This window comes from Bradyrhizobium sp. Unk1 (genome assembly GCF_059512345.1).
The window spans coordinates 1-45,382 of sequence record NZ_JCAMOP010000057.1 but is presented as its reverse complement, the minus strand read 5'-3'; the positions used below and the strand labels follow the sequence as shown (position 1 = coordinate 45,382).

Below are 45,382 nucleotides of genomic sequence, written 5' to 3'. Positions count from 1 at the left end.
CGCCCGTGCGTTGGTGCGCCTCCGCGGGCCCGGAAGTTCGGTCTCAGAAAGGGCTGCTCAGAAGGCGCGGCAGGACCACTATTGGCATCGGCGATATTCGACTGGCGGGCTATGTTTTCCGGTGGGTTGCTCATCGCGACCCGTTGCATTTGGAAGCGCGGCTAACCTGGCCCGGCTTGGTCGTCGTCACGCTGCGAGTCGCCTACGTTGCTACCCCGGTCATTCGCGCCGTCAGAGCTGATGTTGCCATCCGCTTCCGTGGACTCGGGGCTGTTCGTCCGATTCAGGAGAAGCTGTCTGCGCATCTCGACGAGGCGCGCGCGGCAATATTCCCGGTATAGAAAATCGAAAATGGCGGGCGGCAAGACCGAGCCCTCCGTTGAATGGCGTGCGGTACCACAGCCTCGCCGCGCCGCATGTGAACGGGATCACACGCGATCTATTCCCTGGCGCTGATGGGTCCGGCCTCGTTGCCGTAGCTTCGGGTCGACATTCAGTTGCACGCTTCCAGCGCGTGGCGTGAGTCGGCCGGCCTCCAGGACCCGCCGAATGGACGGCGGCTGGACGGCCTCCGCACGCGCCGCTGACGACCGCCCCGGCTAGCGCTCTCTCCTGCGAAGATGCACGAGTTACGTACAAAACACGTGCAAAATCAATAGCTTATTGATTTGTTCATGAGATCGCCTATATAGAACGGAGATAGAACGAAATTGCGGGCCGGGTAGGACGCAAAATGGCTGACATAGCCGCACGTTTGAAGATCGATGGGCGAACATCTCTCGGCCGCGCGTTGAAGGCCGCTGACGCCCGCCGACGCGAGATTGCCGAGGGCCTCCTTGCCGATCTCCGATCGCGCGCCGTCAATGCGCGACCGAATTTGGGCCGCGAATACGGCCGCGTTGGTGTTTCTAGCCGAGCGAGCCGAGGCACGCGGCGAGGACAGTGCCGAACTGCGGCGCCAGACCACGGCTCTGGCCGGCGCCTTGCGAGGATTCTTATCGATGCCTGAAAACGTCTTCATTGCGATTAACGACGAAGCGCTTCATTCAAAATCGAAAATCTACATTGGACGGGCTTTGGCGCGCAAAGGCGGGGGCGACCTCGACGAATATCAGCTTTGGGCTTACCTTCGAGATGCTCCGCTCGCTCGCCGAGAACTGCGATTTGCTCAGGATCGTTCTGGAGCGCAAAAAGGATCAAATTTGCCGTCTGCCGTGGACCATTCGCGCCCGACACGATGGTCCAGCACACCGGAGACCGAAACTATCAGCGTTACCGGCGGCACAGCGTGAGCGCATTCGATCGTTGACAGCGTTTTTCAGGGAGCCGGACTACCTTTTGTCCTTCAGCACCTGGTTGCGGAGCTTGCTTGAGGATCTCCTCGTCATCGATGCGCCGTCGCTGTTCTGCAAACGCGATGGGCTCGGACGTCTCGTCAGACTTCAAATCACCGATGGTGCTACCATAAAGAGGATCATCGATCCCCACGGACGGACACCGGAGCCGCGCCTCTGGGATGATGGCGCGGACGCGTCCTCGCAGAGGTATGTCATCCAAGGGAATGTCGCGTTTCCTGCAGCCTATCAGCAATTACTTCACGGCTTGCCGGCAGCGAATCTCACGGTGCGGGACTTGGTCTACCGGCCGATGAACCTGCGACCAGGTCACGTCTTCGGCTTCTCCCCGACGGAGCAGATACTCCGCACGGTCAACATCGCAATCCGGCGGGCACAGTATCAGTGCGAATATTACGAAAGCGGTAATCAGCCGGAGGCGTTGTTTTCCTTACCTGCGAGCTGGACCGTACCAAGTGCAGAGATTTCAAGATTACTAGGACAACCTGCACAGCGGAAACCTCGCGACGCGTCGCCGGATGAAATTCTTGGCCACTGATAACGGAAGCAACTCATACATTCCGATCAAGGAATCAGCGCTTACCAACGAAATGGACGCGTGGTTGGCACGCGTCATTTGCCTGGCCTTCTCCTACCCCGTCTCAGCGCTGGATCAACAAGTCAATCACGCGACTGCCCAGCAGGCCGAGCGCACCGCCGAGGAAGAAGGCGTGGAGCCGACCAAGCAGTGGTTCAGCGATCTCGCGAACGACGTCATCCGTAGCGAGACCGGCTTCGATGACGTCGAGTTTGCCTGGATCGAGAAAGACGAGGTCGACCAGAAGCGGCAAGCCGAGATTTTGACATCGTATGTCGACTCCGGCGTGCTGACCATCGATGAGGCCCGCGAGCGTATCGGCGAAGAGCCCAGCCCAGATCCAATGGCGAGGGTCTTGGCGGTCAAGACCGCAACAGGCCGCGTGCCGATCACCAGTCAGCGCAACACCAGTCGCTCTGTGCTGTCTTAATCTTCTCAAAGGGAGGCTCAGAATGAGCAAACGACCTTCGAAGCGAATCCGCTCCACCTATAAGGCGTATACTACCAACCCCGCGACGTGGGCGAGCGTCGATTTCTGCGGCTACTATTTCGGCAATGATCGGCCGTTCCGCTTCAATGTCTGGGCCGGAGCCGAAGGTTTGTGCGTGTATGGCGTTAAAGGTGAGATGTCTCACTATCAGGCGGTGGAGACGGCCTTTTCGATATTGACCGCGGCGGCATTTCTGGACGGACTTACAGACAAAGAGCGAGAGAGGCTCAGGGAGATCGTGGCGATGGAGCCTATGTTCAACCGGCCGGCCGACGCCGAGCGCATCGCCGCGCGCTGATCGCGCCGCTCGCTTCACAGCAGCAAAGGCCCGCCGCTAACCCGGCGGGCTTTTCCGTTTTTCAATCACGTTTGCGTATAATTCCTTACCAAGACTGCGCCAGCGCCTTCCCAAGATTATCGACCGAAATTAATCAGCAACATCAACGTTGGGTGTGCGTAGGGACCCTTGTTGCGGCGACATGACATTTGCTGGAAATTGGCTGCACCCGTGCAATATTTTAGGCGTGCGTAATCTACACGGGAGCACGCTTGTGAATCAGTCCAACGAAATGGCGACTTTGTCGCTGAAGATCCCCGACGACGTTCGTACGTTGTTGAAGGCGTGGGCCGCGCACAACGTCAGCAGCATGACGTGCGAGCTCGTTCGCGCTGTGCGCGAGCGAGCCGAGCGCGAGCAGCAGAAAGAGGCAGCGCGATGAGCGAGACAACGAAGGAGCCTCTTTACGGCGAGACCAACACTGGCGATGCCAGCACTTTGAACGATGACGAGATCGAGGAGATGATCCGTGATCTGTTCGATGAACACCTAAGCGAAGAACTCTGCCGCCAAGCGTCTGAATGGCTGAACCTGCGCCTCGACGTCTATCAAGCATGCGTCGAGCTTGGCTTGGCGCCCAACGCCGCCTTGAAGGAAGGAAAACGGCCAGTTGTGGCCAAGAAGGTCGCCCGCGCCAAGGGTGCCCGTAGACAATCGCGGACTGCAGCCCTGGCCCGCAAGAAGAATCGCGGTGGCAAGGGCAAGAGCGGCGGCGGAGGCGGCGGCTAGTCCAAGATGCGTAAGCAGACCGCTCTTCCTCCACATTGCCGCCGCGCTTGATCAGGCGCGAGGCGGCGGCGGCCTATATCTCCGTCAGCCCGAACACCTTCGACAAGATGATGGAGGAGGGTCGCATGCCGCGCCCTCGCGTGCTGGCCGATCGGCGGCAGGCTTGGGACGTCAGGGAACTTGACATCGCCGTCCATAGGTTGCCCCATCAAGGCGAGCTCGCCGCCTCCGATGAGGGCTGGACATGAGAAAGCGCCGCCGGCTGCCCCAGCACGTCGAGGCCAACGCCGTAAAGGGCAAAGTCTACCTCTCGTTCCGCGTGCGCAGTCAGGACGGACCGCGCATCCTAAGCTGCGGAAGCTGCTCCTCTCGCAGCGGTGCATCTGCATTCCTTGACAGAAGATGACCTGATAACGTGGCGCGAGGGTTTGCCGGAGGACTTAAAGATCACGACCAAGCAGCGGTTCGTGAATGACCTCAAGGCCGCACTAAATGCCGCGTGGCCACGGCTTTCCGCAGATCGGAAGAAACTAAATCCGACGTTCCTGGCCATTGTGAAGGCCGGCTTCAAAGCCGAGCGGATCGATGATGAGGATGATGTCTCGGTTGCTCGGGATAACCAGATCCTCACGGATGAGGAAGTTGGGTCCGTCCTTCAAGCTGCGTGTGAAGTCGATCAGGAGCAAGGATTCGATGGCGATCTATATCGGATCGTCGTGTGTCTGGCCGCGACCGGCGCGCGGTATGCCCAAGTCAGGCGAATGCGCGTTGGCGACGTACAGGTTTCGGCACGGCGTCTGATGGTGCCGGGCTCCTACAAGGGGCGCGGCGGCAATAGCGGCTCAGACCCGGTCCCGGTGGGCGACGATGTGATTGAGGTGCTTTTGCCCGCAATCGCCGGACGGCCAAACGATGCACCTCTTTTCGAGCGGTGGATCCATGAACAGCAGCCGGGAGGTATCGCCTGGAAGAAGTCTGAACGCGGTCCGTGGAAAAGAGGCGAACTTGCACGTCCCTGGAAGGCCATTCGCGAGCGCGCCGGTATGCCGGAGGTGATTCCCTATGCTTTGCGGCACTCAAGCATCGTGCGCGGTCTCCGAAAGGGCTTGCCTATCCAGCAGGTCGCCAAACTGCACAACACCTCAGTCAAAATGATCGAGCGGCACTACGCGAAATACATTGCGACCGCCCTGGAAGACCTCGCCAGGGCGGCGGTCGTGCCCCTGGTGCTGCGGAGAGCCGATGGGAAAACGGGGGTAAGGGATAACCTGCGGTCTTGATCGGTGCGCCTCAAGGCCTCCCTCCACCTCGCAATATAATAGTCGGTCAATCTCGCCGGACTTCTGATTTAGACCCGATCCGACCTAAATTCGACGGGCGCGGTTGCCTGGCTAAGATTTCCGATGATGGTGTCGGCGGGCTCGCTAGGCATGCCGCTAATGATCTTTGAAACAGACATCCATTTATAGTTTGGCCGCCCCTTTCGCCGCGTCCACGGCGTCCATCCCCGTCTGCCTGACGCGGTCCAGCGCCTCGTCGCCAAGATCGGTGAATTCCGCCCTCACGGTATCCGAGGCTTCGCGAAGGCTCTGTGCCAGGGCCTGCGTGCGCCTGCCGAAGTCATTCTTCACATCGTCGCTCAGCCTCCCCATCGTCTCGGATTCAAGCGCCGTCACCCGGAATGCTCCCGCAACCGCCGAGCCGATCGCTATGCCAACGGCTCCGAGCAGCAGAGGCTGCCGTTCGAATGCGCCGGCCAGCGAGGATCGCGCCTTTTCGTAAGTTTGCTTCCCGGCCGATGAATCGGCGATCCCGCTCAGGGTCTCCTGCGCAGAGGCGATGCCATCGTTTAGACGCCCTTTCACCTTCTCCGCCGTGTTTGACACTGCGTCGGACGCGGCGCCCGCGGCCTTGCGCATGGCACCGGCCGTCTCGTGTGCTTCGTCGTCCAGATCCGGGGCGGTCGGCGGAGATGTCTCAAAGACCGATGCGGCGGATTGCGCGGCCTTGGCACCGAGATCCTTGGCCGGCGCCATCGCGGCCGTGAACGATTTGGCAGCCGTCCGCATCTTCTCGTCACCGGTTATCAGCCAAAGCAGGCCACCTCCGACCAAGGCCGCCGCCAGGGGATTATCCTTCGCAGCTGCCAACAGACTATCGACAAAACCGGGCTTTTCGCTGCTCATCGCGCCATTCCCTTCACGGTATTCTTGTCTTTCTCGAGTTGCCGCATCGTCTCACCGGGTATCAGCTTTTTCGGATCCAACCGATTCATCCCGATCGCGATCAGAAGTCCCGCGAGGGCCGCGGCCACCACGGCTGACGTCAAATAGGACAGCGGCTGCGACCAGCCGGCGGAAATCAAAGCGGCCGAGAGGGCAAGCAGCGCCATCACCAGGGCGGGGATGACGAGGATGGCGCCACCGGCCAGAAAGCAGATTGCGCCAGCCATGGTCCGCGTCTTTTCGGTCAATTCCGCCTTGGCGAGATCGAGTTCGTTCTGGAAAAGCTTCGCGGCCTGTGAAAGCGCATCGCCGAAAAGGCCTGATACCGCTCGCAGATCGTCTCGTCCGGTCTTGACGTCGTCTTGAATGGTCATGTCAACTCGCCGCTCTCTGATTGATCTGCCGGTGCGATGATCTCGCGATGGCTCATCCGCCGGATCCGCCGGACCGCGCATTGTCGTTCCCTGAAGACGCCGATCGATCGTGTCCCTGCGATGAAGAACCGCCGTCTGAGGCCCGCAGAAAACGCACGGCGGCAAAGCCCGCGAGAACCGATAGGCCGAGGAAGGCAGCCGGCTGACGCTTGGCGAAACCGGTGGCGTTGTCGACGAGATCTCGGAAGCTGCCGTTGCGAATCTTCTCGCCAGCACCTTCGACGTATTCCGCCGCCGAGTTGATCCCCTTTGCCGCGAAAGGTGCATCGTTTTCGAACGCGCGTGCGGCCTCCCGGATGTTGCCGGCGAAACGCTCGATGAAATCAGCACTGGATTGCTGTTTGCCGCGCGCACGGTCCTGAAACTGATCGACGGCCCCGGACGCCACGTCCTTCGCCGCATCCGCCGCTTCCGCGAATTTCTCTCGCGCTGTATCGGTGGAAGCCCGAAGGGCCTCGCCGGCGCGCTCCTTCATTTCGGCTCCCGCGTCCTGCATCTGGTCCTTCAACCGCTCCGACAGAGGGGCATCCGGCGTTTGGGCGGCATTTCTCTGGTTCAGGTCGAGATCGCTCATCGGGTGCCTCTTCAGGTATTCGAGTTCGTGGTATTGGGCTTACGGGTTTGATCAAAGGCGGCCGCGACGATGCCGTCTGCCGCTTCTTTCAGTCTCTCTGCGACGCCTTCCGTCATGCGACTGGCGTGTCTTCCGAGATCCGCGTCGGCGATGCTGGAAGCGACGGCATCTGCGGCCGACAGCGCCGCGTCCTTTGCGGCCTCGAAACCTGACGCCGTGGCATCGTTCGCGGCCTGTCTGACGTTGCCACTCGCCTGCCCCATAACCTTGGTCTCGGCATCGGTTGGCGGGAGTGCCGCGGCAATAATCGCGCCGATCGCGATACCCAGACCGCCGATCAATGCGGCGTTGTCACCGATGACCTCGCGCGCCTCTGCGGGGGCCTGTTGGGCGGTATCCCTGGCCGCATCGGCCGTCTCTTTTGCGCCGCTACGCAGGCGTTCGAACGCGTCCTTGGCCGCATCCCTGGCTGCGTCGGCGCCGTCCGACGCCTTGCCAGCAAGAGTGTCGAAGGTATGGGTCGCCTTGTCCTTGAGAACGCCGGCGGCGTCAGCGGCGGTATCGGCCAGTCCCGCAGCTCCGCCGCGGACTGAAGACGCAGTCTGCTGAACATTGTCCTGAAATCCCTGCGCGGCTGTCCTGGATTGATCCAGAACCTGCCCCGCCTGATCCTTGAGGGGATCGACCGCGTCCTGGACGCGGGCACGCACCGTCTTGGAGGTGAGAGCGAGTCCAGCGCCTATCATGAGCAGAGGCAGGGGCACGCCGCGCGCCATCCGCATGAGCGGCAGCGCCACAGCAGCACCGGCCGCAAGGCTCTGAATGGGATTCTCCAGCGCCTTGTCCTTGAGATCGCTGATCCACGTATGAGTCTTCCGACCGACGAAGTCGGAAACTTCGGACTTGATATGCTCCGGCGAAACCGCGTGGCGAATGTCTTGCGCCGTCTCGGTGATGCTGTCCTTCAACCGGTCGACCGTCGCCGCCAGCTCGGCACGGCTGCGCTCGGATTCGCGCCGGAGCTCCTCTACGGATCGTGTCATCGCATCGCCTCGCTCGATTTTCTGAATGGCTGCGAGACGAACTCACGCTATGTTGATTCGTTCCTACTTGCTTCCTTCGTGTGGCCACGGATAGACGCCGCTTCTGCGGCGGCCGAAAGACGGGGCATGACGAGCTCCCAGGAAGCCGGGGCGGCCAGTTGGCCTTCGTTGTCGCCCGTGCTTAGCCTAGCGATTTGTGAACCGCCGTGGCAGCAACCGCGGCGTGCCCCGTCGCAACGGATATCTGGTGAAGATCTGAAACGACATCTCCCGCCGCGTAGACTCCCTCGACCGTCGTCTGTTGGTGCCCATCCACCACCAGACAACCGACCTCGTTTGCAGCGGCGCCCAGTCGGACGGCGAGCTCCGATCCGACAGAGCAGCCCAGAGCGGGGTAGAGCACATCGAACGTCCCCGCACCGTTCGATCCACTGGAAACGTGGATCGACCCGGCCTTGATCTCCAATTGGCTATCAGCGAGCTGGACCGAGATTCCTGCCTCTTCGGCTTCCGCCAAATGCTCGGCGGTGGGGGCTCCGGTAACGACCAAGGTGACTCGGTCGGAATAGTGCCGCAGAAATCTCGCCTTTGCGAGAGCGCCTGCTCCCTGGCCCATCACGGCTATACGCCGATCGATGGCTTCGTAGGCGTCGCATACTGGACAATAGCGGACTATACCTGCAAGGACCGCCTTTTCCACGCCGTCGATATCCGGAGCCTCATCCACGATGCCCGTTGCAAACAGCACACGACGTGCGCGAATCTCGAGATCGCCATAGACGGCTCGAAAACCGATGTCGGATTTTTCCAGGAAGGAAATCCGTTCCCGCACAAGCTCGACATCGTAAGACTTGGCTTGACATCGCAGCAGATCGAGCAGCTCTCGGCCCGAGACGCCGGAAGGAAATCCGGGATAATTATGGCTCTTGGGGATCCAGGCTGCCCGGCTTTTTCCCTCGTCGAAGACGGCTACGCGCCTCCGGTATCGCGCCAGATAGATTGCGGCGGTGAGGCCGGCGGGACCGCCGCCCACGATCAGACAATCCAATACGCCCCTCACAATCCCACCGAGCTCCACTTTGGAAGCTGCCCCGAGCAGGGACCGTTCGGAACGGTTGCGGCGGCCGCGACGACCATTGTAAACGCCCTCATATTAACTTTGCTGATTTGCTTGGTGCGATTCAATTCCGTACCTCATCGGAGGTTGCTCGGGTCGGCGTATCAACGCGCAGCCATCAGGATGCCTGGACCTGTGCGCGCTCTTGCTCGACTTCCTCGGCGTCCTTCTTGTCGACGTCCATGAGGTCGTCATCGGCATTCCCGACTGCCTTCAGGAGTTCGTCGAGCTTGGCATGAATGGCCTGAGTGTCGCGATGCTCGGCGCGCTGGATGAGGAGTGTCATCCCCCAGGTCGCGAGCGTTGCGAACGAATGCCATTCCAATCCGTTGCCCAGGACGAGCCAGCAAGATCCGTAGGCCAGGAAGACGACGAATGCCGCCGGCCGCGAGGTCGCTACGCCAATTTTGGTAAGCCAGCCCTTGAGATCCGCGGATGACATGTCAGCCAACGTGATCCAGCACAGCCCGTTCCACCAACGATGGTCATGCGACAATGCACCATTGCCAAGAACTGCGCGTCTTTGGAACCTGTCGATCCGCTCTGCTTTGCCAAGGACGAACGAACGGAGCATGAAATGGGCTTGAGTGAGGAAGACATTCGCAGCAGGGCCTATTTTCTTTGGAAGCAGGCTGGCGAACCCGCAGGGGCGATGGACGACCTCTGGTACAAGGCGGAGGCCGAGTTGTTGGCCGAGCGATCCGAACAGGGTGAGGTCCCGCAAGGAATGACGGACAATCTACCGCTGTGATGACCGGCTCTCGAACCGACAGTCGACGGTGTCTCATGCGACAGCAGCGCGGACCTGGGTGGCCTCGGCTTAGGAACCATCCTCCCTTTGCGGCGTCGCTTCTTTTTGAGGGAGGACGCGTTGCACGGCTCGCAGTTCAGGCGCCAAGCGAACCTGCCGCACGCGGTCGTCGGCGTCGATTGTCGCGACCAGGACGGGCGACTTGCTGCCCGCACGCTTGCTGAAGAGACCCCCGTAGCCCTGGCGTACAACGGAACGACGCTTGCGGTTGTGATGGCGACACCCGCCGATCTCACCGATCTCGCCATAGGGTTTAGCCTGACGGAGGGAATTATTGCCGGGCCTTCCGAGATCGAGGATTTGGACATCGTCCGGCACGGGGACAGCGTGGAGCTGCGGATGTGGCTCACATCCGACCGGAGTGATCGCCTTGCAACGCGGCGGCGGCGTCTGGTAGGCCCAACGGGTTGCGGCCTCTGTGGTATCGAAAGCCTGGCCGACGCCTGTCCGCCCGTTCCCCACATTACAAACCACCTGTCGCTTACCGCCGAGGACATTTCGTCTGCCGTGCATGCGCTGACAGCGGCGCAGGATATCAATCGTGCGACCCGAGCAACGCACGCAGCCGGGCTATATCGGCCTGGCTCAGGGTTGTTGCTGCTGCGTGAAGATGTCGGCCGGCATAATGCCCTCGATAAGCTCGCGGGAGCGATGGAAGCAGAGGGCGTGACCGGGTCCTCTGGCGCGCTCATTCTCACCAGCCGCGTGTCGATCGAACTGGTGCAAAAGGCTGCAGCCATCGGCATCGGCATTCTGATCGCGGTCTCTGCCCCGACCGCACTCGCCGTCCGAACTGCGACCGCGTCGGGAATCACGCTGGTCGGCGTCGCGCGCGGCAGCGAGTTCCAAGTCTTCAGCCAGCCCGGAAGCTTACGGTAAGGAATCCGAACTCGCAGGAACCAAGCCGAAGCGCATCGATTTATAGTTCCCTTGAGCTGACGGGTCAGATGAAGCGGATGACCAGCATTCTCCTCGCAGTTGTGGCGGCCCTGGCGGGCTGCCAGCGGGAGCAGCGGCAGTTGCGGCTCGACCCGCCGACAGCCGATGCGCTCGACAAGATCGCGTTGATGCCGAATGGCATCGCCGGCGCCCCACCGCGGGTCTATTTCGCACTGGGCAAGCCTTACGAGGCCAATGCCTACAATCTGAGCCAAGGCAAACGACTGTATTCGTGGTTCGGCTGCAAGAGCTGTCACGGCGACGGTCAGGGTGGGAGCGGGCCGAGCTTCCTTGACGGCTGGTGGTACTACGGCCCCGAGATGGTCTCCATCTTCGCCTCGATCCGGGATGGGCGGCCCCACGGCATGCCGTCGTTTCGAGACAAGATGACGACGGATCAGATCTGGCAGCTTGCGGGCTATGTACAGACCATCGGCTCCTATGAAGGCAAGACCGCTGCGCCGAGCCGGAACGACGAGAAGCAGACGCGACCTGCCGAAAATCGCGCACCGGCCAAACTGCGATTTGATCAGGGCCCCTCGCCGGTCCATTTGGATCAGGGACCGACGCCGTGATCCGCGCCCTGAGCAAGATCTGTTTGAGCGCGATGCTCGCCGTGCCGCTGGCCGCGTGCGGCAGCAATTGGCAATCCGCGCTCGACGTTCACGGCACCTCGGCAATCAGCCTGAAGCATCTCATCCTTCTGATCGTCGCAGTCTGCTCCGTCGTCTGGATGCTGGTAATGGTCGCGCTGATCTGGGCTTTGTGGCACCGGCGGGAAGGCCTGTCGACACCACCTCAGCCTGGCCGCGAACGGCGCATGACCATCGCGGTCATCGGCGCCGTCATCGTCACCGCCGTCATCATCGGCACCTTCACCATCATGAGCTTCTTTGCCACGCGCAGTCTCAGCGTCGCCGGCCAGGACGATCTGACGATCCGGGTGCGCGGCCTGCAATGGTGGTGGGGCATCGAGTATCTCGGCCCGGATCCATCCCGGCGATTCGAGACCGCCAACGAGATCCACATTCCGGTTGGCCGCAGCGTGCACCTCAAGCTTGAGGGCCTCGACGTGATCCATTCATTCTGGGTCCCGAGCCTCGCCGGCAAGCAAGACCTGATCCCGGGCCGCTCCAATGAGCTCACGATCCGGGCGGAGCAGCCTGGCGTGTATCGCGGTCAGTGCGCGGAATATTGCGGCATGCAGCACGCGCACATGGCGCTGCTGGTGATCGCGGAGTCGCAGGACGATTTCGACAAATGGGCGAACGCGGAGCGGAATGCGGCGGCCCAGCCTGTCGAAGAGGAGGCGGCTGCGGGAATGCAGACGTTCCTGACGAAGCCGTGCGCGGCCTGCCACACCATCCGTGGCACCATTGCAGCCGGCACCACGGGGCCCGATCTCACCCATGTCGGCAGCCGCCGGACCATCGCGGCGGGGCTGTTCGAAACCACGCGCGGCTCGCTCGCAGCCTGGATCGCCGATCCACAGACCATCAAGCCGGGCAATAACATGCCGATGGTGCCGCTCGCACCGGAAGAGTTGCGCGATGTCTCTGCTTATCTGGCGAGCCTGAAATGAACATGCCCGCCAAAGCGTCCGACACGCGCGACATCGACATCCAAGGCTCGTGCCTGACAGAGGCGTTGACTGAGACATGGAAGACGCCGCCCGGCATCTGGGGCGCGCTCACCACCGTCGATCACAAGATCATCGGCCGCCGCTACATCTTCACGGCCTTTGTCTTCCTCGTGCTCGGAGGAGTCCTCGCCGTGCTGATGCGGATCCAGCTCGCGCAGCCAGAGGCGCGCCTGCTTGGTCCCGACCGCTATAATCAGATCTTCACCATGCACGGCGCCAACATGATGTTCCTGTTTGCCGTGCCTGTAATGGAGGCCGTGGCGGTCTATCTGGTGCCGCTGATGGTCGGCACCCGCAACATCGCCTTCCCTCGCCTCAACGCATTCTCCTACTGGATCTATCTTGCCGGCGGCGCGCTGCTCTGGATTGCCTTTGCGCTCGACATGGGACCGGACGTCGGCTGGTTCGCCTATGTGCCGCTATCCGGGCCGCAATATGCCGCCGGCAAGCGCGCCGACATCTGGGCACAGATGATCACCTTTACCGAAGTCTCCGCGCTCGCAGTCGCTGTGGAGATGGTGGTCACCGTCTTCAAGCAACGCGCGCCGGGCATGACGCTCGACCGCATCCCCGTGTTCGTGTGGGCGATGCTGGTGACGTCCTTCCTGATCATCATGGCGATGCCGGCGATCATGGTCGCCAGCACCAGCCTGATCCTCGACCGCCTCGTCGGCACGCACTTCTTCAATCCGGCCGAGGGCGGTGACGTGCTGCTCTGGCAGCATTTATTCTGGTTCTTCGGCCATCCCGAGGTCTACATCATCTTCCTGCCGGCGGCCGGCATGGTCTCGACCATGATCGAACCGTTCGCGAGGCGACCGGCCTTCGGCTATCTCGGTCTGGTGATGGCGCTGATTGCAACCGGCATCCTCGCCTTCGGCCTGTGGGTGCACCACATGTTCGTGGCGGGTCTGCCACGACTAGGTGAGAGCTTTTTCACGGCGTCCAGCATGGCCATCGCGATCCCTGCCGGCATTCAGATCTTCTGCTGGCTGGCGACGCTGTGGGACGGCAGGCCGGTGTTCAAGACGCCGCTCCTCTTCATCATCGGTTTCTTCGTCACCTTTGTCATCGGCGGCCTTACCGGGGTGATGGTTGCCTCCGTCCCGTTCGACACCCAGGTGCACGACACGTATTTCGTCGTCGCGCATTTCCATTATGTGCTGGTCGGCGGCGCCGTTTTCCCGCTACTGGGCGCCATCCACTATTGGTTTCCCAAGCTCACCGGACGGATGATGAGCGAGACGCTTGGGCAGTGGTCGTTCTGGCTGATCATCACCGGCTTTAACGCCACCTTCTTTCCAATGCATATCCTCGGATTGGAGGGCATGCCGCGGCGAATCTACACCTATCAGCCCGACCTGCCTTGGCACGCTCTTAATGTGTTCGCGAGCCTCAGCTCCATCGTGCTCACCGCCGGGTTCTTGGTGTTCTTCATTAATGTCATCCGGAGCGCGTGGGCCGGCGACGTCGCTTCCGACAATCCCTGGGATGCAGCCACTTTGGAGTGGGCCACCTCGTCGCCTCCGCCCAGCTTCAATTTTGCGATGATCCCCGTCGTCAATAGTTTGCATCCGCTCTGGGATTGCCGCGATGCGCTTGCTGTGGCAAAGGGCCTGCGTACCGATCGGCGCGAGCTGGTGGTGACGTCGCTCAATACTGCCGAACCACAGGCGCGCGAGGCCTCGCCGCGGAATTCGATCTGGCCACTGCTGACGGCGATCGCAACCAGCATCATGCTGATCTGGTCGATATTCACGCCCTGGGCGGTGGTGTGGGGCTCGATCCCGATCGCGATCGCCCTGATCGGCTGGTTCTGGCCCAAGGGAACGCCGGAGGACGAGGCATGAGGGAAAGGATCGTGCTCGATCTCCGCAAGCTGCCGCTACACGGGATGGGGACACAGAGTGCCACCTGGTGGGGCACGCTCGCCTTCATGCTGATCGAGGGCACCGGCTTTGCCCTGGCGATCGCCGTCTACCTCTATCTGATGAGCCTGGCGACCACTTGGCCGATCGACGCTCCCCCACCCGATCTGCTTCCCGGCACATTGGTGACGCTCATTCTGCTCGTCAGCCTGGTGCCCAACATCCTGATCTCGCGCTGGGCGGAGCAGCAAGACCTGCGCAAGGTCAGGATCGGCCTTGTCGTCATGTCGATCCTGGGAATCGCGCCGCTGATCGTGCGCGTCTTCGAATTTCCTGCGTTGCGGATCAGTTGGGACACCAATGCCTACGGCTCCGTGGTTTGGCTCCTGCTGGGCCTCCACACCACGCACATCATCACCGACCTCGCCGACACCCTGGTCCTCGCCGCGCTGATGTTTACGCGCCACGCGCAAAATGCCCGCCGCTTCGGCGACGTCCAGGACAACGCCATGTATTGGAACTTTGTCGTTGCGGCGTGGCTTCCGATCTATGGCTGCATCTATTGGCTGGCACGGCTATGAGCGCATCAAAATTCCTGACCCATCTCACGATCTGGGCCGGCCTCTGGTTCGCCGCCGTGATCTGGGCCGTCAATATGCAGCTTGGACAAATCCCGCCCGATGTCGATTGCCGATCAACGCTGCATGTCTCCGCCATCATCTCCCTTGCAGGCGCAATCTTGACGGCTCTGTCGGGCGTCGCGTCGTGGTCTTGCGCAAGAAGGCTGGGGGTCGCGAGCGCGCCCGCTCATACGATCGATTTCGCCAGAGCGGTCAGCGCCCTTTCCGCCTGCCTCTTCACCTTTGCTCTTGCGATGCAGGGCGGGGCCTCTCTGGTGCTGACGGGATGCGAAAGATAGCGGCAATCACGGCTGGCCTGCTGGCGGGTGGTGCGGCACATGCCCACGAGCTGACCCCGGACGTGAGCGGCGCGCGTTGGACGCTCGATCCCTGGATCGTCCTCCCTCTCATGGTTTTTGGTCTCATGTACGGCGTCGGCGCGCTTGTTCTGCTCCGGCGACGGGCTCGTGTTCCTGGTGCCGGACTCTGGCAAGTCGTTGCCTGCGCCGCCGGCTGGCTCTCGCTGATCGCAGCGCTGGTGTCGCCGCTGCACTGGCTTGGCGAACGGCTGCTCAGCTTTCACATGATCGAGCACGAGATCCTGATGGCCGTAGCCGCGCCGTTGCTGGTGATCGCGCGACCGGTTGGAACGCTATTGTGGTCCCTGCCCCGCCGCGTTCGCCTGTCGATCGGCCGCTGGATGCGGCTGCCTGCCACCGACGCCGTGTGGGGCTTTTTCAGCGCCGGTCGCACCGCAACGATCCTGCACGGAATGGCGATCTGGGGCTGGCACGCGCCGCTCCTGTTCGACGCAGCCGTTTCCAACCTCCTCCTGCACCGGGCGCAGCATCTCAGCTTCTTCCTGACGGCCGTCCTGTTCTGGTGGTCGGTGTTCAGGCGTAGTGAAACCGGGGCCGCCGCCTGGCATGTCTTCATCACCATGCTGCACACCAGCGTGCTCGGCGCCTTGATGGCGCTTGCGCCGCATCTGCTCTACCGGGAGCAACAGGAGGCTGCGGGGGCGTGGGGGCTCACTCCGCTGGAGGACCAGCAGCTGGCCGGCATCATCATGTGGGTGCCGGCGGGAACGATCTACGCCGGTGCGGCCCTGACCCTGATTGCGCTTTGGATCACGCGTGCCGCCAAGCAAACGGAGCGAACCGATGCCCTTCACGCGCAGTAGAATGCTTATCGCCCTGATCGTCGCAGCCGGCGTACTGACTGCCTCCGCCGTGGCAGGCGGGCTCGCCCAAAGTTACCGCAAGCAGACCGAGAATACCGCCCGGGCCATGACCGCCGGCGATCCAGCCCGGGCGCCTGCCCTGATCCGCCGCTATGGCTGCGCCGGATGTCATACCATTTCCGGCATCCCCGGCGGCGACGGTCAGGTCGGAAGCTCTCTCGCCGATCTGCGTCAACGCGTCTATATCGCTGGTGTGGTGACCAACTCGCCCGACAATCTCATAGGATGGATCGTAACGCCGCAGGCTTTCTCGCCGAGGACAGCGATGCCGGCCACGGGGATCAGCGAGGCGGAGGCTCGCGATGTCGCGGCCTATCTCTATGCGCAGTGAGGATCAGGGACGAGGCGTCGGCCGGGGCGGCAGCGACTTCACATAGACGGCGATCGCCTTGCGATCGCTGTCCGGCAACATCGCCGTATTCGTGACGACATCGGCCATCGACGAGCCGACGCGGCCATGATTGGGCGTATTTCCGGTCTGCAACATCGCCGCCACCTGCTGCTCCGACCAGTCACCGATCCGTGCCGGCGTGATGTTGGGATAGAAGCCGGTGCCTTCAGGATCTTGCCCCCCGGCATAGCGGGTCCCTGGTTTAATGCCGCCGAACAGATCTCGTGATGAATGGCATTCCGCGCAGTGAGCCACCGCCTCGGTCAGATACCGCCCCCGATTCCAGGACTCGTCATGTCCGGCATCGACCACGATCGGTCCAGGCTTGAAGTAGAGAAGCTTCCAGAACCCCACAAAGCGGCGAATGCCAAAAACCAGATTGAGCTCGTGATCAGGCGCACGCCCCTTCACGGCGGGGAGCGTGCGCAGATAGGCCATGAGATCTTGGACGTCCTCGGAACGCATGTGCGTGAAGCTCGAATACGGAAACACGGGATAGTAGTGGCGACCGTCGGGAGAAACACCGCGCAGCAGCGCGTTGGCGAGATCCTTCGCAGTCCAGCGTGCGATGCCGTCTACCGGATCCATCGAAATATTGGGTGCGCGAAACGTGCCAAAGGGCGAGGTGAGCGCTAATCCGCCGCCGAGATGCAAGCGATCAGCTTGTCCCGGCGAGGCGTGGCAGGAGGCGCAGTCGCCGGCTGCAAAAATGAGCTTCCCGCGTGCGGCATCGCCGGCGGTGTCAGAGACACGGCCTACCTCTGCCGAAGTGAAACGCACGGGCGCAGTCAGGAACCAGATCCCCGCAGCGGCGGCCACGATCGCGGAGGCTGCTGAGATCACCCAGAGGCGTCTGCGCATTTTTCTCCTCGTTCGCCGCCGACGCCAAGTCCGTGGTCAGATCACCAGTGTCGATAATGCCGATAGTACCGACGATGACCGTAGTAAGGTCCGCCATAAGCATAGCCGGGGCCATAGGCGTAAGCGGGGCCATATGCGTAGCCGGGGCCATAGCCCGGACCAAATCCGTAAGGACCGTAGGCCCCGTAAGCTCCTGCCGCGAGTGCTCCGGCTGCGATTCCGAAGCCAATGCCCGGGCCGCCCCATCCGCCGCCGCGCCAATGTGCGTCCGCGGGGGTGACCGCGACTGTTGCGATCACGGCGACAGCGGCTCCAACTAATCCGATCTTCTTCATCTCAAACTCCAATCATCAAGTCGATGACGGTTCAATTCGGAAGGACCGTCGAAGTTTCTATTCACCTGTGGCGCCAATGGAGAGCTCGGGCCTATCGACAACACGAAAGGCCCACGCTCTGCAGTTGGGCTCAGTCGGTCGAGATCGGAATCTCGCCGCCTTCGATGATCTCCGGAATGATATCCTTGAACAGGCGCACCGGGACGGACTTCGCCGCGGGCACCTTGCTGCCTTCGGCATAGTGCCACAGCGGGATCAGCCCATTGCATTCCGGGTAGTAGCCCGCAAGGCTCCTGCGCGGGATATCGTAAGGCACGACTTGGAGCTCGCTCAGGCTGCGTTCGACACCATCGCCCGCTTCGGTGACCAGCGTGACGGTATCTCCGGACTTCAGCCCACCGTCCTCCATATCGGCTGGATTCATCAGGACGACATACCGACTGCCCTGGATGCCCCTGAATCGATCGTCTTCCGTGTAGATCGTCGTGTTGAATTGGCCATCCGCACGCATCGTCATCAGCTCATAGATGCCGTCGCCTTCTCGCGGCGACGCAAATGCCGCCTTGGGCACGGTGAAGTTCGCCTTACCGTTGGGCGTCTTCCACTTGCGCTCTCGGGCCGGCAACGGCCGAGGGAAGCCGCCGGGTTCGAACATGCGTTTGTTGAAATCCTTGAACTGCTCCGGATAGGTACGTTCAATGGCGTCCCGCACCTGCGCGTAATCAGCGACCCAGGCATCCCAGTCGACCGCGGGATTAGGCCCCAGCGTGGCTTTGGCCAGCGCGGCGACGATCGCCGGCTCTGACAAGAGATTGTCCGCCACCGGCTGGCGCTGACCGCGCGAGCCATGAACGCAGGTTGTCGAATCCTCCATCGACACGGCCTGCGGGCCGCTTGCCTGCTGGTCGATCTCGATCCGACCGAGACACGGCAGCAGATACGTCACCTCGCCCGGGACGATGTGGCTGCGATTGAGCTTTGTCGCGATCTGGACCGAGAGGCGCAGGCCCGACCATGCGGGCTCCATCAGCGATCGCTCCGGGATTGCGCGCACAAAATTGCCGCCAAGGCTGACGAAGCCGCGCACGTCTCCATTCAAAATGCCTTCGCAGGCATCCACGGTCGAAAGGCCGTCCCATCGCGGCGGCTCGAAGTCGTAGAGGTCGGCGAGCTTGTCGAGCGGCACGAGTTTGGACTTTTCGGAGATGCCGACGGTACGCTGGCCCTGCACGTTGGAATGTCCGCGGATCGGCGAAATCCCCGAGCCGGGCTTGCCGATATTGCCGCCCAATAGCAGTAGATTGACGATCATCTTAGCCGTTTCGACGCCGTGCTTGTGCTGGGTGATGCCCATGCCGTAATTGGCGATGACGGCATTGGCCGCCATATAGGTGTTGGCCGCGTCCAGCATGGCGGTTCGCGAAAGTCCCGATGCCCTTTCGATCTGGTCCCAATCCTGGGCGCGACAAAACGCGGCAAATTCCTCGAAGCCGGCGGTATGCTGTTCGACGAACGCGACGTCGATCACGCGTGGACCACCGTTCGTTCGCGCGATATCATCCGACTCGATAATCCATTTGCAGATGCCGGCGATGGCCGCGGCGTCGCCCCCGATCCGCACCTGATAGTATTGCGAGCTGATGCGTGTGCCGCCCGCAATCATCTGAACGGGACTTTGCGGATTGACGAAGCGCTCCAGTCCGCGCTCCCGGAGCGGGTTGAACGTGACGATCGGCACCCCGCGTTGGGCGGCTTCCTGGAGCGGATGCAGCATGCGCGGCGCGTTCGTCGTGGTGTTGTGACCGAAGAAGAAGATGCAATCGGTCTCGTCGAAATCCTTCAGCAGCACCGTTCCGACCGGGACGCCGATCACTTCCGGCAACGCCACCGATGTCGTTTCGTGGCACATGTTCGAGCTGTCAGGGAAATTGTTGGTGCCGTACATCCGGCCGAACAGCTGGTACATATAGCTCGCTTCCAGCGAGGCACGGCCGGAGGTGTACATGATGACCGAGCGCGGATCGAGCGCGTTCAATTCTGTGCCGATTTGCCGGAAAGCTTCGTTCCAGTCGACGGGCAGATATTTGTCGCTGCTGGGATCGTAGCGCATTGGCGTCGTCAGGCGCCCCTGCTCCTCCAGTTGATGGTCAGACCAGGTTCGTAGCTCGGTGAGCGTGTGCTGCGCGAAAAAATCCGGCGTGACGGTCTTGCCTGTTATCTCCCAGGCAGTCGCCTTGGCGCCGTTCTCGCAGAACTCGAACATGCGCGGCTCTGCGGGCTTGGCCCAGGAGCAGCTTACGCACATGAAGCCGCCAGTCTTGTTCTGCTTCAGCAATATCTCGCTGCCGAGAAGTGCAACTTCTTCTTGCGTGAGGATGTGAGCCACCGCACTGAGCGAGCCCCAACCGCCAGCGGGCGCGTCGTAACTTTCAATCTTTGCCTTTTGCCGCATGCCGGGTTCCTCAACATCAAGTCTGTTAGGGGAAAACCTGAGAGATCATCGCCAGTTCCTCGGGATCAGGAACATTGCTCTGGTCGGAGCGTCGATAGATCGTTGGAGGCGTCATGCACGGCCTATTGGCAACGCCGATTAAATTGGACGACGTCCGAATGGCACGCATTCTTATCGGCACCTCGGGCTGGCACTACGCATCCTGGCGAGGTCCGTTCTTTCCCCGGGAGCTTCGGATCAAAGACCAGCTCAGCTACTATGCCGATCAGTTCGACACCACGGAGCTGAACGGGGTGTTCTACCGCACGCCGACGCCGGAGGCAGTGACGGCATGGCGGCAGCAGACTGGCCGCGATTTTGTCTTTGCCTGGAAGGCGTCGAAGTTCATCACGCACTGGAAGCGTCTTTCAGATCGCTCCGAAAACAGCCTCGAGCTGCTGGAGGACCGCATGTCGCTGTTGCGCGGCAAGGCGGGGCCGATCCTGTTTCAGCTTCCGCCTCAGTTCGAGGTGGACGCCGAGCGGCTCGGCTCGTTCTTCAAGCTGCTGTCCCGGAAACGCCGCTACAGTTTCGAATTTCGCCACCCGAGCTGGTATCAGCCGCGCATTCTCAGAATGCTGTCCGACGAGAACATTTCGCTCTGCCTGTCCGACCATCACGATGCGCCGGCGCCTTGGAAACGTACGGCGGACTTCGTCTATGTCCGTGGCCATGGCCCGAGCGGACGCTATCACGGCCACTATTCGCAGGCAGCGCTCGCCCAATGGGCCAAGCGACTCAAGTCCTGGAAGCGCCAAGGCTGTGACGTCTATGTCTATTTCGACAACGACCAGAAAAGCGCGGCGCCGGCCGACGCGCAGGCTTTGCGAGAGATGCTGTAGCGATTGAGCTAGGGGCCGCCAGCCACGGAGCCGGCGGTCGGCCAGATCGATCTTGCCGTTGACGATCAGCTCGTCGGAGCCTTCGACCTTCAACGATTGCGGCCGGTTTAGATCGTTTATGAGATGCACGTGAAGGGCTTTCGCCCATGCCGACGTTCCCGCCTATTTGCGCTCGCTTGGGATTACGACTGCCGAGCTTCTGCCGATCCACGCCTTTGTCGGGAGCGCCGACCTCGCGGACAGCATCCATTTCTTGAGGTGGCCTGACTTGGCTTCGATCAACTGCAGCACTTCGGCGCCGAATCCTTTTTTCAACGTTGCGCTGAACGTTACGCTGAAGGCGGGGCCGATCCGAAACTGAAAGATTGGCGAGCAAGACCTGGCCGTTCTGCGGCATCATCTCGGAATGGCGTCAACAAGAACCGCAATTATATGGGCTTACGCAGATTCCGAAAAACCGGACATCCCATATCGGCAGCCCGACCTGTAAGACCGACGCCAGCCCTTTTCGTGAAGAATGGTCTTCGGCTGCCTGCAAGAGCGAAGGCCGCACCTTGAATGGAACCCCGAGCAAGCCTCGGGTGTTTTCCGGCGAGCGGTGCCTGCTTGCCGCCATCAGATTTGCGACACCGGTAGGATCGATGAGCGCCGGGCCGCCAAGCGAGGTACTAAGTGGGTCACCCGAACGCGGTTAGCAAGCGGATAGCCAAGCCCGGCACACCGACAGCATCGGATCGCGAAGCGTCTCGCAACTCGGCACAGCAAAAGCCACTGCCCCTTGGTTCGGGCGCGCGCATGAATGCCCGGGTGATCTTTGCAGTAGCGGTGGTAGCGCTCTCGTTGTGGACCGCCGGGGGATTTCTGCCACCTTTGATCTGGGCGACCATTCTAGCCGTCACCTTGTGGCCTCTCTACATTAAGTTTGCGGCACGGCTCACCTCAGGCCCAACAAGGCTGGCAGCCGTCGCCTTCACGGCGATCGTCGCGCTTATCCTATTTACGCCTATGGCGCTTGCCGTCTACCAGGTTGCCGAGCAAGGCGGTGATATCGCGAACTGGCTGAAGAAGGCCAGGGAGAGCGGAATCGAAGTGCCCGACTGGATCGCTCGCCTGCCGGTCGTAGCAGAAATCGTGCAGCAATGGTGGCGCGATAACCTATCGAATCCGAAAGCCGCGACGGCTTGGCTTAAGACCGTCAATGCGGATGATGCGTCTGGTCTGTTTAACACGCTCGGCGGTCAGCTGATGCGTCGCCTGTTCATGCTCTTCTTCTCATTGTTTGCCTTGTTCGTGCTACTCAACAACGGCCGCTCGGTCGCTAACCGCACCGTCGAGACGTGCGATCGTATCCTGGGGCACCCCGGCGAGGGCGTGGTGCAGAAGATCGTGGATTCAATTCGAGGGACGGTGAACGGTACTGTGATCGTCGCCATCGGCGAGGGCCTGTTGATCGGCGTTGGATACGTTGCTGCAGGCGTACCAAATGCCATAATGTTTACCATTATAACCACGGCTTTTGCGATGCTTCCGTTCGGTGCTTGGGCAGTGTTCACGGCCGCTGCCGCAATGCTCTTGTCCAGCGGTGGCAGCGGGATCGCGGCCGCATGCGTCTTTGTCTGGGGCGGAATCGTCATGCTCGCGGGGGACCACTTTGTATGGCCAACTCTGGTCGGGGGCGCGGCGCGGCTCCCTTTCCTCTTTGCGTTCGTCGGCATATTCGGGGGGCTGGCTGCCTTCGGTCTACTCGGCTTGTTTTTAGGACCCGTCATCATGGCCGTGCTGTTGACGGTCTGGCGAGGGTGGATTTTTCGGCCTGAAGAGCAAAGCACCTCTGACTAATTGCACTACATGCGGCCCCGAAAGGGCTTTCGCATAAGCCTCACAGCGAGCGCTGATTCAGGCGACATCGGATACGACGCAGACCCCGCCTCCTCCTTCGCACCGACTCTTATTTCCTGGGTTTGCCGCTCAAGGCGCCCTGCTCTCCAAAGTTTTTCCAGTGCATTCGCTATCTCGTGCTTCACCGCCGCAGACGCGTTGCCGGCCGTCTGCCAGGCACATCTGACGATCTTCACCAACTTGTCGTCGAGCGAGCGCGCCATGACGAGCTATCTACGAGGCGTTCGCACGAGCACGCTGCTGCGCCTCTCGTCGTCGTTCCCGGCGTTGACGTCGGCGCAAGGCCCTGTCGGCGAGCCGCGGGAATGGCGGCATTGGGGCGGGAGCGTCTTCGCGAGCGAGAACTTCTAATACTGGCTTTGCGGCCGGCTCGCGGCCCTCCATGAAAGACAACACGGAGCGGCCCTCGTCAGTGATCCTCCAGCCACCGTTATCGCGTATGACGAGGCGCTGCGAAAAGATGTCTAGATCGGGCACCCGCGCTCCAAGGCGCTTCGTCCGCTCTGTCCATTCTCGTCCACTGGTCGCCAGGATCGCCATGTCACGCTTCACATCGACAATCGTGGTAAACCCGTTGGGGTAGCTCACCAAGATCTTCAGAAGTGTAACCTGGAAATTCACCCGCCAGCCTGTTGATCAGCGCCACATCGTTGGTGGCCTCCCAATAGGCCTTTCCGCCGACCTCGCTGGTTTCTCAAGTTCTTTGCCGTCAAGACCAGCGCGAAGAAGTTCAAGGGCGTCCGGGAGGAGAATTGATGGGCCGATTCTTTATCGGCATCATTATCCTCAGCATGGCGATAATCCTCGCCATGTATTTCCACGTACTTATCCTATAACGTGTCGGGCGTCCGCATGGGCGAGCCTCTATCCTCGTTGAGCAACTCCTGCTCTGCCAGGCGCCAGAAGTCCTCGTCTCGCCCTTCCGGTTTCCCGGCCTTCTCCCAAAGCTCGTAGGCGCGGGTGGCAACAGCTTCGTCAATACGGTTGTTCATTGGACTACTCCGGTTGTCGAACGGCGGCTGGGAACGCGTGGTGCTAATATTTGGGGGTCAGCCGATAGACGTCTCCCGGCATAAGCTCCAACTCTTCGAAAGTATCCTGCTGGTCGTCCGTAATCTCTGCTGGCAGGATCTCTGCCGTCCATCCCTCAGACACTTCCGCAAGCACAAGTGTCACTGCCTGTGACGGTTTGGCGTAGGCTATCCAAAGCTGCTTTTCCGACCCGTCATCAGGCGTAACTTCAACGAACGTGAAAGAGTTTCCAAACGACTCTGCCATCACGACAAAATCGATCAGAACGCGACTTGTTGCTATCACTGGGGAGGACGCAAGCCCGGCGATCTCAACCACTCCTCGATATGGGAGGCGGTCTCCGTTTGACGAGCTTGGCGTAAAAGATGCTCACGCTCCTTTCCGGGCGCTAGTTCTTTCGCCCTTTGCCTGAGCGATTGCGCTGCGGCTGAAAGACGTTCTTCCAACGTTTGGGTCTGTTTGAAACGACGCCGCTTTTGCATGCGCTGCTCCTTTCCGTTTGAGGAAGGCGGGAGCGCTGTGATGGGGCGATCTCATCACCGATAGCTGCCAAGTGTCCGCGCGGTGATGGCCGAAGGCTACTCCTGCCTCCACAGGTCAGATACAACAAAGGTTAGAGGCGCGGTCATTCTTCCCGCCTGAGTAAATTACTCATATCTCAACTTTTTGCTCGCAATCGTCATCAATGAAATTGACTGTACGCCTGCTCCTTCGATGGCCATTTACTTCGGGCGTAGCTCAATGCCCTAAACTGGTTCGTGGCGAGCCGGGGCTTTAGTTCGCCACCTGCCCCCTCAAAGAAGGATCGCCGGCCAGCTTGAGGAGCGCGAAACCAGATCATTTCCGCCGGGGGTTCCAACCATCCGCACGGGCAGCATGAGGAACCACTGCCTCTCTGCTCGGTTGGCAGCGGTCCCTACCAACTAGCCGAACTGCGCTGCACAACCACAAGGCCCGATGTGCCACATATCGACATTTTGATCCGCAAACTGCGGAGTGACACCCACATCACTGGCGACGACGCCAAGGCAATTGAGCACCTGCCAGTTACTGTCCGTGAGGTCGCAGCTCAAACATCGATCGTGCGTGTCGGCGAGCGTCCAAATGCCTGCTGCCTACTCGTGAAAGGTTTCGCATGCAGGTCGAAAATCACTGACACCGGTAAACGGCAAATCCTGTCCTTCCATGTCCCTGGTGACGTTCCGGATCTCCAGAGCCTCTTTCTGAGAACTATGGATCACGACCTGATTTCGCTATCCAACGCCACCTTGGGCTTCATCGCGCATTCCGACATTTTGAGGCTCATCGACGACCGGCCATCCGTTGCTCGCGCCTTGTGGAGAGAACGCTGATCGACGCGGCGGTCTTCAGAGAGTGGATCGTCAATCTCGGTGCTCGGGACGCTCCCGCGCGGATGGCTCACCTTTTCGCCGAACTACACCGTCGATTGGCAGCTGTCGGGTTGGTTGACGAGGATCAGTTTGAGTTTCCAGTGACGCAGTCCGAGCTTGCGGAGGCGTTGGGAATTAGCGCGGTTCACGCAAACCGCATCATTCAGAAATTTCGCAGCGAAGGGCTTTTGGACATCCGCAGGAACCACGTTGTATTCTTGGACTTTGCAAAGGTGGAAGTCACCAGCGGGTTCGATCCTGCGTATCTACATCAGCTTACACCGGGCGGACGCACCGAATGACCCAATCAGGCCCAAAGCGATACTATGTTTCTGCGCCCGGTGAAATTGCCGACAGCAGTATTGAATTTCCCGACATCGAGGCAGCGCTACTCGAAGCTGCCGATGCGGCGATTCTGATGGCGCGAGATCAATTGATTCTCCCACCGGCCGACGTTGTTTTAGAGGTCCGCTCCGACGACGTCAAAGTCGCGCAGGTCACCGTGAAGGTGTTGATCGAGAGGACTGAAAATAATTGATCGATCGGCAAGCGGCGTCCACGAGTGTCAGCGCGTGGACGGGCGCCGTTCTGGCGTTTCTCCACAAGCGACTGGATGCTCTGAAAGCTGCCGCTTAACCCGAACGTACCAATCGGCATAGGGCGTGTTCTTGACTGCGTGTCTGTTGAAGTCGCACGCACCGTCCGTCCACCAGACTGTTCCCGTTCCCCAAGACCGCGCTTTGCCTCATTGACGAGGCCGTGGGCGATGGCTTCGGACTCCGGGTCTTGGGTCGCCTTAGCCGCTTTCACCGCACGCCGCGCGGTCATCAGTTCCTTCACCAACCGCGCCTTATCGTGTGGAGCAAGATGGGGATTGCTCATCTGCCAAAGTCTATCGCGGACGACGAAATATCGCCGATCCGGCGTAACAGGATACTTGAGACCTGGCATCAGATGAAGGGCCTGCCTCCGGTTACGGCGACCGTCGTGCCAGACGTGTAACTAGACATCGGATCAGCAAGCATCACGTATGCCGTCGCCAGCTCCGCTGGTTGCCCCGCGCGCTTCATGGGCACCTGCTTGCCAAAGTTTTTCACGGTATCTTCCGGCATGGTCGACGGAATCAAGGGCGTCCAGATGGGGCCCGGCGCCACGGCATTCACGCGGATACCCTTTTCAGCCAGCATTTGCGCCAGCCCCCCGGTGAAATTTTGAATTGCACCCTTGGTCGTCGCGTAGGCCAGAAGCGTAGGATTCGGCATGTCCGAGTTCACCGAGGCCGTGTTGATGATGGCTGAGCCCGGGGGCATGTGCGGCACAGCGGCCTTGGCGAGGAAGAACATGGCATGGATGTTCACATCGAAAGTCATCCGCCATTCCTCGTCGCTGATCTCGGTAATATCCGCGAACGTCGCCTGATGCGCGGCGTTGTTGACGAGAATGTCCACGCCGCCGAGGTCTTGGACCGCCCGATCAACAACCTTCCGGCAGTGGTCCGCGGACCTCAGGTCGCCTTCGATCAAAACGACCTTGCGCCCTTCCGCCTCGACGAGGCCTGCCACTTCCTTGGCATCGTCGTGCTCCTCGAGGTAGGCAATCAGGAGGTCGGCGCCCTCGCGGGCGAAGGCGATAGCAACGGCTCTCCCTATTCCGCTGTCACCTCCGGTGATGATGGCTCGTTTGCCATGCAGGCGACCCGAACCCTTGTAGCTGATTTCGCCGTGATCAGGACGCGGGTCCATCTTCGCGGTCGAACCAGGCATCGGCTGGCCCTGGCTGGGGTAGGGCGGTTTCGGATACTCCTGCATTTCAGATCGATCTCCGCGGGTCGAGACCCGACAACCTGCTGACGTCGTCCAAGGTTCCTGGCGCCCCGCGATGGTGCGATGGCACCCAGCACGCTGCCCGCCCTCTCCTAAGACCGCGCGGGACGCGCTGCGCACAGCACCAGAACAGCGCGCTCGGCTTTGGATTCGCTGGCGCCCGGCCGGGTTCCGGCCACGCGGACGACCACTGCGCCTCCGCGGCTCTGGGCCACGACGTCGAAACGAACGTCATCATCTTCGTCGGTACAGGGGTTCATGCCGCGAAGCGTCCCGGCAAACCACCTCGGAGTTGGTCCATCAGCCGCTGCTCGCGCTCGATCCGACTCCGGTAGAGTTCGCGCTCCTGATCTTTGACGTCTGTCATGACGCCGCTCCCGCGCCAGCCTGCGACGCCACCTGTTCGGGCGGAGTAAAAGCGACGGGAAATACTTTGGAGGTCAAGGCCTTTAGCGCCGCATCCTCCTCGGACAGACGCCGTTCGATGAACTGGCGCTCGAGGTCCGAAAGCTGCGTCTTCAACAGGCTGCGATAACGATGGATGTTGCTGCGGTGCGCCCGGATACGGGCAAAATCTTCGTCGAGCATCGTCGCCCACGGGCGCCGGCCAAGAGGTCTTCGGACCCCGTCCAGCGCTCCCCCGTAACCATCTTGCTCCTAGGAGGACTTGGATATGAGGACCACCTTCGACTTTGCGCCCCTCTGGCGCTCCACCATCGGCTTCGATCACCTGGCCGGGCTCGTCGACAGCGCGCTGCGCCAGGCAACGGAAGACAATTACCCACCCTACAACATCGAACGATCAGGCGAAGACCGTTACCGGATCACGCTGGCCGTGGCCGGCTTCGGCGCCGACGACATCTCCGTGACTGCTGAGCAGAACGCGCTGACCATAGAGGCCAGAAAGCCCGAGACGGCCGCCGGCGAATACCTCTATCAGGGCATCGCCGCGCGCCCCTTCCGGCGCGTATTCAACCTGGCCGACTACGTTCAGGTGAAGCAGGCCTCGTTCCAGCACGGACTGCTGATCATCGACCTCGTCCGCAAGGTGCCGGAGGCTATGAAACCGCGCAGGATTCAGATCGCAGGCAGCGGCCGTGCCTCGGCGCAGATCGAGCAGAAGGCTGCCTGATCGCTTTCTCGAACGAACAAGGCGGCGGGCTTTTGCCCGACGTCCATCACCATCCCCTGGAAAGGAGCGTAGGGAGACGACCGATGACAAAGGCCAGGACCAATTCCGGCAACATCAACCACCTCTTCCACCCCACCGCGCACTATACGTCTCCGGACGACGTGCTGAACGACCAGAAACTCTCCGCCCCCGAGAAACGGATTATCTTGTCGTCCTGGGCGTCCGACATGTTTGCGGTTGAATCCTGTCCGGCGCTACGCGAGATCCCGGGCATGGGACATCCCATTCGGCTCGCCGACATCCTCGCAACGCTGCGGCGCCTTGACGGTGAAGACGACGATCCGCCTCGCCCGGGCGGCGCTGCCATGCGACGGCGGCGGCCATCCGCTGCCTGTCTGGCGGGGTCGCCATGATGCTCACTCTGGCCGTTCTCGGCACGGTGCTGAGTGATCACATCCCGGCGGATTTGACCCATACCGATCTCAGCGCTGCGGGGCTCGTCAGTGCGCAAACATCACCGCGTCGCCTGATCGCCAGCCAACTCGGTTCTCGGGTCTGGTGAGCGACCATTCTCGCATCTCTTCAAAGGCAGCGATTCGCTTATGTTATTTCGAGAACTGGCAATTACGTCGGCGGTTTCAGCCGAGGCTTCGCTGTCGCTCCCGACCAGGATGGCGTCGAGCATTTTTGTGCTGATGATTCGGGCGGCCCATTTCCGAAGGGATCCTTGCCGGTCTTGCGCAGGGCTTGCGGGGATGTAGCGAGCGGGTGACGGCGTGCAGCAAGCGAGCTCTTCGCGCTGGACGTCCCTGTCCTTGATCGGAGTCTCGAATAGGGCCTCCTGAATGTCACTGGAAAATCGGCCCCATACGTCCATGGCCACGCTTCCGAGTAGCGCGGCGAAGGCATCGGTTCTGCCAGCCATGGGCTTCCCCCGTCGCAGGGCGGAACCGCGGCAGCCCTCCGGCGTTCCTTTGAAATCATTGCGAGAGGAGAAATCGGTTATGGGCTTCTTCACCAAAGACATCAAAACCATGGACGACCTGCTGATCCACGGCCTTCAGGACATCTACTACGCCGAGCAGCAGATCCTTAAGTCGCTGCCGAAGATGATCGAGAAGGCGACCAATCGCGATCTGGTCACCGGACTTAAGAAACATCTCGAGGAAACCAACAGACAAGTCGAGCGGCTCGAGAAGGGGTTCGCGAAGCTGGGCAAGGAGCCTAGCGGCACGAAGTGCCCCGCGATCGACGGCATTATCAAGGAAGCCGACGAGACCGCTGGCGAGATCGAAGACAAGGCAGTTCTAGACGCCGCCATCGTGGCCAACGCACAAGCCGTCGAGCACTACGAGATGTGCCGCTACGGGACGCTCATCGCGTGGGCTGAGGAGCTAGGTCACGACGAGATCGTCCGATTCCTCACGACCAATCTGAACGAGGAGAAGGCGGCGAACACCAAACTGAACACCGTGGCGCTTCGCAAGGGCGTCAATGCCAAGGCTTCGACCGCGGCCTAACGTCTTACGCCATGACTTCAGCGGCTCCGCGACATCGCGGGGCCGCTGTTGCATTCCGCCTGAGGACGACCGCAGCCTGGCGAACCAAGCTGTCAACGAGGCACTGGAAGTGCAGGCGTTACGCCCCGGCCCATTGATTCACCGCCCGGCTATCCGGCTTACGACCCCTTAGCGGACAATTTGACCTGAAGAAGCGCAGCGGCATGGCCGTGGTGCGGAGACCGAATGGATAGCCCCCAGGGCTGCGCAAGTTGATATGCCGCGGCCCGACACGACCCGCTGTCGAGAGGCCGACAGGCTCTATCAGAAACGGGAAAACTTGGAACTTCGTAGGTCTGGACATGTTGTGTCGGTCCACTACTGGAGGACGATAATGAACAGGAAGTTTCTTCTTTTGCTGACGGCTGCTTCGCTTTTGGCAGGTCCGTCGTTTGCGCAGAATCCGCCGGCCACTGATCGGCCGAACAACAACGCGGTCAACAGCTCTGGCCAAAACAATTCCAACAAGCCGGTATCAGGCGCAAACAGCTTCACCGAGGGGCAGGCCAAATCGAAGATCGAGCAAGCGGGCTACACCAATGTCACCTCTCTGAAGAAGGACGACAGCGGCGTATGGCGCGGGAAGGCCAGCAAGGGCGGCGCCTCGACCGATGTTAGCCTTGATTTCCAGGGCAACGTGAACGCAGCCAAGTAACTGTCCGCGCAGCAGCGAAGACAAGAGGGATTCAAGATGACCGTTACAATTTCACGTCTTTACGACAACTATTCTGACGCGCAACGCGCGGTGACAAGCCTGGAGGCGGCCGGCGTGCCGCATTCAGATTTGAGCATAGTCGCCAACAACTCCGACAACTGGTACAGCACTGACAAGAAGGTCGATCGCGATCGCGATGGGGTTGACGATCGTGCCGAGGGGGCGGCTACGGGAGCCGGCGTCGGTGCAGGTCTCGGTGGCGCCGCAGGCTTGCTCGCAGGCCTCGGGCTGTTGGCGATCCCGGGCTTGGGTCCGGTGGTCGCCGCTGGATGGCTCGCGTCGACGGCGCTGGGCGTCGCAGCCGGCGGTGCCACGGGTGGTGTGGTCGGAGCATTGACACAGGGTGGGGTGTCCAACGAGGAAGCTCCGCTCTACGCCGAGGGCGTGAGAAGGGGCGGCACGCTGGTTTCGGCCCGCGTGCCCGATGCCGATCGTGCGCGGTACGAAGCGATCTTGAACCAGTCAGCCGTCAATTTGCGCGACCGGAGCGCGGCTTGGCAGAAAGCTGGGTGGAAGAACTACGACCCCTCGGCTCAACCTTATGGCGCGGACGATGTGCGCAGGGAGCGCCAACTCTACGGCACCGGCGTGCGGTAAATCAGTCGGCGGCCCACCTCAAGAGGGGGCCGCCCTTTTCTTGCATGCACTTTTTTGATCAGGGAGGTGCGGCCCTTTTTAAGCGGCCGCCCCTTTCCCAATGCCGGCGAGCCGGGCGGTCGTTGCAGCGTTGTCCGCCGTCAGAGTAAACAGCAGTCAGCACATTATCGGCGAATGGGAAGCGAACTTCACGTCTGTAAAACGCGAGAATAGTAAGTTGTGGCGGTGTCCCACGTTCCTCCAGCTTCAACTGTCGTGGGATATGGAAGTCGCCACCGAGAGCATGGTCACGGTAACGTGGTCGAGATGATCGCCAGCTTTAAGCGCCCTACATGCATGTGAGAAGTTTGCCAGGAGCGCGAACGAAATCGCGCTCTGGCCTTTCGGCGCGGCCAGGAACTCGGCCAGCCGCCGCGCGTTGCTGTCCCACAAAAATCAGAAAGTCCACCTCATGGGCATCGCAAAATACGAAATCTTCGGGACGGAAGGCACATGGCGGGTGCGCCACGATGGCAAGGCAGAAAATGAATACGCCACCAAGGAAGCCGCCTTCGAAGCCGCGATAGCAGCCGCCTCGATCGCGCTCCGGCAGGGCCATGACGTAACTGTAACTGCCCCCGCCAGCGAAACAGCCACCGGCGCCCCCGCGCTCTAGACGCGCATCACCTAAAACAGAGCGTGGCAGTTCAGCTGATGCGCTCCGATGGCGAAGGCCAGGGCGGTAACGGCGGCAAGCCAAGGACTTCGCGCACAGGGCCGAACGAACGTCTATGGGCAGCGCATGCGCCCAGCTGAGCCAGGGCGGCGTAGTGAGCACGCACAGGGTAGCCCTTGTGATCGGCGAACCCGTACCCGGGATGACGCGTGTCGAGCGTTCGCATTAGCGCATCGCGCGAGACCTTAGCCAAAATGGAGGCGGCCGCTATGCTCGCGGATTTGGCGTCGCCTTTGATAATCGCCTGCTGCGGGATGGCGATTTCTTTCAGGCGCTTCGCGTCGATCAGGAGATGCTGCGGCGTTATTCCCAGCCCTTCAACCGCCCGCCGCATGGCTAGGATGCCGGCCCAGTAGATGTTGATGGTGTCGATCTCCTCGACCTCGACGAACGCGACGGACCAGGAAGCTGCTTTTTCCTTGATCTCGATCGCGAGTTCCTCGCGGGAGTCCGCGTGGAGCTTTTTCGAATCGTCGATACCGACTATGCGCGTGCCGGGCTTCAGAATTACTGCCGCCGCCGCGACCGGCCCCGCAAGCGGACTCATCCCGGCCTCATCGACGCCCGCGATAGCTTCCTGCCCTTGGTCCCAGAGAAGTGTTTCAAAGCGCAGCATCTTGCGAAGCCGCTGCCCTTCGGAGCGGTTTTCAAAGCGCCTCTTTTCAATCGCGGCGAGGATGGAACGCGCTCCCGCCCGGGTGTCTGCGCGCAGAATTTCTTCGAGGCTCGCCTCAAGCGGCCTGGCCTCGACGACATAACGCTGGCGAAGTTCTTCGAGAGAGTAGCGGGTCACGGCAGCCTCGGTATGGGGAGCTGCGGATGTGTCGCCAAGCTTTGTGGCGAATGTCTGAAATCGGGTTCCGCATGGCCTTAGTCGCCTCGAAAGGCGATCTTCTTCGCCGCACAAAAGCGTCCGAAGGGGCTTCAATTTTGAAGAGTCCTAGGACCTCTGAAATTTAGCGGAGTGTTTTTGCGAAGCAATCGTCATCCGCTGCCTCCGGCTTCTCCTTCTCCCGCTGCCTCAGATCCCTCGCGATCTCATCGATCGACGTTTCGCGTGCGAGTTCGTCCGGCGCGCAGTCGTCGTCATCGTCGCATTCGAGGCGTTTCGCGATGCGCTGCAATATGCGCAGCGATCTGGTCGCCTCGCGTTCCGCAAGGAGATTGATCTGCAGTTCGAGATGGTCGCGGCGCTCAAGGCTGCGGTCGATGGTGCCCTGCCGGATCAGCACGCAGGACGCCAGGAGGACCGCTTCAAGCGCGAGGATCAGTGCAAGAAGCGGAAACGGGTATTCGTCGATGGCGTGGTGCGGGAGCCAGACGTTGAATGCCATCCAAACGGCGACACCTACGAACTGCAGTACGATGAACTGTGTCGTGCCGACAAACCAGCCGATCCAGTGAAAAAGCCGGTGGTGAGCGGCGAGATCCTTCTCTTCCTCCTTTTCGAGGCGCAGTATGGCGTCGATATTTTCCGCCGGCGATCGGCTCTTTTCCGTTCCGGCGGGCGTCATTACCCTGAGACCCGGTCTGCCGCGCGCCGCGCCGCTTTGCCCGTTTTGTCAACGGCTTCGTCACCAACCTTTTCCGCGGCCGCCCTCGCCTCGCATTTCGAGCGAATGTCTTCCAGCTCGTCATCCGTCAGGTGTTCGATGCCGACAAGAGAATTCCTGGCCTCGCTGACCCGGATCAGCTCATCAAGCTTGACCTGGATCGCGGCGCTGTCGCGGTTCTGAGAATTCTGAATGAGAAAGACCATCAGGAACGTCACGATGGTCGTCCCCGTGTTGATAACGAGCTGCCAGGTATCAGAATAGCCAAAGAGCGGGCCGCTGACGGCCCAGACAATTACAATCCCTGCGGCAAGGATGAAGGTCGATGCCCTCCCCGCCGCAAGCGATGTCCGGTTGGCGAGATCGCCGAAGAACTTCGATACGCCCGAAGGCTCGCCCTTGTCCTTGCCGGTCATAGCGCCCTCATCAGCCGCTTTCTTAACCGGCACCGCGCATTAGGGTTCCATCCCACAGGAACCTTAGCCTTGTCTGCTCATTGCCCCGGCAGATGGCGAAATTTGCGTCATCCCATTCAGGGGATAAAAATGATTGATACCGTCGTAGTCGCGCCCGGCGACTCGGGAGCATCTTCTCTGTCAGGCGTTTCCTGGCCTTCAATCGTCGCTGGCGCCGTCGTCGCCTGCGCGATGACGCTCGTCCTCATCGCGTTCGGGACAGGGCTTGGCCTTAGCGTCGTCTCGCCGTGGGCGGGGTCCGGCATATCGGCAACGACCTTCAAGATCACGACCGGGCTTTATCTAATCGTCATCGCCATGATTTCCTCGTCGCTCGGGGGCTATATTGCGGGCCGGCTGAGGTCGGGCTGGGACGGCGTCGAGCGTGACGAAGTCTACTTTCGGGATACGGCCCATGGTTTTGTCGCCTGGGCGCTTGCGTCAGTCCTTGGCGCTGCGCTTTTGGCCACCCCGGCGACGAGCCTTGTCAGCAGCGCGGTGACAGGCGCAAGCCAGGGCGCAGCATCAAACGCCGCCCAGTCCGCGGGTCCGATGGACGGCTATGTCGACACGCTTTTGCGCGGCGACCCCGCGGCACAGGGCCAGAACGCAAATCCCGCCGACACGCGCAGCGAGGTGACGCGCCTGTTCACCCGCAGTTTCCGCAACGGCGGCGATCTCAAGGGTCCGGATCGTGAGTACGCGGCAAAGGTCGTGGCCACGCGAACCGGCCTCAGCCAGGCGGATGCGGAGAAGCGAGTCAATGATGTGGTTACTCAGATCAAGGCGGACGCCGACGCCGCGCGCAAGGCTACGGCTGCCCTCGCCTTCTGGATTACGGCTTCGCTACTTCTCGGCGCATTCTGCGCAAGTCTTGCAGCCACCGAAGGCGGCGGCCTTCGCGACGGCACCTGGAAACTCCGTCGCTAACTGAAAGGAAAGATCATGCCCATTCTCTTATGGTTACTTGGAATCCCGATCCCGCTCATCATTCTGATCCTCCTATTGAGGTGAGGGATAAATTCCGCGGCCGATGCAGTTGCTAAAACCGCCGGCATTGCTTTGAAATCGAGCTCAGTGCGGCCGAGATTTCCGGCCGCACTGAGCGGTTGAGGCAGCGCCTAACGCGGCCTGAGCTCTGGCCGCGCGATTAACGGATGTTATACAGAATGTAATGAGCCATCCTCAGTTCGTGCGCGCCTTCCGCAAGATACCTGCGCCGGTCTTTGCCGGCTGCCCTTTGAGCGATGGAAGAGTTGCTTTAGTTGCGCTACTTCTTAGCGGGAGGGCCGCTCTTGTTTCCCGGGAGTCCCTTCACGCCCGAGCTGTCCTGCTGCTGCACAGCCTGATTGCTCCCGTCGTCGTGGCGTTCGCGGGAGGTCCGTTCTTCCCGCCCGGGGCGCCGCTTACACCTGTTCCCGAATTTTGCACGCTCGGCTGTCCGGCTGTGTTGCCGCCCATCTGACCAGGCATGTTATCAGATCCAGCCTTCTGGTCACCGACAACGCCGGACGCTCCTGAATTCTTGGTCTTGATGCCTTTATCCGCTTCCTCCTGCACCTGGGCCGGGGAAGTTTGCTGCGCGAAGGCGGGCACAGCCGTCACCGCAAGCAGAGCCGAAAACATCAAGGTTGAAATCCGCATGATCTGTCCTCCCCGGTTTAAGTGCCTGACAACTCTCGAGGCGACATTTCTAATGCCGAGCAAATATTCTTTAAGGGTGCAACGCGATAGCCTTAACCAGAACGCCGCGCCGCTCAGGCGCTTCGGAGCCAGTCCGTTTGGTGCGGCTCAGGATCGGCTTCACCCCGTAGAAGGCTCGAAATCAGTCCGCGGACATCAGCTGCGACCGCGAAGCACCCTGCCTTCAAAAGCGTGTCCTTACCGAAGGCGCCTGTCAGAACGCCGGCCGCTCTTGCGCCAGCTTCAATTCCCGCCTCGGCGTCATATGGCGTATCGCCGACCATGACTGCCTGCGAGCCAGGTAAAGCGAGCTTACGAAGCGCGACACCGACGAGACGTGGGTCGGGCTTACCATGTTCGACGTCATCGCCGCACGCAGTAGCGGTAATGTACTCGTTGGCCTTCAGAAGCGACTGGTACCGTTTGAAAGGCACGCCTTTGCAGTCGGTCGCAAGAGCAACCCGCCCGCCATGCTCGGTGATTGTCCGGAAGAGGTCGCGCACACCATCGAAAGCCCGTACGCTTGGAAGATAGTCCCGCTCATAGATCGCCGCCTGCAATTGCAGGATTTCATGCCGCTCAGCCTCGGTCGCCTCCGGAATGGCGAGCTGTAGCGTCTGATCTCCGTCAAGGCCTGAATAGAGCTGTAGCGTCTGGTACGGCACCCGGTAGCCGTGCTGTTCAAGCGCGTCCTGCAGACTGCGCAAATTCTGCGGGACGCTGTCAACAAGCGTCCCTTCCACATCAAAAATGAAACCTGGAAACATCTGCCATAGCCTCCTGCCAGTAGCGGATAAGCTCCTGACCGGTCTGGGGTTCCTGTGGAGACGGAGGCTCCCACCCTACCCGGAACAAAACTTAAAAATCAAAGTTAGGGCGTTCGACAAATCGTGGAGATGACCATGAATCGTCGACGTTTCAAACAGACCGAATCTCTCGGAGAGCGCCTGCGGCATCAGTCGAAGCGAATCCGCCTGAAGTCGGACAGCCTTCCGCCGGGCGAGGAGCGAGACCAGCTTTTGAAGAAAGTGCGGGATGTCGATATGGCAGCGCGCATACAAGACTGGCTACGTTCGCCCAGTCTCCAGCCGCCGAAGTGACAGCTCGGAGCCCTCCGCGGAGCGCGCGACGAGCTAAGCCTGAAAGCCTCACCCGGTGTAAAGGAACTTTCGCCCCAACCCCGGCGTATGCTCTTGTAATGCCGCGCAAATTCTAAGCATCGAGGGTTGTTTTGGACCGCCAGCAGACATTCGACGACTCACAGTCGGCTGACGGCCGGTACCGCATGCTCGTCGATGCGGTGACCGATTACGCTATTTATATGCTCGATCCAACCGGCATCGTGTCGAGCTGGAATCCCGGTGCGCGCCGCTTCAAGGGCTACGAGGAAGCGGAGATTATCGGCCAGCATTTTTCGCGGTTCTACACGGATGAGGATCGCGCGACGGAGCTCCCGCGCCGCGCGCTTGAGACCGCGGAGCGCGAAGGCAAGTTTGAGAGCGAAGGCTGGCGCGTCCACAAGGACGGCTCGCGCTTCTGGGCCTTTGTCATCATAGACCCTATCCGCGACAATGCCGGCAAGCTCGTCGGATTTGCTAAGGTTACGCGCGACCTGACCGAGCGACGTGAAGCGGAGGCCGAACTGCGCCGCAATCAGGAGCAATTCCGGCTACTCGTTCAGGGCGTGACGGATTACGCGATCTACCTCCTTAATCCTGAAGGGCTTGTATCCAGCTGGAACGCCGGCGCGGAAAGGATCAAAGGCTATTTTCCTGAAGAAATCATCGGGCGGCACTTCTCCCTCTTCTATACCGACGGAGACCGGGAGGCCGGCCTTCCAGGCGTCGCACTGGAAACGGCGCGGCGCGAGTGGCGATATGAAAGAGAAGCCCAGCGCGTACGAAAGGACGGCACGACATTCTGGGCGCATGTCGTCCTCGACGCCATTCACGATACGGAAGGCGCTCTGATCGGCTTTGCCAAGATCACGCGCGATATCACGGAGCGCAAGACGGCGGAGGAGAAGCTCGAACGCACCAGGGAAGCTCTCGTGCAATCGCAGAAGATGGAGGCGATTGGCCACCTCACCGGCGGCGTCGCGCATGATTTTAACAATCTGCTGATGGCGATCCAGGGTAGCCTTGAGCTTTTGAAGCGCCGGCTCCCCGTCAGCGACGTGCAGTTGCACCAGTTTCTCGACAACGCGATGCAGGGGGCCCAGCGCGGCGCCGCGCTCACGCAGCGCATGCTCGCCTTCGCCCGCCGCCAGGATCTCACGCTCCAGACCGTCGACGTCACCGAGCTTATCCATGGCATGGCCGACCTGTTGCAAAGTTCTCTGGGCGCGGGCATCCAGATTGAAACACGTTTTTCGCTTGGCTTGCCGAAAGTGGCTGCCGATGCGAACCAGCTCGAACTTGCGATCCTCGATCTGTCCATGAACGCGCGCGATGCAATGCCGAAAGGCGGCTCCATCATCATTTCCGCGCGGGAGAGAAAGGTGACGGACGAGGCCGGGCTCAAGCCCGGAAGCTATTTATGTCTGTCCGTGAAGGATACCGGGGTAGGGATGGATGAACAGACCTTACGACGCGCGATCGAGCCGTTCTACACGACCAAAGGCGTCGGCAAGGGCACAGGGCTCGGGCTGCCGATGGTGCTCGGCATGGCCGAGCAATCAGGCGGCAGGCTGTATCTGAAAAGCAAACCGGGAGAAGGCACCATCGCTGAAATCTGCCTGCCGGTCGCGCTCGCCGAGGAGCGCGAGGATGAAGATCGGCAGGTCACTCCGGCCGCTGCCCGCGATACGCGCCCCCTCAGGATCGTCAGTGCGGATGACGACCCGCTCGTCGCATTCAATACTCTCGCAATGCTTGAGGATCTCGGCCATACAGTCTTTTCAGCGGGGAGCGGAGCGGAAGCGCTCAGCCTTATCAGCGAAAAAGGCGGTATTGATCTCCTTATCACCGATCAGGCGATGCCCGGGATGACCGGCTCAGAACTGGTTGCAGAGGTCTACCGTCAGTGGCCAAACCTCCCCGTCATCATTGCGACCGGCTACGCGGAATTGCCGGAGGGACCTGCCCGCTCCGTTCCACGCCTCGCAAAGCCATTCTTCGAACAGGATCTTGCGGACGCAATTGCCGGCATTGCGCGCTTGTCGGATAAGGCCGGTTGACGCCATCCGTGATTAACCTTGGGCAGGCGGGCCGTCTAAATCAATCATCAGTCGAGCGGCGCACCGCATTGCGCTGACCGGTTAAGAGACGCCTGCCGTCTCGCAAAAAGCGCTGCATCGCTGCAGTTCTATGCGCCTTGTAAGTCGCCTTTCGCGCACGTTCGTCACTGCAGCGCGTCCCTCCCGCGTGCAACTCGCGCTACTTGCCCCGCCAGGACTAGCCCCGCCGCCCTGCCGCTGATCTTTCCAGTACTGCCGGCGTCAGGAAGCTGGTCGAGCGGGAACTTGGGAAGGATCGTCTCGTTTGACTTCGTAGCCATGGCCAAAGCAGACGCGCGAACAATCGCCAGCCTTCTACGGGAGTACGCCCAGCGAACGTCGCTGCGCGGCGGCAACCCTTACCGGGCGAAAGCTTACGCGCGCGCGGCCGACAGCCTCAGCGCATTGTCTCAGCCGATCGGCCGGATCATCTCGGCAGGCGCACTCACCAGCGTGCCGGGCATTGGAGATGCCATCGCCGATATCGTCACGAAGCTATTTGAGACCGGCACGCATCCGAACCTTGAAAAACTGCGCAAGGAAGTCCCCGCGGGAGTGCTTCAGCTATTTGCGCTCCCCGGGCTCCGTCCCGACAAGATTCTGAAACTTCACGAGGCGCTCGGCGTGACCTCCCTCGCGGAGCTGGAAGCGGCGGCGAAAGAAGATCGCATCCGCCCGGTCAAGGGGCTCGGCGCATCCCTTCAGACAAAGATCCTGCAGAACCTTTCCATCGCACGCAGCGGCGAGACACAGCTGCATCTGCATAAAGCGGCCGCCCTCCTTGAGCATGCCGTGACCGCGCTCAAGGCAGATCACCCGGAATATTCGCGCGTCGAAATCGCAGGAGACTTCCGGCGCGGCTGCGAACTCGTCTCCGATCTGGCTATTGTCGCGCAAGGAAAAGATACGGCCAAGACCGGGAATTCGAGCCTCAAGCTTTTTGTTAGCGACAAGAAGCACTTTGGCGCAGAACTTCTTCACGCAACCGGCTCGCAAACGCATCTTGATCAGCTCAAGGCATATGCGGAAGGAAAAGGTTTCGATCTCAAAGCGGACGGGCTTTACCGGGGCAGGAAGCTGATGGTGTCAGCGCGGGAAGAAGATATTTACGAGGCGCTTGGCCTTCAGTTCATAGCGCCGGAACTGCGCGAGGGACGCGGCGAGATCGGGCGCGCGGCGAAGAATAAGCTTCCTGAACTCGTCTCCGACAAGGACCTGCGCGGAATTCTGCATTCCCACACAACGGCATCGGATGGCACGGAAACTCTGGAGGCAATGGCGGACGCCACCCGCAAGCGCGGTTTCCAGTATTACGGTGTGGCCGATCATTCGCAGTCGGCGCATTATGCCGGCGGCCTCTCGCTTGAAGAAATAGCCGAGCAGCATCGCGAAGCCGACCGCCTGAACAAGCGCTATGGCGACAGATTCCGTATTCTGAAGGGCATCGAAGCGGATATTCTCGCGGACGGCGCGCTCGATTATCCACATTCGGTTCTCGAAGATTTCGATTTCGTCGTCGCAAGCGTTCACAGCCGCTTCAAGCTGCCGAAAAAAGAGCAGACGGAGCGCATTCTCGCCGCGATCAGAAACCCGCATACGACGATCATCGGCCATATGACCGGACGCCAGCTGCAGCGCCGCCCCGGATATGAGATCGACATTGACAGGATTCTCAAGGGCTGCGCGAAACACGGCGTGGCCGTCGAGATCAACGCGCATCCCTGGCGGCTCTATCTCGACTGGCGCTGGCATCAGAAGGCGCTCGATTACGGCTGCATCTTCAGCATCAATCCGGACGCGCACTCTATCCGCGAACTCGACCATATGCACTGGGGCGTCGAAATGGCCCGCAAGGGCGGCGTGCCCGCAGATCGAGTATTAAACGCAATGCCTCTGCCCAAGCTGCTTGCGCATCTCACGAAACGAAAGCGGGCCATAGCGAAAGGCAAAAGTCGGCGCGCGCCCGCGCGGGACGCGTCCGTGCGATAGATGAGCACCGCGCGCGCAGTATCGTTGCCCAAGACAAGCGCCGGAATCCTGCTCTTCCGGCGCACACGGGACATCATCGAAGTGCTTCTCGGGCATCCGGGCGGGCCTTTCTGGAAGAAAAAGGATGCCGGCGCCTGGAGTATCCCGAAGGGGCTGATCGCGTTCGGGGAAGAGCCGTTAGAGGCGGCTCAGCGGGAGTTCTTCGAGGAAACGGGGCACAGGCCGCGGGGAGCGTTTATAGCGCTTGGCGCCTCGAAACAGTCGGGCGGCAAAACCGTACATGTCTGGGCCAGCGACGATGACTGGGATCCCCAGAAACTGAAGAGTAATGCCTTCCAGATGGAATGGCCGCCGCATTCGGGCGAATACCAGGATTTTCCTGAATTGGACCGCGCTTCCTGGTTCGCGGTGCACGATGCGCGGGATCGCATCCTGAAAGGTCAGCTGGTCTTTCTCGACCGCCTGGAGGACGCTCTTCAATCCTCAACGGACCAGTGACAACGCAGGCCTAACTACGCTTCGTGAAAGCGAGGGCTGTGTACACTTTTGCACGGTCATGCAGAGGCAGATCCGATCCTTCGCCCTTGGAAGCCGGGGCTCGCGCCCCCCTGCAGCCGTCAAGGGCGAGCTCGCTCGCGCTCGTGCGAAGCGCACCCTTCCGCCGCCCCCCGCTCATTGCCGCATGGCTAGCCGGGTTGCAGGCCGCAACCCTTTTTAAGGACAGGAACCAGCATCTGCGCCGCTCCGTTGGAGCTGGCGTTTGAGGATAGTGCCATGGCAAAGAACGACGACCTGCGCTGGGGAAATCCCGGCGAGAATGCGGTTCATATCTGCGTCGATATGCAGAGGATGTTCTCGGAAACCACTGAATGGAAGATGCCGTGGCTGCGGCGCGTGCTGCCGAATATCGTTTTGATCGCGGGCGGGCATCCCGAGCGGACCATTTTCACCCGCTTTATCCCCGCGAAAAAGCCCGGCCAGGGCGTCGGCATGTGGCGGCATTATTATGAGCGCTGGGAAGCGATGACGATCGATCGCCTCGGCACCGAGATGATCGGTCTCGTTCCGGACCTTGCGCAGTTCGTTCCCCCGGCGCGCACCTTCGACAAGCACGTCTACTCGCCCTGGACCGGAAGCGACCTGCACGAACAGCTGCGCGGCGCCGGTGTCGATACAGTCATCATCACCGGCGGCGAAACCGATGTCTGCGTGCTCGCCACCGTGCTCGGCGCGATCGACTGGGGCTTCCGCGTCATTCTGGTGACCGATGCTCTGTGCGGTTCAGCCGACGAGACGCATGATTCCATGATGAATATCTACATGAACCGCTTCGGGCAGCAGGTCGAGTGCGTCACGACCGAGACGCTTCTGAACAGCTGGCCCGGAAGCGCGCTGGCGAGGCTTGTGTCGTGAACAACTCCTACCTGATCCAGATTCTCCTGCCCAAGGAGAAAGGCGATGGCAAGCCGGTTTCACAGCGCTGGTTTGAAGAACTTCTCGAAGAGCTAAGCGGAAAGTTCGGCGGCGCGACGAGCTTTGTCCGGGCGCCGGGCCAGGGCCTGTGGCGCAGCGGCGGGGAGACCCTACGGGACAATGTCGCCGTTACAGAAGTCATGGCAGCAAAACTCGCACCGGAGTACTGGCGGGTCCTGCATGAGCGCTTTGAGCGGGAGCTTTCACAGGAGGAGATCGTTATTCGCGCCCAGGAAATCATTGTCCTGTGAACGTTTAGGAACGGTCCTCCCGGCGGAATGTTTGCTGTCCGAAACCAAACCCGGAGGACCCCATGGGCTTTTTCACCAAGGAAATCAAAACACTCAACGACCTGTTCGTGCACACCCTGCAGGACATCTATTACGCCGAGCAGCAGATCGCGAAGAACCTGCCCGACATGATCGAGAAGGCAACAGATCCCGGCCTCAAGAACGGCTTCCAGACGCATCTTTCCGAGACCAAAGGGCAGATCACCCGCCTGGAGAAAATGTTCGAGATGCACGGCGTTGCGGCGAAGGGCGTCGACTGCCCGGCTATCGACGGCATTCTGAAAGAAGCGAGCGAAGTCGCGGGCGATATCGACGACAAGCAGGTCATGGACGCCGCCCTGATCGCGGCGGCCCAGGCCGTCGAGCACTACGAGATCACCCGCTACGGCACTCTGATCGCCTGGGCCAAGATGCTGGGCCGCGCGGATTGCGCTTCCGTCCTCCAGCAGAACCTCGATGAGGAGAAGGCGACCGACGAGAAGCTGAACACGATGGCGCTGCGCAGCGTCAACCAGAAAGCCGCCTGAGCCGTTGGCGGTCCCGGGCCGCGCGCTCCCCGCGTGCGGTCCGTTATTTACTGCAGGACATTATGGATCTTGAAATACTGAGGGCGGCGGCAGCGGCCATAACGATTATCGCGGCCGCCATGGTCGCAGCGAACCTCAACGCACGGATTACCGTGTGGGGGTTCGCAATCTTCATAGCGGCGTCCTTGCCTGGATAGCGGATGGTGTGCTTGAGGCGAACTGGTGGTCCAGAACACGGTCCTGCTTGTGATCAACATCCTCGGCGTATGGCGTTGGCTGCCGCGCGCCGGCTAGGAAGCCCGAGCAGCTAAGGCGTCGCGTACCGTCCCTCACGCCTGCTTACTTCCGCGATCGACCGGCCGGCGAGAGCGGCCTCGCCTGCTTCCGTCAAAGCGCCGATGGTCGTCTTACCCTTCTTGGCGCAGCGCACGAGGCTGTCCGCAATAAACGACCGGAGCTCGTGGTCCTGGCAATCGGGCCGGCCATCGCATATGCGGTCGAGAGCAGCTTCCATATTTGCGAGTGTGTGGCGATCAAAGCTTCCGAGAATCATGGCGCTCTCCCTGCGTCGAAGGACGCGGTCGGCGACCAACCCCGATGTCGCCCGCCGGTTCCAATTTCGGAACCAAAACGTTCCGGCGCCGGAACAAACCCGTGGTGCGATCCATTGGACCGGAATGCCGCGCAAGCTCAAGGTCTATCAGACTTCCCAGGGATTTTTCGATCTCGCCATTGCGGCCCCCTCGATGAAGGCTGCGCTCGAAGCATGGGGCGCGGCCAGCAACCTCTTCCACCAGGGCTTCGCGAGAGAAGCGGAGGACGAGACGGTGATCGCCGCCGCCATGGCAAAGCCCGGTGTCGTGCTGCAGCGGCCGGTCGGATCAAGCTCCGCCTTCAGAGAGCACGCGGAGTTGCCATCCGCCGCATCGCTCGACGCACAGCCGCGCAAGAAGGAAAGACCCGGGAGGAAAGCTTCGCCGAGAACGCACGACGAGAAAGCGGAACGCAAGGCCGCGGTGAGATACGAGAATGAGGAGCGCGCACAGAAAGCGCGCCGCGCGAAGGAAGAGGCCGAAGCTGCCAGGGCCCGCGAGAAACGCAACCAAGCAATTGAGAAGGCCCAAGCGGCGCTTCTTGAGTCAGAAGCCGATCACGAGGAAAGAGCTGACGCCATAGCGAAGGATCTGGAGGCCGCGCAGAGCCGCGCCGAGGCAGAAGACGAGCGCTGGCGCGAGCTTAGAAAGCGCCTCGAAGGCAATTTGCGGAAGGCGAAGGACTGACCGGTGCCTTCCTCATCTCCTGCCCCCATCAAACAACTGACGCTGGAGGAAAGACGCGAACGGCGCCGGCTTCGCCGCGAAAAGCAGCGCGAGAATAACATCCTGCGCGCGGCTAAGATGCACCGCGTGAGGCTCAAGATGGAGAGCGAGGGCCTTCCGCCACCGCCTGACTTGAAGAAGACAATCTTCGTCGGCTGTTCCGGCTGGCGTTACTGGAAATGGCGGGATTCTTTTTACGCGTCGGTGCCGCAGGCGAACTGGTTCCCGCATTACTCTTCAGCATTCGATACCGTCGAGATCAACGCGTCATTTTACTCATGGCCTACCGTCGCGAACGTTCAAGCCTGGCGCCGCCAGCCGGGCGGCAAGGACGTCGTCTACACCGTCAAAGTCTGCGAAATCATCACCCACGTCAAAACGTTCAAAGGCACGAAGACGCTGATCCGTGATTTTGGAGTCATCGCCGATATTCTCGGCGAGCAGATGGGCTGCTTCCTGTTCCAGCTCCCGCCGAGCTACCGGTACACAAAGGCCCGCCTCACTTCGATCGTGAGTCAGCTCGATCCTGCGCGGCGCAACGCGGTCGAGTTCAGGCACAAGAGCTGGTGGAATGAGGAAGTCTATCGTGCCTTCCGCGAGGCCGGGATCATCCTCTGCTCGTGCAGCGGCCCGCGCCTTCCTGACGAACTCGTCCGGACGGCAGATGAGGTTTACGTCCGCCTCCATGGACCCGAGCGCTGGTACCGCCATAACTATTCGGATGAGGAGCTTTTGAAATGGGCGGACCGGATCAGGGAGAGCGGCGCGAAGCGGGCCTGGATCTATTTTAACAACGACTACGACGCCCATGCGCCGGCCAACGCGAAAACCCTGCATCGCATGCTGGCGCCTCTCCGTCCGAAACAGCGGAGACCCCGCACCGCTTAGGAACCCCGGCCGCAGCGGGCGCTTACCCTCGGCGCCCTAATTGCGGCACCTTGGAAATTTCCAAAGTCAGTGCGGAGCGGACATGCTTTTTTGGTTTTCAGCGCTGACACTCATGGCCGATGCGCTAGCAGTCTGCTGAAGAACCCCCTCGCCAGGGAGGGGGCTTGATGATTCACTTTATCATCTCGATTCGGTGGAGGC

The 45,382-nt window shown here is 61.0% G+C and carries 58 protein-coding genes; 39 read left to right on the top strand and 19 right to left on the bottom strand.

What is annotated here, in order from left to right:
- The 8 genes from AC5ZFO_RS42320 to AC5ZFO_RS42285 form a co-directional block, all read left to right on the top strand.
- Positions 1 to 341: hypothetical protein (locus AC5ZFO_RS42320; RefSeq protein ID WP_496123674.1), on the top strand; the 341-nt coding region annotated here is incomplete at its 5' end.
- Between the two features lie 495 nt (positions 342 to 836).
- Positions 837 to 1,292: a hypothetical protein gene (locus AC5ZFO_RS42315; protein WP_282521307.1), complete on the top strand. Its 456-nt coding sequence runs from the start codon at positions 837 to 839 to the stop codon at positions 1,290 to 1,292.
- Between the two features lie 73 nt (positions 1,293 to 1,365).
- The gene (locus AC5ZFO_RS42310; protein ID WP_282521308.1) at positions 1,366 to 1,893 is read left to right on the top strand and encodes a hypothetical protein; all 528 of its coding nucleotides are present in this window, start codon (positions 1,366 to 1,368) and stop codon (positions 1,891 to 1,893) included.
- Positions 1,883 to 2,362 (top strand): phage portal family protein, encoded by a 480-nt coding sequence (locus AC5ZFO_RS42305; RefSeq protein WP_282521309.1) that lies wholly within the window; start codon positions 1,883 to 1,885, stop codon positions 2,360 to 2,362. Before AC5ZFO_RS42310 ends, AC5ZFO_RS42305 begins: the two co-directional genes overlap by 11 nt.
- A gap of 22 nt (positions 2,363 to 2,384) precedes the next feature.
- Positions 2,385 to 2,720 (top strand): hypothetical protein, encoded by a 336-nt coding sequence (locus AC5ZFO_RS42300; protein WP_282521310.1) that lies wholly within the window; start codon positions 2,385 to 2,387, stop codon positions 2,718 to 2,720.
- Between the two features lie 253 nt (positions 2,721 to 2,973).
- Positions 2,974 to 3,141 carry a hypothetical protein gene (locus tag AC5ZFO_RS42295; protein ID WP_282521311.1) on the top strand — a complete coding sequence of 56 codons (168 nt, stop codon included), beginning with the start codon at positions 2,974 to 2,976 and terminating at the stop codon, positions 3,139 to 3,141.
- On the top strand, positions 3,138 to 3,488 hold the full coding sequence (locus tag AC5ZFO_RS42290; protein WP_282521312.1) for a hypothetical protein: 351 nt from the start codon (positions 3,138 to 3,140) through the stop codon (positions 3,486 to 3,488). The genes AC5ZFO_RS42295 and AC5ZFO_RS42290 overlap by 4 nt, the downstream gene beginning before the upstream one ends.
- A 392-nt stretch (positions 3,489 to 3,880) precedes the next feature.
- Positions 3,881 to 4,768, top strand: a complete 888-nt coding sequence (locus AC5ZFO_RS42285) for a tyrosine-type recombinase/integrase (RefSeq protein WP_306664382.1) — start codon at positions 3,881 to 3,883, stop codon at positions 4,766 to 4,768.
- A gap of 183 nt (positions 4,769 to 4,951) precedes the next feature.
- On the opposite strand, the gene AC5ZFO_RS42280 is transcribed toward AC5ZFO_RS42285, so the two are convergent.
- The 6 genes from AC5ZFO_RS42280 to AC5ZFO_RS42255 form a co-directional block, all read right to left on the bottom strand.
- Positions 4,952 to 5,674: a hypothetical protein gene (locus tag AC5ZFO_RS42280; RefSeq protein ID WP_282521313.1), complete on the bottom strand. Its 723-nt coding sequence runs from the start codon at positions 5,672 to 5,674 to the stop codon at positions 4,952 to 4,954.
- Entirely contained in the window at positions 5,671 to 6,087 is a 417-nt protein-coding gene (locus tag AC5ZFO_RS42275) for a phage holin family protein (protein ID WP_282521579.1), read from the bottom strand. The genes AC5ZFO_RS42280 and AC5ZFO_RS42275 overlap by 4 nt, the downstream gene beginning before the upstream one ends.
- A 52-nt stretch (positions 6,088 to 6,139) precedes the next feature.
- The gene (locus AC5ZFO_RS42270) at positions 6,140 to 6,721 is read right to left on the bottom strand and encodes a hypothetical protein (protein WP_282521314.1); all 582 of its coding nucleotides are present in this window, start codon (positions 6,719 to 6,721) and stop codon (positions 6,140 to 6,142) included.
- 11 nt (positions 6,722 to 6,732) lie between these two features.
- On the bottom strand, positions 6,733 to 7,689 hold the full coding sequence (locus AC5ZFO_RS42265; RefSeq protein ID WP_306664383.1) for a DUF3618 domain-containing protein: 957 nt from the start codon (positions 7,687 to 7,689) through the stop codon (positions 6,733 to 6,735).
- A gap of 256 nt (positions 7,690 to 7,945) precedes the next feature.
- Entirely contained in the window at positions 7,946 to 8,812 is an 867-nt protein-coding gene (locus tag AC5ZFO_RS42260) for an NAD(P)/FAD-dependent oxidoreductase (protein WP_496123673.1), read from the bottom strand.
- Positions 8,813 to 8,999: 187 nt separating this feature from the next.
- A complete protein-coding gene (locus AC5ZFO_RS42255) occupies positions 9,000 to 9,455 on the bottom strand; it encodes a low affinity iron permease family protein (protein WP_282521317.1) in 456 nt (151 codons plus the stop codon).
- 3 nt (positions 9,456 to 9,458) lie between these two features.
- Here AC5ZFO_RS42255 and AC5ZFO_RS42250 point away from each other — a divergent pair, with 3 nt between their 5' ends.
- The 9 genes from AC5ZFO_RS42250 (at position 9,459) to AC5ZFO_RS42210 (ending at position 16,335) form a co-directional block, all read left to right on the top strand.
- On the top strand, positions 9,459 to 9,632 hold the full coding sequence (locus AC5ZFO_RS42250) for a DUF2934 domain-containing protein (protein ID WP_282521318.1): 174 nt from the start codon (positions 9,459 to 9,461) through the stop codon (positions 9,630 to 9,632).
- A gap of 120 nt (positions 9,633 to 9,752) precedes the next feature.
- Entirely contained in the window at positions 9,753 to 10,571 is an 819-nt protein-coding gene (gene fdhD / locus AC5ZFO_RS42245; protein ID WP_496123672.1) for a formate dehydrogenase accessory sulfurtransferase FdhD, read from the top strand.
- 77 nt (positions 10,572 to 10,648) lie between these two features.
- Positions 10,649 to 11,206: a c-type cytochrome gene (locus tag AC5ZFO_RS42240; protein WP_282521320.1), complete on the top strand. Its 558-nt coding sequence runs from the start codon at positions 10,649 to 10,651 to the stop codon at positions 11,204 to 11,206.
- A gap of 32 nt (positions 11,207 to 11,238) precedes the next feature.
- A complete protein-coding gene (gene coxB, locus AC5ZFO_RS42235; RefSeq protein ID WP_496123676.1) occupies positions 11,239 to 12,213 on the top strand; it encodes a cytochrome c oxidase subunit II in 975 nt (324 codons plus the stop codon).
- The gene (ctaD, locus tag AC5ZFO_RS42230; protein WP_404979786.1) at positions 12,210 to 14,123 is read left to right on the top strand and encodes a cytochrome c oxidase subunit I; all 1,914 of its coding nucleotides are present in this window, start codon (positions 12,210 to 12,212) and stop codon (positions 14,121 to 14,123) included. The genes coxB and ctaD overlap by 4 nt, the downstream gene beginning before the upstream one ends.
- Entirely contained in the window at positions 14,120 to 14,722 is a 603-nt protein-coding gene (locus AC5ZFO_RS42225) for a cytochrome c oxidase subunit 3 (protein ID WP_282521321.1), read from the top strand. Before ctaD ends, AC5ZFO_RS42225 begins: the two co-directional genes overlap by 4 nt.
- On the top strand, positions 14,719 to 15,060 hold the full coding sequence (locus AC5ZFO_RS42220; protein ID WP_282521322.1) for a hypothetical protein: 342 nt from the start codon (positions 14,719 to 14,721) through the stop codon (positions 15,058 to 15,060). The genes AC5ZFO_RS42225 and AC5ZFO_RS42220 overlap by 4 nt, the downstream gene beginning before the upstream one ends.
- Entirely contained in the window at positions 15,048 to 15,944 is an 897-nt protein-coding gene (locus AC5ZFO_RS42215) for a cytochrome c oxidase assembly protein (protein WP_271604758.1), read from the top strand. Before AC5ZFO_RS42220 ends, AC5ZFO_RS42215 begins: the two co-directional genes overlap by 13 nt.
- Before the next feature lies 1 nt (position 15,945).
- On the top strand, positions 15,946 to 16,335 hold the full coding sequence (locus AC5ZFO_RS42210; protein WP_282521323.1) for a c-type cytochrome: 390 nt from the start codon (positions 15,946 to 15,948) through the stop codon (positions 16,333 to 16,335).
- 3 nt (positions 16,336 to 16,338) lie between these two features.
- Here AC5ZFO_RS42210 and AC5ZFO_RS42205 read toward each other — a convergent pair whose 3' ends face one another.
- From AC5ZFO_RS42205 to AC5ZFO_RS42195, 3 genes are all read right to left on the bottom strand, one after another.
- Complete coding sequence (locus tag AC5ZFO_RS42205; RefSeq protein ID WP_282521324.1) at positions 16,339 to 17,256, bottom strand: c-type cytochrome; 918 nt, start codon at positions 17,254 to 17,256, stop codon at positions 16,339 to 16,341.
- Positions 17,257 to 17,297: 41 nt separating this feature from the next.
- Positions 17,298 to 17,591 (bottom strand): hypothetical protein, encoded by a 294-nt coding sequence (locus AC5ZFO_RS42200; protein ID WP_282521325.1) that lies wholly within the window; start codon positions 17,589 to 17,591, stop codon positions 17,298 to 17,300.
- Positions 17,592 to 17,721: 130 nt separating this feature from the next.
- The gene (locus AC5ZFO_RS42195; protein ID WP_282521326.1) at positions 17,722 to 20,043 is read right to left on the bottom strand and encodes an FdhF/YdeP family oxidoreductase; all 2,322 of its coding nucleotides are present in this window, start codon (positions 20,041 to 20,043) and stop codon (positions 17,722 to 17,724) included.
- Between the two features lie 158 nt (positions 20,044 to 20,201).
- Here AC5ZFO_RS42195 and AC5ZFO_RS42190 point away from each other — a divergent pair, with 158 nt between their 5' ends.
- A complete protein-coding gene (locus AC5ZFO_RS42190; RefSeq protein ID WP_282521327.1) occupies positions 20,202 to 20,924 on the top strand; it encodes a DUF72 domain-containing protein in 723 nt (240 codons plus the stop codon).
- A 672-nt stretch (positions 20,925 to 21,596) separates the two neighbouring features.
- Positions 21,597 to 22,763 carry an AI-2E family transporter gene (locus AC5ZFO_RS42185; protein WP_282521328.1) on the top strand — a complete coding sequence of 389 codons (1,167 nt, stop codon included), beginning with the start codon at positions 21,597 to 21,599 and terminating at the stop codon, positions 22,761 to 22,763.
- Positions 22,764 to 23,036: 273 nt separating this feature from the next.
- Here AC5ZFO_RS42185 and AC5ZFO_RS42180 read toward each other — a convergent pair whose 3' ends face one another.
- The 3 genes from AC5ZFO_RS42180 to AC5ZFO_RS42170 form a co-directional block, all read right to left on the bottom strand.
- Positions 23,037 to 23,444 carry a hypothetical protein gene (locus tag AC5ZFO_RS42180; protein WP_496123671.1) on the bottom strand — a complete coding sequence of 136 codons (408 nt, stop codon included), beginning with the start codon at positions 23,442 to 23,444 and terminating at the stop codon, positions 23,037 to 23,039.
- A 209-nt stretch (positions 23,445 to 23,653) separates the two neighbouring features.
- A complete protein-coding gene (locus AC5ZFO_RS42175; RefSeq protein ID WP_282521330.1) occupies positions 23,654 to 23,815 on the bottom strand; it encodes a DUF2934 domain-containing protein in 162 nt (53 codons plus the stop codon).
- Positions 23,816 to 23,858: 43 nt separating this feature from the next.
- Positions 23,859 to 24,173, bottom strand: a complete 315-nt coding sequence (locus tag AC5ZFO_RS42170; protein WP_282521588.1) for a hypothetical protein — start codon at positions 24,171 to 24,173, stop codon at positions 23,859 to 23,861.
- A gap of 641 nt (positions 24,174 to 24,814) precedes the next feature.
- Between AC5ZFO_RS42170 and AC5ZFO_RS42165 the strand changes: the two genes are divergently transcribed.
- The 3 genes from AC5ZFO_RS42165 (at position 24,815) to AC5ZFO_RS42155 (ending at position 25,784) form a co-directional block, all read left to right on the top strand.
- The gene (locus tag AC5ZFO_RS42165; protein WP_282521332.1) at positions 24,815 to 25,207 is read left to right on the top strand and encodes a Crp/Fnr family transcriptional regulator; all 393 of its coding nucleotides are present in this window, start codon (positions 24,815 to 24,817) and stop codon (positions 25,205 to 25,207) included.
- A 62-nt stretch (positions 25,208 to 25,269) separates the two neighbouring features.
- On the top strand, positions 25,270 to 25,548 hold the full coding sequence (locus AC5ZFO_RS42160; protein ID WP_282521333.1) for a Crp/Fnr family transcriptional regulator: 279 nt from the start codon (positions 25,270 to 25,272) through the stop codon (positions 25,546 to 25,548).
- A complete protein-coding gene (locus tag AC5ZFO_RS42155) occupies positions 25,545 to 25,784 on the top strand; it encodes a DUF6894 family protein (protein WP_282521334.1) in 240 nt (79 codons plus the stop codon). The genes AC5ZFO_RS42160 and AC5ZFO_RS42155 overlap by 4 nt, the downstream gene beginning before the upstream one ends.
- A gap of 412 nt (positions 25,785 to 26,196) precedes the next feature.
- On the opposite strand, the gene AC5ZFO_RS42150 is transcribed toward AC5ZFO_RS42155, so the two are convergent.
- Both AC5ZFO_RS42150 and AC5ZFO_RS42145 read right to left on the bottom strand, forming a co-directional pair.
- Positions 26,197 to 27,054: an SDR family oxidoreductase gene (locus tag AC5ZFO_RS42150; RefSeq protein WP_282521335.1), complete on the bottom strand. Its 858-nt coding sequence runs from the start codon at positions 27,052 to 27,054 to the stop codon at positions 26,197 to 26,199.
- Positions 27,055 to 27,432: 378 nt separating this feature from the next.
- Positions 27,433 to 27,657 (bottom strand): hypothetical protein, encoded by a 225-nt coding sequence (locus tag AC5ZFO_RS42145; RefSeq protein ID WP_282521336.1) that lies wholly within the window; start codon positions 27,655 to 27,657, stop codon positions 27,433 to 27,435.
- A gap of 85 nt (positions 27,658 to 27,742) precedes the next feature.
- On the opposite strand from AC5ZFO_RS42145, the gene AC5ZFO_RS42140 reads away from it, so the two are divergent.
- The 7 genes from AC5ZFO_RS42140 (at position 27,743) to AC5ZFO_RS42110 (ending at position 31,727) form a co-directional block, all read left to right on the top strand.
- On the top strand, positions 27,743 to 28,201 hold the full coding sequence (locus AC5ZFO_RS42140; RefSeq protein ID WP_282521337.1) for an Hsp20 family protein: 459 nt from the start codon (positions 27,743 to 27,745) through the stop codon (positions 28,199 to 28,201).
- A gap of 83 nt (positions 28,202 to 28,284) precedes the next feature.
- Positions 28,285 to 28,614 carry a hypothetical protein gene (locus tag AC5ZFO_RS42135; protein ID WP_282521338.1) on the top strand — a complete coding sequence of 110 codons (330 nt, stop codon included), beginning with the start codon at positions 28,285 to 28,287 and terminating at the stop codon, positions 28,612 to 28,614.
- Positions 28,611 to 28,763, top strand: a complete 153-nt coding sequence (locus tag AC5ZFO_RS42130) for a hypothetical protein (RefSeq protein WP_282521589.1) — start codon at positions 28,611 to 28,613, stop codon at positions 28,761 to 28,763. The genes AC5ZFO_RS42135 and AC5ZFO_RS42130 overlap by 4 nt, the downstream gene beginning before the upstream one ends.
- Before the next feature lie 442 nt (positions 28,764 to 29,205).
- The gene (locus tag AC5ZFO_RS42125) at positions 29,206 to 29,721 is read left to right on the top strand and encodes a YciE/YciF ferroxidase family protein (protein WP_282521339.1); all 516 of its coding nucleotides are present in this window, start codon (positions 29,206 to 29,208) and stop codon (positions 29,719 to 29,721) included.
- A 373-nt stretch (positions 29,722 to 30,094) separates the two neighbouring features.
- On the top strand, positions 30,095 to 30,415 hold the full coding sequence (locus AC5ZFO_RS42120; RefSeq protein WP_282521340.1) for a hypothetical protein: 321 nt from the start codon (positions 30,095 to 30,097) through the stop codon (positions 30,413 to 30,415).
- A gap of 36 nt (positions 30,416 to 30,451) precedes the next feature.
- Positions 30,452 to 31,072, top strand: coding sequence for a general stress protein (locus AC5ZFO_RS42115; RefSeq protein ID WP_282521341.1), 621 nt, complete (start codon positions 30,452 to 30,454; stop codon positions 31,070 to 31,072).
- 451 nt (positions 31,073 to 31,523) lie between these two features.
- Entirely contained in the window at positions 31,524 to 31,727 is a 204-nt protein-coding gene (locus tag AC5ZFO_RS42110; RefSeq protein WP_282521342.1) for a hypothetical protein, read from the top strand.
- 31 nt (positions 31,728 to 31,758) lie between these two features.
- On the opposite strand, the gene rnhB is transcribed toward AC5ZFO_RS42110, so the two are convergent.
- The 3 genes from rnhB to AC5ZFO_RS42095 all read right to left on the bottom strand — a co-directional run bounded on the left by rnhB (position 31,759) and on the right by AC5ZFO_RS42095 (position 33,756).
- The gene (gene rnhB, locus AC5ZFO_RS42105; protein ID WP_282521343.1) at positions 31,759 to 32,580 is read right to left on the bottom strand and encodes a ribonuclease HII; all 822 of its coding nucleotides are present in this window, start codon (positions 32,578 to 32,580) and stop codon (positions 31,759 to 31,761) included.
- A 163-nt stretch (positions 32,581 to 32,743) separates the two neighbouring features.
- Positions 32,744 to 33,301, bottom strand: a complete 558-nt coding sequence (locus tag AC5ZFO_RS42100) for a DUF1003 domain-containing protein (RefSeq protein ID WP_282521344.1) — start codon at positions 33,299 to 33,301, stop codon at positions 32,744 to 32,746.
- Positions 33,301 to 33,756: a low affinity iron permease family protein gene (locus tag AC5ZFO_RS42095; protein ID WP_282521345.1), complete on the bottom strand. Its 456-nt coding sequence runs from the start codon at positions 33,754 to 33,756 to the stop codon at positions 33,301 to 33,303. The genes AC5ZFO_RS42100 and AC5ZFO_RS42095 overlap by 1 nt, the downstream gene beginning before the upstream one ends.
- 129 nt (positions 33,757 to 33,885) lie before the next feature.
- Between AC5ZFO_RS42095 and AC5ZFO_RS42090 the strand changes: the two genes are divergently transcribed.
- Entirely contained in the window at positions 33,886 to 34,725 is an 840-nt protein-coding gene (locus AC5ZFO_RS42090; RefSeq protein ID WP_282521346.1) for a hypothetical protein, read from the top strand.
- A gap of 384 nt (positions 34,726 to 35,109) precedes the next feature.
- Here the strand turns inward: AC5ZFO_RS42090 and AC5ZFO_RS42085 are convergent, their stop codons facing one another.
- Together AC5ZFO_RS42085 and AC5ZFO_RS42080 are read right to left on the bottom strand one after the other, a co-directional pair.
- A complete protein-coding gene (locus AC5ZFO_RS42085) occupies positions 35,110 to 35,439 on the bottom strand; it encodes a hypothetical protein (protein ID WP_282521347.1) in 330 nt (109 codons plus the stop codon).
- Positions 35,440 to 35,552: 113 nt separating this feature from the next.
- The gene (locus AC5ZFO_RS42080) at positions 35,553 to 36,245 is read right to left on the bottom strand and encodes an HAD family hydrolase (protein WP_282521348.1); all 693 of its coding nucleotides are present in this window, start codon (positions 36,243 to 36,245) and stop codon (positions 35,553 to 35,555) included.
- A gap of 135 nt (positions 36,246 to 36,380) precedes the next feature.
- Between AC5ZFO_RS42080 and AC5ZFO_RS42075 the strand changes: the two genes are divergently transcribed.
- The 9 genes from AC5ZFO_RS42075 to AC5ZFO_RS42035 all read left to right on the top strand — a co-directional run bounded on the left by AC5ZFO_RS42075 (position 36,381) and on the right by AC5ZFO_RS42035 (position 45,181).
- Positions 36,381 to 36,578: a hypothetical protein gene (locus AC5ZFO_RS42075; protein WP_282521349.1), complete on the top strand. Its 198-nt coding sequence runs from the start codon at positions 36,381 to 36,383 to the stop codon at positions 36,576 to 36,578.
- A 185-nt stretch (positions 36,579 to 36,763) separates the two neighbouring features.
- Complete coding sequence (locus AC5ZFO_RS42070; protein WP_496123675.1) at positions 36,764 to 38,656, top strand: hybrid sensor histidine kinase/response regulator; 1,893 nt, start codon at positions 36,764 to 36,766, stop codon at positions 38,654 to 38,656.
- 318 nt (positions 38,657 to 38,974) lie between these two features.
- Positions 38,975 to 40,684, top strand: coding sequence for a PHP domain-containing protein (locus tag AC5ZFO_RS42065; RefSeq protein WP_496123670.1), 1,710 nt, complete (start codon positions 38,975 to 38,977; stop codon positions 40,682 to 40,684).
- Positions 40,685 to 41,182 carry an NUDIX hydrolase gene (locus AC5ZFO_RS42060; protein ID WP_282521351.1) on the top strand — a complete coding sequence of 166 codons (498 nt, stop codon included), beginning with the start codon at positions 40,685 to 40,687 and terminating at the stop codon, positions 41,180 to 41,182.
- Between the two features lie 276 nt (positions 41,183 to 41,458).
- Positions 41,459 to 42,097 carry a cysteine hydrolase family protein gene (locus AC5ZFO_RS42055; RefSeq protein ID WP_282521352.1) on the top strand — a complete coding sequence of 213 codons (639 nt, stop codon included), beginning with the start codon at positions 41,459 to 41,461 and terminating at the stop codon, positions 42,095 to 42,097.
- Positions 42,094 to 42,408, top strand: a complete 315-nt coding sequence (locus tag AC5ZFO_RS42050) for a hypothetical protein (protein WP_282521353.1) — start codon at positions 42,094 to 42,096, stop codon at positions 42,406 to 42,408. Before AC5ZFO_RS42055 ends, AC5ZFO_RS42050 begins: the two co-directional genes overlap by 4 nt.
- Before the next feature lie 62 nt (positions 42,409 to 42,470).
- Positions 42,471 to 42,974: a YciE/YciF ferroxidase family protein gene (locus tag AC5ZFO_RS42045; RefSeq protein ID WP_282521354.1), complete on the top strand. Its 504-nt coding sequence runs from the start codon at positions 42,471 to 42,473 to the stop codon at positions 42,972 to 42,974.
- Between the two features lie 551 nt (positions 42,975 to 43,525).
- Positions 43,526 to 44,254 (top strand): cell envelope biogenesis protein TolA, encoded by a 729-nt coding sequence (locus AC5ZFO_RS42040; protein WP_306664386.1) that lies wholly within the window; start codon positions 43,526 to 43,528, stop codon positions 44,252 to 44,254.
- A gap of 3 nt (positions 44,255 to 44,257) precedes the next feature.
- Complete coding sequence (locus tag AC5ZFO_RS42035) at positions 44,258 to 45,181, top strand: DUF72 domain-containing protein (RefSeq protein WP_496123669.1); 924 nt, start codon at positions 44,258 to 44,260, stop codon at positions 45,179 to 45,181.
- Positions 45,182 to 45,382: the final 201 nt, after the last annotated feature.

Coding starts and splice junctions, on each gene's coding strand:
- AC5ZFO_RS42130 (WP_282521589.1), top strand. CDS start 28,611: ATGATGCTCACTCTGGCCGTTCTCGGCACGGTGCTGAGTGATCACATC.
- AC5ZFO_RS42250 (WP_282521318.1), top strand. CDS start 9,459: ATGGGCTTGAGTGAGGAAGACATTCGCAGCAGGGCCTATTTTCTTTGG.
- AC5ZFO_RS42160 (WP_282521333.1), top strand. CDS start 25,270: ATGGCTCACCTTTTCGCCGAACTACACCGTCGATTGGCAGCTGTCGGG.
- AC5ZFO_RS42110 (WP_282521342.1), top strand. CDS start 31,524: ATGGGCATCGCAAAATACGAAATCTTCGGGACGGAAGGCACATGGCGG.
- ctaD (WP_404979786.1), top strand. CDS start 12,210: ATGAACATGCCCGCCAAAGCGTCCGACACGCGCGACATCGACATCCAA.
- AC5ZFO_RS42220 (WP_282521322.1), top strand. CDS start 14,719: ATGAGCGCATCAAAATTCCTGACCCATCTCACGATCTGGGCCGGCCTC.
- AC5ZFO_RS42205 (WP_282521324.1), bottom strand. CDS start 17,256: ATGCGCAGACGCCTCTGGGTGATCTCAGCAGCCTCCGCGATCGTGGCC.
- AC5ZFO_RS42075 (WP_282521349.1), top strand. CDS start 36,381: ATGAATCGTCGACGTTTCAAACAGACCGAATCTCTCGGAGAGCGCCTG.
- AC5ZFO_RS42115 (WP_282521341.1), top strand. CDS start 30,452: ATGACCGTTACAATTTCACGTCTTTACGACAACTATTCTGACGCGCAA.
- AC5ZFO_RS42290 (WP_282521312.1), top strand. CDS start 3,138: ATGAGCGAGACAACGAAGGAGCCTCTTTACGGCGAGACCAACACTGGC.
- AC5ZFO_RS42065 (WP_496123670.1), top strand. CDS start 38,975: ATGGCCAAAGCAGACGCGCGAACAATCGCCAGCCTTCTACGGGAGTAC.
- AC5ZFO_RS42275 (WP_282521579.1), bottom strand. CDS start 6,087: ATGACCATTCAAGACGACGTCAAGACCGGACGAGACGATCTGCGAGCG.
- AC5ZFO_RS42070 (WP_496123675.1), top strand. CDS start 36,764: ATGCTCGTCGATGCGGTGACCGATTACGCTATTTATATGCTCGATCCA.
- AC5ZFO_RS42150 (WP_282521335.1), bottom strand. CDS start 27,054: ATGCAGGAGTATCCGAAACCGCCCTACCCCAGCCAGGGCCAGCCGATG.
- AC5ZFO_RS42100 (WP_282521344.1), bottom strand. CDS start 33,301: ATGACGCCCGCCGGAACGGAAAAGAGCCGATCGCCGGCGGAAAATATC.
- AC5ZFO_RS42120 (WP_282521340.1), top strand. CDS start 30,095: ATGAACAGGAAGTTTCTTCTTTTGCTGACGGCTGCTTCGCTTTTGGCA.
- AC5ZFO_RS42095 (WP_282521345.1), bottom strand. CDS start 33,756: ATGACCGGCAAGGACAAGGGCGAGCCTTCGGGCGTATCGAAGTTCTTC.
- AC5ZFO_RS42085 (WP_282521347.1), bottom strand. CDS start 35,439: ATGCGGATTTCAACCTTGATGTTTTCGGCTCTGCTTGCGGTGACGGCT.
- AC5ZFO_RS42040 (WP_306664386.1), top strand. CDS start 43,526: ATGGCGCTCTCCCTGCGTCGAAGGACGCGGTCGGCGACCAACCCCGAT.
- AC5ZFO_RS42255 (WP_282521317.1), bottom strand. CDS start 9,455: ATGCTCCGTTCGTTCGTCCTTGGCAAAGCAGAGCGGATCGACAGGTTC.
- AC5ZFO_RS42270 (WP_282521314.1), bottom strand. CDS start 6,721: ATGAGCGATCTCGACCTGAACCAGAGAAATGCCGCCCAAACGCCGGAT.
- AC5ZFO_RS42210 (WP_282521323.1), top strand. CDS start 15,946: ATGCTTATCGCCCTGATCGTCGCAGCCGGCGTACTGACTGCCTCCGCC.
- AC5ZFO_RS42045 (WP_282521354.1), top strand. CDS start 42,471: ATGGGCTTTTTCACCAAGGAAATCAAAACACTCAACGACCTGTTCGTG.
- AC5ZFO_RS42055 (WP_282521352.1), top strand. CDS start 41,459: ATGGCAAAGAACGACGACCTGCGCTGGGGAAATCCCGGCGAGAATGCG.
- AC5ZFO_RS42200 (WP_282521325.1), bottom strand. CDS start 17,591: ATGAAGAAGATCGGATTAGTTGGAGCCGCTGTCGCCGTGATCGCAACA.
- AC5ZFO_RS42090 (WP_282521346.1), top strand. CDS start 33,886: ATGATTGATACCGTCGTAGTCGCGCCCGGCGACTCGGGAGCATCTTCT.
- AC5ZFO_RS42080 (WP_282521348.1), bottom strand. CDS start 36,245: ATGTTTCCAGGTTTCATTTTTGATGTGGAAGGGACGCTTGTTGACAGC.
- AC5ZFO_RS42155 (WP_282521334.1), top strand. CDS start 25,545: ATGACCCAATCAGGCCCAAAGCGATACTATGTTTCTGCGCCCGGTGAA.
- AC5ZFO_RS42225 (WP_282521321.1), top strand. CDS start 14,120: ATGAGGGAAAGGATCGTGCTCGATCTCCGCAAGCTGCCGCTACACGGG.
- AC5ZFO_RS42240 (WP_282521320.1), top strand. CDS start 10,649: ATGACCAGCATTCTCCTCGCAGTTGTGGCGGCCCTGGCGGGCTGCCAG.
- AC5ZFO_RS42125 (WP_282521339.1), top strand. CDS start 29,206: ATGGGCTTCTTCACCAAAGACATCAAAACCATGGACGACCTGCTGATC.
- AC5ZFO_RS42190 (WP_282521327.1), top strand. CDS start 20,202: ATGGCACGCATTCTTATCGGCACCTCGGGCTGGCACTACGCATCCTGG.
- AC5ZFO_RS42195 (WP_282521326.1), bottom strand. CDS start 20,043: ATGCGGCAAAAGGCAAAGATTGAAAGTTACGACGCGCCCGCTGGCGGT.
- AC5ZFO_RS42140 (WP_282521337.1), top strand. CDS start 27,743: ATGAGGACCACCTTCGACTTTGCGCCCCTCTGGCGCTCCACCATCGGC.
- AC5ZFO_RS42215 (WP_271604758.1), top strand. CDS start 15,048: ATGCGAAAGATAGCGGCAATCACGGCTGGCCTGCTGGCGGGTGGTGCG.
- AC5ZFO_RS42135 (WP_282521338.1), top strand. CDS start 28,285: ATGACAAAGGCCAGGACCAATTCCGGCAACATCAACCACCTCTTCCAC.
- coxB (WP_496123676.1), top strand. CDS start 11,239: ATGCTCGCCGTGCCGCTGGCCGCGTGCGGCAGCAATTGGCAATCCGCG.
- AC5ZFO_RS42145 (WP_282521336.1), bottom strand. CDS start 27,657: ATGCTCGACGAAGATTTTGCCCGTATCCGGGCGCACCGCAGCAACATC.
- AC5ZFO_RS42175 (WP_282521330.1), bottom strand. CDS start 23,815: ATGAACAACCGTATTGACGAAGCTGTTGCCACCCGCGCCTACGAGCTT.
- AC5ZFO_RS42300 (WP_282521310.1), top strand. CDS start 2,385: ATGAGCAAACGACCTTCGAAGCGAATCCGCTCCACCTATAAGGCGTAT.
- AC5ZFO_RS42280 (WP_282521313.1), bottom strand. CDS start 5,674: ATGAGCAGCGAAAAGCCCGGTTTTGTCGATAGTCTGTTGGCAGCTGCG.
- AC5ZFO_RS42060 (WP_282521351.1), top strand. CDS start 40,685: ATGAGCACCGCGCGCGCAGTATCGTTGCCCAAGACAAGCGCCGGAATC.